The 55,812-nt window shown below is 73.0% G+C and carries 53 protein-coding genes (2 of these 53 running past the window's edge); 35 read left to right on the top strand and 18 right to left on the bottom strand.

The features are described from left to right. From EXE57_RS11435 to EXE57_RS11400, 8 genes are all read left to right on the top strand, one after another. On the top strand, nt 1-750 hold the 3' portion of the coding sequence (locus EXE57_RS11435) for a M15 family metallopeptidase (protein ID WP_135077612.1). 474 nt of this gene lie to the left of the window's left edge; the window shows 750 of its 1,224 coding nt (coding positions 475-1,224); the start codon falls outside the window, past its left edge; its stop codon occupies nt 748-750. A 67-nt stretch (nt 751-817) separates the two neighbouring features. Beyond that, nucleotides 818-1,795 (top strand): NADPH:quinone oxidoreductase family protein, encoded by a 978-nt coding sequence (locus tag EXE57_RS11430; protein ID WP_135077610.1) that lies wholly within the window; start codon nt 818-820, stop codon nt 1,793-1,795. A 46-nt stretch (nt 1,796-1,841) separates the two neighbouring features. Next, on the top strand, nt 1,842-3,893 hold the full coding sequence (locus EXE57_RS11425; protein ID WP_135077608.1) for a glycoside hydrolase 5 family protein: 2,052 nt from the start codon (nt 1,842-1,844) through the stop codon (nt 3,891-3,893). 24 nt (nt 3,894-3,917) lie between these two features. After that, nucleotides 3,918-5,861 carry a M13 family metallopeptidase gene (locus EXE57_RS11420; RefSeq protein WP_135077606.1) on the top strand — a complete coding sequence of 648 codons (1,944 nt, stop codon included), beginning with the start codon at nt 3,918-3,920 and terminating at the stop codon, nt 5,859-5,861. A gap of 112 nt (nt 5,862-5,973) precedes the next feature. Beyond that, entirely contained in the window at nt 5,974-6,441 is a 468-nt protein-coding gene (locus tag EXE57_RS11415) for a universal stress protein (protein ID WP_135077604.1), read from the top strand. Next, nucleotides 6,438-7,190 (top strand): 2-phosphosulfolactate phosphatase, encoded by a 753-nt coding sequence (locus EXE57_RS11410; protein ID WP_244246793.1) that lies wholly within the window; start codon nt 6,438-6,440, stop codon nt 7,188-7,190. The genes EXE57_RS11415 and EXE57_RS11410 overlap by 4 nt, the downstream gene beginning before the upstream one ends. Nucleotides 7,191-7,212: 22 nt before the next feature. After that, nucleotides 7,213-7,659 carry a pyridoxamine 5'-phosphate oxidase family protein gene (locus EXE57_RS11405; protein ID WP_135077602.1) on the top strand — a complete coding sequence of 149 codons (447 nt, stop codon included), beginning with the start codon at nt 7,213-7,215 and terminating at the stop codon, nt 7,657-7,659. Nucleotides 7,660-7,695: 36 nt separating this feature from the next. Next, nucleotides 7,696-8,211, top strand: coding sequence for a hypothetical protein (locus EXE57_RS11400; protein ID WP_167305883.1), 516 nt, complete (start codon nt 7,696-7,698; stop codon nt 8,209-8,211). Nucleotides 8,212-8,242: 31 nt separating this feature from the next. Here the strand turns inward: EXE57_RS11400 and EXE57_RS11395 are convergent, their stop codons facing one another. Continuing rightward, nucleotides 8,243-10,987: a hypothetical protein gene (locus EXE57_RS11395; protein ID WP_135077600.1), complete on the bottom strand. Its 2,745-nt coding sequence runs from the start codon at nt 10,985-10,987 to the stop codon at nt 8,243-8,245. A 120-nt stretch (nt 10,988-11,107) separates the two neighbouring features. On the opposite strand from EXE57_RS11395, the gene EXE57_RS11390 reads away from it, so the two are divergent. Next, entirely contained in the window at nt 11,108-13,177 is a 2,070-nt protein-coding gene (locus tag EXE57_RS11390) for a RecQ family ATP-dependent DNA helicase (RefSeq protein WP_135077598.1), read from the top strand. Nucleotides 13,178-13,222: 45 nt separating this feature from the next. On the opposite strand, the gene EXE57_RS11385 is transcribed toward EXE57_RS11390, so the two are convergent. The 3 genes from EXE57_RS11385 to EXE57_RS11375 are packed head-to-tail and all read right to left on the bottom strand — an operon-like array spanning nt 13,223 to nt 16,302. Further along, entirely contained in the window at nt 13,223-14,740 is a 1,518-nt protein-coding gene (locus EXE57_RS11385) for a tripartite tricarboxylate transporter permease (RefSeq protein ID WP_135077596.1), read from the bottom strand. Between the two features lies 1 nt (nt 14,741). Next, nucleotides 14,742-15,287 carry a tripartite tricarboxylate transporter TctB family protein gene (locus EXE57_RS11380; RefSeq protein WP_135077594.1) on the bottom strand — a complete coding sequence of 182 codons (546 nt, stop codon included), beginning with the start codon at nt 15,285-15,287 and terminating at the stop codon, nt 14,742-14,744. Between the two features lies 1 nt (nt 15,288). Beyond that, on the bottom strand, nt 15,289-16,302 hold the full coding sequence (locus EXE57_RS11375; RefSeq protein WP_135077592.1) for a Bug family tripartite tricarboxylate transporter substrate binding protein: 1,014 nt from the start codon (nt 16,300-16,302) through the stop codon (nt 15,289-15,291). Nucleotides 16,303-16,453: 151 nt separating this feature from the next. On the opposite strand from EXE57_RS11375, the gene EXE57_RS11370 reads away from it, so the two are divergent. The 4 genes from EXE57_RS11370 to EXE57_RS11355 are packed head-to-tail and all read left to right on the top strand — an operon-like array spanning nt 16,454 to nt 20,847. Next, nucleotides 16,454-17,056, top strand: coding sequence for a tripartite tricarboxylate transporter TctB family protein (locus EXE57_RS11370; RefSeq protein ID WP_167305882.1), 603 nt, complete (start codon nt 16,454-16,456; stop codon nt 17,054-17,056). A 46-nt stretch (nt 17,057-17,102) separates the two neighbouring features. Continuing rightward, complete coding sequence (locus EXE57_RS11365; protein WP_167305881.1) at nt 17,103-18,692, top strand: tripartite tricarboxylate transporter permease; 1,590 nt, start codon at nt 17,103-17,105, stop codon at nt 18,690-18,692. Beyond that, on the top strand, nt 18,685-19,680 hold the full coding sequence (locus EXE57_RS11360) for a Bug family tripartite tricarboxylate transporter substrate binding protein (RefSeq protein ID WP_135077586.1): 996 nt from the start codon (nt 18,685-18,687) through the stop codon (nt 19,678-19,680). The genes EXE57_RS11365 and EXE57_RS11360 overlap by 8 nt, the downstream gene beginning before the upstream one ends. 21 nt (nt 19,681-19,701) lie before the next feature. After that, a complete protein-coding gene (locus EXE57_RS11355; protein ID WP_135077584.1) occupies nt 19,702-20,847 on the top strand; it encodes an LLM class flavin-dependent oxidoreductase in 1,146 nt (381 codons plus the stop codon). 57 nt (nt 20,848-20,904) lie between these two features. On the opposite strand, the gene EXE57_RS11350 is transcribed toward EXE57_RS11355, so the two are convergent. Next, nucleotides 20,905-22,071, bottom strand: coding sequence for a dipeptidase (locus EXE57_RS11350; RefSeq protein ID WP_135077582.1), 1,167 nt, complete (start codon nt 22,069-22,071; stop codon nt 20,905-20,907). 89 nt (nt 22,072-22,160) lie between these two features. Between EXE57_RS11350 and EXE57_RS11345 the strand changes: the two genes are divergently transcribed. Genes EXE57_RS11345 through EXE57_RS11335 form a run of 3 tightly spaced genes read left to right on the top strand, consistent with a single transcriptional unit; the run spans nt 22,161 to nt 25,850 of the window. Continuing rightward, complete coding sequence (locus EXE57_RS11345; RefSeq protein WP_135077580.1) at nt 22,161-24,827, top strand: DEAD/DEAH box helicase; 2,667 nt, start codon at nt 22,161-22,163, stop codon at nt 24,825-24,827. Beyond that, nucleotides 24,827-25,495 (top strand): SWIM zinc finger family protein, encoded by a 669-nt coding sequence (locus EXE57_RS11340; protein WP_135077578.1) that lies wholly within the window; start codon nt 24,827-24,829, stop codon nt 25,493-25,495. Before EXE57_RS11345 ends, EXE57_RS11340 begins: the two co-directional genes overlap by 1 nt. Nucleotides 25,496-25,502: 7 nt before the next feature. Beyond that, entirely contained in the window at nt 25,503-25,850 is a 348-nt protein-coding gene (locus EXE57_RS11335) for a TraR/DksA family transcriptional regulator (RefSeq protein ID WP_135077576.1), read from the top strand. On the opposite strand, the gene EXE57_RS11330 is transcribed toward EXE57_RS11335, so the two are convergent. The 5 genes from EXE57_RS11330 to EXE57_RS11310 all read right to left on the bottom strand — a co-directional run bounded on the left by EXE57_RS11330 (nt 25,837) and on the right by EXE57_RS11310 (nt 30,107). Beyond that, nucleotides 25,837-26,406: an SACE_7040 family transcriptional regulator gene (locus tag EXE57_RS11330; RefSeq protein ID WP_135077574.1), complete on the bottom strand. Its 570-nt coding sequence runs from the start codon at nt 26,404-26,406 to the stop codon at nt 25,837-25,839. The genes EXE57_RS11335 and EXE57_RS11330 overlap by 14 nt on opposite strands. Before the next feature lie 105 nt (nt 26,407-26,511). Beyond that, entirely contained in the window at nt 26,512-27,459 is a 948-nt protein-coding gene (locus tag EXE57_RS11325; RefSeq protein WP_135077572.1) for a glycine betaine ABC transporter substrate-binding protein, read from the bottom strand. Between the two features lie 43 nt (nt 27,460-27,502). Further along, complete coding sequence (locus tag EXE57_RS11320; RefSeq protein WP_135077570.1) at nt 27,503-28,297, bottom strand: ABC transporter permease; 795 nt, start codon at nt 28,295-28,297, stop codon at nt 27,503-27,505. Further along, complete coding sequence (locus tag EXE57_RS11315; RefSeq protein ID WP_135077568.1) at nt 28,297-29,466, bottom strand: ATP-binding cassette domain-containing protein; 1,170 nt, start codon at nt 29,464-29,466, stop codon at nt 28,297-28,299. Before EXE57_RS11315 ends, EXE57_RS11320 begins: the two co-directional genes overlap by 1 nt. After that, the gene (locus tag EXE57_RS11310; protein ID WP_135077566.1) at nt 29,463-30,107 is read right to left on the bottom strand and encodes an ABC transporter permease; all 645 of its coding nucleotides are present in this window, start codon (nt 30,105-30,107) and stop codon (nt 29,463-29,465) included. Before EXE57_RS11310 ends, EXE57_RS11315 begins: the two co-directional genes overlap by 4 nt. A gap of 254 nt (nt 30,108-30,361) precedes the next feature. Here EXE57_RS11310 and EXE57_RS11305 point away from each other — a divergent pair, with 254 nt between their 5' ends. From EXE57_RS11305 to EXE57_RS11280, 6 genes are all read left to right on the top strand, one after another. Then, nucleotides 30,362-31,924: a carboxyl transferase domain-containing protein gene (locus EXE57_RS11305; RefSeq protein ID WP_135077564.1), complete on the top strand. Its 1,563-nt coding sequence runs from the start codon at nt 30,362-30,364 to the stop codon at nt 31,922-31,924. A 92-nt stretch (nt 31,925-32,016) separates the two neighbouring features. Next, entirely contained in the window at nt 32,017-33,891 is a 1,875-nt protein-coding gene (locus EXE57_RS11300) for an acetyl/propionyl/methylcrotonyl-CoA carboxylase subunit alpha (protein WP_135077562.1), read from the top strand. Further along, the gene (locus tag EXE57_RS11295; RefSeq protein ID WP_135077560.1) at nt 33,888-34,847 is read left to right on the top strand and encodes a hydroxymethylglutaryl-CoA lyase; all 960 of its coding nucleotides are present in this window, start codon (nt 33,888-33,890) and stop codon (nt 34,845-34,847) included. Before EXE57_RS11300 ends, EXE57_RS11295 begins: the two co-directional genes overlap by 4 nt. Next, the gene (locus tag EXE57_RS11290) at nt 34,844-35,932 is read left to right on the top strand and encodes a hypothetical protein (RefSeq protein WP_135077558.1); all 1,089 of its coding nucleotides are present in this window, start codon (nt 34,844-34,846) and stop codon (nt 35,930-35,932) included. Before EXE57_RS11295 ends, EXE57_RS11290 begins: the two co-directional genes overlap by 4 nt. Then, nucleotides 35,929-37,044 carry a hypothetical protein gene (locus EXE57_RS11285; protein ID WP_135077556.1) on the top strand — a complete coding sequence of 372 codons (1,116 nt, stop codon included), beginning with the start codon at nt 35,929-35,931 and terminating at the stop codon, nt 37,042-37,044. The genes EXE57_RS11290 and EXE57_RS11285 overlap by 4 nt, the downstream gene beginning before the upstream one ends. Continuing rightward, a complete protein-coding gene (locus EXE57_RS11280) occupies nt 37,041-38,249 on the top strand; it encodes a hypothetical protein (protein WP_135077554.1) in 1,209 nt (402 codons plus the stop codon). Before EXE57_RS11285 ends, EXE57_RS11280 begins: the two co-directional genes overlap by 4 nt. On the opposite strand, the gene EXE57_RS11275 is transcribed toward EXE57_RS11280, so the two are convergent. Then, nucleotides 38,210-38,890 carry an EcsC family protein gene (locus EXE57_RS11275; RefSeq protein WP_135077552.1) on the bottom strand — a complete coding sequence of 227 codons (681 nt, stop codon included), beginning with the start codon at nt 38,888-38,890 and terminating at the stop codon, nt 38,210-38,212. The genes EXE57_RS11280 and EXE57_RS11275 overlap by 40 nt on opposite strands. Before the next feature lie 42 nt (nt 38,891-38,932). Here EXE57_RS11275 and aat point away from each other — a divergent pair, with 42 nt between their 5' ends. Further along, nucleotides 38,933-39,616 (top strand): leucyl/phenylalanyl-tRNA--protein transferase, encoded by a 684-nt coding sequence (gene aat, locus EXE57_RS11270; protein WP_135077550.1) that lies wholly within the window; start codon nt 38,933-38,935, stop codon nt 39,614-39,616. Between the two features lie 73 nt (nt 39,617-39,689). Here the strand turns inward: aat and EXE57_RS11265 are convergent, their stop codons facing one another. Both EXE57_RS11265 and EXE57_RS11260 read right to left on the bottom strand, forming a co-directional pair. Then, the gene (locus tag EXE57_RS11265; RefSeq protein ID WP_244246792.1) at nt 39,690-40,040 is read right to left on the bottom strand and encodes a rhodanese-like domain-containing protein; all 351 of its coding nucleotides are present in this window, start codon (nt 40,038-40,040) and stop codon (nt 39,690-39,692) included. Then, a complete protein-coding gene (locus EXE57_RS11260; protein ID WP_135077548.1) occupies nt 40,037-40,903 on the bottom strand; it encodes an Fpg/Nei family DNA glycosylase in 867 nt (288 codons plus the stop codon). The genes EXE57_RS11265 and EXE57_RS11260 overlap by 4 nt, the downstream gene beginning before the upstream one ends. A 96-nt stretch (nt 40,904-40,999) precedes the next feature. On the opposite strand from EXE57_RS11260, the gene EXE57_RS11255 reads away from it, so the two are divergent. The 7 genes from EXE57_RS11255 (at nt 41,000) to EXE57_RS11225 (ending at nt 45,500) form a co-directional block, all read left to right on the top strand. After that, nucleotides 41,000-41,269, top strand: coding sequence for a hypothetical protein (locus EXE57_RS11255; RefSeq protein WP_135077546.1), 270 nt, complete (start codon nt 41,000-41,002; stop codon nt 41,267-41,269). 64 nt (nt 41,270-41,333) lie between these two features. Next, nucleotides 41,334-42,548 (top strand): ATP-binding protein, encoded by a 1,215-nt coding sequence (locus tag EXE57_RS11250; RefSeq protein ID WP_135077544.1) that lies wholly within the window; start codon nt 41,334-41,336, stop codon nt 42,546-42,548. After that, entirely contained in the window at nt 42,548-43,174 is a 627-nt protein-coding gene (locus tag EXE57_RS11245; protein ID WP_135077542.1) for a DedA family protein, read from the top strand. Before EXE57_RS11250 ends, EXE57_RS11245 begins: the two co-directional genes overlap by 1 nt. Before the next feature lie 101 nt (nt 43,175-43,275). Beyond that, entirely contained in the window at nt 43,276-43,605 is a 330-nt protein-coding gene (locus EXE57_RS11240) for a PadR family transcriptional regulator (RefSeq protein ID WP_135077540.1), read from the top strand. Nucleotide 43,606: 1 nt separating this feature from the next. Then, entirely contained in the window at nt 43,607-43,975 is a 369-nt protein-coding gene (locus EXE57_RS11235; protein ID WP_135077538.1) for a DUF1048 domain-containing protein, read from the top strand. After that, on the top strand, nt 43,972-44,742 hold the full coding sequence (locus EXE57_RS11230) for an ABC transporter ATP-binding protein (protein WP_135077536.1): 771 nt from the start codon (nt 43,972-43,974) through the stop codon (nt 44,740-44,742). Before EXE57_RS11235 ends, EXE57_RS11230 begins: the two co-directional genes overlap by 4 nt. Continuing rightward, a complete protein-coding gene (locus EXE57_RS11225) occupies nt 44,739-45,500 on the top strand; it encodes an ABC transporter permease (protein WP_135077534.1) in 762 nt (253 codons plus the stop codon). Before EXE57_RS11230 ends, EXE57_RS11225 begins: the two co-directional genes overlap by 4 nt. Nucleotides 45,501-45,611: 111 nt before the next feature. On the opposite strand, the gene EXE57_RS11220 is transcribed toward EXE57_RS11225, so the two are convergent. Next, nucleotides 45,612-46,175 carry a dienelactone hydrolase family protein gene (locus EXE57_RS11220; RefSeq protein WP_135077532.1) on the bottom strand — a complete coding sequence of 188 codons (564 nt, stop codon included), beginning with the start codon at nt 46,173-46,175 and terminating at the stop codon, nt 45,612-45,614. A gap of 56 nt (nt 46,176-46,231) precedes the next feature. On the opposite strand from EXE57_RS11220, the gene EXE57_RS11215 reads away from it, so the two are divergent. Further along, complete coding sequence (locus EXE57_RS11215; protein ID WP_135077530.1) at nt 46,232-47,185, top strand: helix-turn-helix transcriptional regulator; 954 nt, start codon at nt 46,232-46,234, stop codon at nt 47,183-47,185. Between the two features lie 3 nt (nt 47,186-47,188). Here EXE57_RS11215 and EXE57_RS11210 read toward each other — a convergent pair whose 3' ends face one another. Together EXE57_RS11210 and EXE57_RS11205 are read right to left on the bottom strand one after the other, a co-directional pair. Continuing rightward, nucleotides 47,189-49,741 carry an ABC transporter permease gene (locus EXE57_RS11210; protein WP_135077528.1) on the bottom strand — a complete coding sequence of 851 codons (2,553 nt, stop codon included), beginning with the start codon at nt 49,739-49,741 and terminating at the stop codon, nt 47,189-47,191. A gap of 1 nt (nt 49,742) precedes the next feature. After that, nucleotides 49,743-50,507, bottom strand: a complete 765-nt coding sequence (locus EXE57_RS11205) for an ABC transporter ATP-binding protein (protein ID WP_135077526.1) — start codon at nt 50,505-50,507, stop codon at nt 49,743-49,745. A 103-nt stretch (nt 50,508-50,610) separates the two neighbouring features. On the opposite strand from EXE57_RS11205, the gene EXE57_RS11200 reads away from it, so the two are divergent. From EXE57_RS11200 to EXE57_RS11190, 3 genes are all read left to right on the top strand, one after another. Next, nucleotides 50,611-50,982, top strand: coding sequence for a VOC family protein (locus tag EXE57_RS11200; RefSeq protein WP_135077524.1), 372 nt, complete (start codon nt 50,611-50,613; stop codon nt 50,980-50,982). 61 nt (nt 50,983-51,043) lie between these two features. Beyond that, a complete protein-coding gene (locus EXE57_RS11195; protein ID WP_135077522.1) occupies nt 51,044-51,856 on the top strand; it encodes a glycerophosphodiester phosphodiesterase in 813 nt (270 codons plus the stop codon). 10 nt (nt 51,857-51,866) lie between these two features. Then, complete coding sequence (locus tag EXE57_RS11190; protein WP_135077520.1) at nt 51,867-52,805, top strand: DUF5926 family protein; 939 nt, start codon at nt 51,867-51,869, stop codon at nt 52,803-52,805. A 285-nt stretch (nt 52,806-53,090) separates the two neighbouring features. On the opposite strand, the gene EXE57_RS11185 is transcribed toward EXE57_RS11190, so the two are convergent. Next, nucleotides 53,091-54,323 carry an arginine deiminase gene (locus EXE57_RS11185; RefSeq protein WP_135077518.1) on the bottom strand — a complete coding sequence of 411 codons (1,233 nt, stop codon included), beginning with the start codon at nt 54,321-54,323 and terminating at the stop codon, nt 53,091-53,093. 85 nt (nt 54,324-54,408) lie between these two features. Between EXE57_RS11185 and EXE57_RS11180 the strand changes: the two genes are divergently transcribed. After that, a complete protein-coding gene (locus EXE57_RS11180; RefSeq protein WP_135077516.1) occupies nt 54,409-55,170 on the top strand; it encodes a DinB family protein in 762 nt (253 codons plus the stop codon). Here the strand turns inward: EXE57_RS11180 and EXE57_RS11175 are convergent, their stop codons facing one another. Then, on the bottom strand, nt 55,171-55,812 hold the 3' portion of the coding sequence (locus EXE57_RS11175) for an adenylate/guanylate cyclase domain-containing protein (protein ID WP_244246791.1). The gene runs 429 nt beyond the window's last position; only the last 642 of its 1,071 coding nucleotides appear in the window; the start codon falls outside the window, past its right edge; it ends in the stop codon at nt 55,171-55,173. It abuts the gene before it with no gap.

The following is a 55,812-nucleotide window of genomic DNA, read 5'->3' as shown; positions in this document are numbered from 1 at the left end:
CTGCAGGACGAGGACGGCAACCTCGCCCTCGGCAGCGGTGACGACGCCCCGGTGGTCCACATCGGTGCCTACGCCCCGCAGCCCGAGACCATCGACATGGTCGTCAACGAGGCGTGGGTCGAGGACATCGGCCGGATGGTGCTCGGCAACGGGCTGATCATCTCGACCGACGAGGACGACCCGTCCACGATCCGCAAGCGGGTGCAGGCCATCGTCGGCGACACCGCGTCGGTGCAGGACCTCGACATCGCCTCCCGGCTCGGCCTGGACCCCACCGCGACGCAGACCGCCTTCCTCACCGGCGGCTCCATCGCGGACGTCGTGGGCACCTTCAACTACCAGGTGATCGGCGGCGGCCGGATCGCCCCCGACCCGGCGTGGGTGGCGGCCAACATCGCCACCGAGGCCGTGCCGATCCTCGGCACCGTCACCTGCCACCGGGCGATCTTCCCCCAGCTGCGCGCTGCCCTGGAGGACGTCGTCGCCCAGGGCCTGGCCGACGAGATCAACCCCGGCGAGTACGCCGGCTGCTACTACCCGCGCTTCATCGCCGGCTCCACCACGCTCTCCAACCACTCCTTCGGCCTGGCGCTCGACCTCAACGTGCCGGGCAACCAGCGCGGCACCGTCGGCGAGATGGACCGCGGCGTGGTGGCCGCCTTCAAGCGGTGGGGCTTCGCCTGGGGCGGCGACTGGAGCTACACCGACCCGATGCACTTCGAGATGGCGCAGCTGGTCGACCCGCGGTGACCCGCGTGGGGCGGACCATCGGGACAGGGGGCGGGCACCCCACACCCCGGTCGGTAGCGTGCTCGGCATGCGTGCCGCCCAGGTCCTGACGCCCACCGGCCCCGACGCCGTCGAGGTCACCGAGGTCGACGAGCCCACCCCCGGACCGCGGGACGTGCTGGTGGAGGTGCACCGCGTCGGCATCTCCTTCCCCGACCTGCTGCTCAGCCGGGGCGCCTACCAGGTCCGGCCGGAACCGCCCTTCACCCTGGGCGTCGACCTCGCCGGCACGGTCGTGGCGACCGGGGGCGAGGTCACCCGCTTCGCCGCCGGTGACCGGGTCGCCGGCGTGCTGCCGTACGGCGGCGCCGCGGAGCTGGCCGTCGTGCCCGAGGACGCGACCTTCCCGCTGCCCGACGACGTCTCGTTCGACGCCGGCGCGGCGATCCCGATGAACTACCTGACCGCCCACTTCGCGCTCGTCGAGCGGGGCGGGCTGCGTGAGGGCGAGACGGTCCTCGTCCACGGCGCCGCCGGCGGGGTCGGCACCGCGACGATCCAGGTCGCCCGCGGCCTCGGTGCCCGCACCGTCGCCGTCGTCTCGACCGAGGAGAAGGCGGAGGTGGCCGGCGAGGCCGGTGCCGACGAGGTCGTCCTCCTCGACGGCTTCAAGGACGCCGTGGCCGCCCTCACCGGCGGGCGCGGCGTCGACGTCGTGGTCGACGTGGTCGGCGGCGACGTGTTCCTCGATTCGCTCCGGTCGCTCGCTCCCCAGGGGAGGCTCCTCGTCGTCGGGTTCGCCAGCGGCCAGGGCATCCCCGAGGTCAAGGTCAACCGGCTGCTGCTCAACAACACCGACGTCCGTGGCGTGGGTTGGGGGGCGTACGCGATGGTCCGCCCGGGCTACATGGCCGAGCAGTGGGAGGCGATCCGGCCACTGCTGGAGAGCGGGGCGATCGACCCGCCGATCGGGGCGACGTACGACCTCGACGACTTCGGCCGCGCGCTCACCGACCTCGACGAGCGTCGGACGCGTGGCAAGTCGGTGGTCCGGCTCCGCAGCTGAGCTCGTTCGCCGGTGCCGCGCCGACCACGGACGTACCCTTCAGCGTGTGAGACCTCGGGGCGCCGCGCGGCCGGCCGTGCTGGCGGCGGCGGCCGCGCTGGCAGCGTCCGCGCTGGTCGGCTGCGCCGGTCCTGACGAGCCGGACGGGCCGAGCGGACCGAGCTGGGCACCCCGCGCCGAGCAGGTCGACGGCCTGGAGGTCGTCGCCACCGCCGACGCGGACGGCTTCCGGCTCCACACCGCCTCCGGTGACAAGACCTTCCTCCCGGGCGTCAACCTCGGCAGCACCGTCCCGCTGCAGCAGCCGGGCGAGGTCGGCACCATCCCCGCGGAGCAGTACGCCGCCTGGCTGCGCGAGATGGCCGACCTCGGCATCCGCGTGGTGCGCGTCTACACGCTGCTGCCGCCCGGGTTCTACGAGGAGCTCGCCGCCCACAACGAGGCCCACCCCGAGGACCCGATCTACCTCGTGCAGGGCGCCTACCTCCCCGACGAGTCCTACGTGGACGAGGGCGGCACCCTCCACGACCCGGCCGTCGACGACGCCTTCTCCGAGGAGCTCGCCGACCTCTCCGCGGCGGTCCACGGCGACCTCGACCGGCCCGAGACGCCAGGGCGGGCGTCGGGCCGCTACACCGTCGACGTCTCGGCGTGGCTCGCCTCCTGGATCATCGGCGTCGAGTGGGATCCCGAGGGCGTCGCGCGGACCGACGCCGTCGAGGTGGCGTACCGCTCCGGGGAGTACTTCGCCGCCACCGGCGACGCGACCCCGACGGAGCAGTGGATCGCCACCCACATGGACGAGCTCGCCGCCCACGAGGCCGACCGCGGCAGCGCTGCCCCGATCGCGATGGTCAACTGGCCGACGACCGACCCGCTCGTGCACCCCGAGGAGCCGCTCCCGCAGGAGGACCTCGTCTCCGTCGACCCGATGCACGTGCTGCCGACCGACGCCTGGCCCGCCGGCACCTTCGCCAGCTTCCACGCCTACCCCTACTACCCGGACTTCCAGCGCTACGAGCCCGGGCTGCAGGACGAGGAGTGGGACGGCCGGGAGGACCCGTACGCCGGTTACGTGGCCGCGCTCCGCGACCACGTCGCGGGCACCATGCCGCTGCTCGTCACCGAGTTCGGCGTGCCGTCCTCGCTCGGCTCCGCCCACGCCGGTCCGCTGGGGCGCGACCAGGGCGGCCACACCGAGCAGCAGGCGATGGCCGTCAACGCCGACCTGATGCGGCTGCTCGAGGCCAAGGGCGCCGCCGGCGCGTTCGTCTTCTCCTGGGAGGACGAGTGGTTCAAGCGCACCTGGAACACCCTGGAGCACCAGGACGAGGAGCGGCGCCAGCTCTGGCACGACCCCCTGACCAACGAGCAGTGGTTCGGGCTGGTGGCCACCGACCCCGACCCGCTCCCGGACGCGGCCGCCGAGGCGATCCCGGAGTCGGGCGCCTTCGAGTACGTCCACGTGTGGGCCGACGCCTCGTGGGTGCACCTCGAGGTGACGACCCGCGAGGCGGTCCCCGAGGTGCTGCGGATCGAGGCGGACGTGCTGCCCGGACCCGAGCGGGCCGACTACCGGATCGAGGTCGACCCCGGAGCCGGCGAGGCGCGGCTCGACGTGCGCCGTGACCTCGACCCGATCCGCCTCGACACCCCCGAGCGGCCGTACCACCCCGACCAGGACGACCCCTGGCACCTCTACCGGCTGATCACCAACCGCAGCCACGACGTCGGCGGCGAGCAGCGCCCGGCCGAGTTCCTCGACGTCGGGCAGCTGGTCGAGGGGACCTGGGACCCCGAGTCCGAGGAGTTCGACTCGACCGCCACCTGGCAGGTCGACGAGGAGCGGCGCACCGTCCGGCTCCGGATCCCGTGGTCGATGCTCGGGTTCTCCGACCCCTCGAGCCGGCAGGCGCTGGGCGAGGGCGTGCCTGCCGAGCGGGTCGAGGTCGAGGGGATCGACCTGTCGTTCGACGCCGGCGGGAGCACCCTCGACGTGCCGTTCACCTGGCCGACCTGGAACTACACGACGTACGTGGCGCGGATGAAGGCCGGTGTCGACGTCGTGGAGCGGGCCTACCGGGACCTCGCCCCCTGAGCAGTGGGTTGTTAGTTTGCGGGGGTGAGCATCCTCGATGACGCCCGTGAGGGCATGGACACCGCCATCCGCCCGCAGGACGACCTGTTCGGCCACGTCAACGGCCGTTGGCTGGCGGAGGCCGAGATCCCCGGCGACCGCTCGAGCTGGGGACCCTTCGTCGAGCTGGCCGACACCTCCGAGCAGCGGGTTCGCGACATCATCGAGTCGCTGGCCGAGGCCGACCCCGCCTCGCTCGACGACGACGCGCGCCGGATCGGTGACCTCTTCACCTCCTTCATGGACACCGCGACCATCGAGGCGCGGGGCACCCGACCGATCCGGCCGCTGCTCGACGCCGTGGAGTCGCTGCGCGACGTCCGCGACCTCGCGGCCTTCCTCGGCGAGTTCGAGCGGATCGGCGGCTTCGGCCTGTTCGGGACCTATGTGGACACCGACGCCAAGAACTCCGACCGCTACCTCGTCAACGTGCTGCAGGGCGGCCTCGGCCTGCCCGACGAGTCCTACTACCGCGACGACAAGTTCGCCGAGATCCGCGAGAAGTACGTCGCCTTCCTGACCACGCTGTTCGGGCTGGCCGAGCACGCCGACGCGGCGGGTGCCGCCGCGACCGTGCTCGCCGTGGAGACGCGGCTCGCGGCCGGCCACTGGGAGCGCGCCGAGACCCGTGACGTCCAGAAGACCTACAACCTGCTGACGCTGGCCGAGCTCAAGGAGCTCGCCCCGGCCTTCGAGTGGGAGTCCTGGATCCGCAACCTCGGCGGCTCCGACGAGACGATCGCCGAGGCGTGCGTCCGGCAGCCGTCGTACCTCTCCCACCTGTCGCAGACGCTGACCGAGGTGCCCGTCGAGGACTGGAAGCCGTGGCTGCTCGCCCGCGTGCTCCGGGCGGCGGCGCCGTACCTCACCGACGACTTCGTCGAGGCCAACTTCGACTTCTACGGCCGCACCCTCAGCGGCACCCCGGAGCTGCGTGCCCGGTGGAAGCGCGGCGTCGCGTTCGTCGAGGGCGCGATCGGCGAGGCCGTCGGCAAGCAGTACGTCGCCCGGCACTTCCCGCCCCGCTCCAAGGAGCTGATGGACGAGCTGGTCGCCAACCTGCTCGAGGCCTACCGCCGCTCCATCACCGATCTGGACTGGATGACCGACGAGACCAAGCAGCGGGCCTTCGACAAGCTCGCCACCTTCCGCCCCAAGATCGGCTACCCCGAGAAGTTCCGCGACTACTCCGCGCTCGAGGTGCACCCCGACGACCTGATGGGCAACGCGGCGGCCGCCGCGGCGTTCGAGACCGACCGGCAGCTCGGCAAGATCGGGTCGCCCGTCGACCGTGACGAGTGGTTCATGCTGCCGCAGACGGTCAACGCCTACTACAACCCCGGCACCAACGAGATCTGCTTCCCGGCCGGGATCCTGCAGAAGCCGTTCTTCGACCCCGACGCCCACCCGGCGGAGAACTACGGCGGCATCGGCGCCGTCATCGGTCACGAGATCGGGCACGGCTTCGACGACCAGGGCTCGCAGTACGACGGCGCCGGTAACCTGGAGAACTGGTGGACCCCGGACGACCGGGCGGCCTTCGAGGTCAAGAGCAAGGCCCTGATCGAGCAGTACGACGCCCTCGAGCCGCGCGACATGCCGGGTGAGCACGTCAACGGCGCGCTCACCGTCGGCGAGAACATCGGCGACCTCGGCGGGCTGACGATCGGGCACAAGGCGTACCTCATCAGCGAGGGCGGCTCGGCCGACGTCGCCGACCGCGCCAAGGTGTTCCTCAACTGGGGCCACGTCTGGCGCACCAAGCGACGCAAGGAGCTCGCGCTGCAGTACCTCACCACCGACCCCCACAGCCCGCCGGAGTTCCGCGCCAACATCGTGCGCAACCTCGACGAGTTCCACGAGGTCTTCGGCACCGTCGAGGGCGACGGCCTCTGGCTCGCCCCGGAGGACCGGGTCCGGATCTGGTAGGCCGCCCGCCCGCCCGCCCGGTTGGGGCAGGCCGAGCAGGGGGACCATCGACCCTGCGCCACCAGGCCCGACCCTCGCTAGCCTGAGCCCACGGACCAGGAGGGGAGCGGACATGGCACAGGTCGTGGAAGAGGTCGTGCTCGAGGGGGGCGTGCTCGTGGGGCACGACGGGTCGGCACCCTCGGCGGAGGCGGTGCGCTGGGCTGCCGACGTCGCCGCGAGGACCGGCCGCCCGCTGCACGTCCTGCGTGCATGGGGGATGCTCAACGCGCCGAAGCCCCCGACGTCGGCCGTGGGCTACGTGCCACCGCTGACCGACTACGAAGAAGCCGTGCTCGCCGACCTCGAGCGCGACATCGAGCGCCTCGACCTGCCCGGTGAGGTGCACCTGCACGTCGTGCACGGCCGTGCCGCCGCGGAGCTGCTGCACTGCGCGGAGAACGCCGAGGTGCTCGTGGTGGGCAAGCGTGGCGAGGGCGGCTTCCGCGGGCTCGGCTTCGGGTCGACGGCCGACCAGGTGGTGCGGCACGCGCCGTGCCCGGTGGTCGTCGTACCGACCCACCAGCCCCACGACAGGTGATCGACCCGGCCCACACCCAGGCCGGCCACCAGGTCCGTACGGACTGGGGACCCACCGGTGCCGCGGCGATCGCGGACGGCGCCGACGTCGCGGTCGTCGTCGACGTGCTGTCCTTCACGACGACCGTGACGGTCGCGGTGGAGCGCGACATCGCCGTGCACCCCTTCGGCTGGCACGACCAGCGGGCCGAGGCGTACGCCGAGGAGCTGGACGCGACGCTCGCTGTCGGTCGGTTCGAGGCCCTGGAGCGGCCCGGGAGCGTGTCGCTCTCACCGGCGTCGCTGACCGGGGTGGCGGGCGTGGACCGGCTGGTGCTGCCGTCGCCGAACGGCTCCACGATCAGCGCGGCCCTGGCCGCCTCCGGGGCCACCGTGGTCGCCGCCTGCCTCCGCAACGCCCCGGCGGTGGCCGGTTGGCTCCGGCCACGGCTCGACGCGGGCGCGGTGGTCGCCGTCGTGCCGGCGGGAGAGCGGTGGGCCGACGGCACGCTGCGACCGGCCGCCGAGGACCTGTGGGGTGCGGGCGCGGTGCTCGCCGGGCTGGAGGAGCGGGGCTTCTCGCCGGAGTCGCGGCTCGCGCGGGCGGCGTACCGAGCCGTGGCCGGTGACCTGACCGGGGAGCTGACCGCCTGCGCGGGCGCGCAGGAGCTGATCGGCAAGGGCTTCGCCGCGGACGTGGCGGTGGCGGCGGGCCACGGGGGCAGCCGGGTGGTGCCGGTGCTGGTCCGCGGGGCGTTCGTCGCCGGGTGAGCCGTTCGGTCAGACTCCTGCCATGACGCCGCGCGACCCCGCCACCCGGAAACGCGACACCCTGGCGCTGTGGGCGACTCCCGCGGTCGACGTGTGGGTCGCGACCGCCTCCGCCGACGGCGGCGCCCACCTCGTCCCGCTGTCGCTCGCCTGGGTGGAGGAACGGATGGTCGTGGCGCTCTCCGCCACGGCACGCACGGCCCGTGACCTGGCCGCACGCGGTCGCTGCCGGATGGCCGTGGGTCCGACGCGCGACGTCACCATGGTCGACGCCGTCCTCGAGCGCACCGTCCCCGTGGGTGAGGACGAGGCCCTGGCCGCGGCCTACGCCGCCCAGGCCGACTGGGACCCCCGCGGCAGCGAGGGCTACGTCTACCTGGTGCTCCGGCCCGACCGCGTCCAGGCGTGGCGGGAGGTCGACGAGATCCCGGGGCGGACCCTGATGCGCGACGGTGCGTGGATCGTCTGAGCAGCCGTTCTTGGCTGGCTGTGCAACACTGATTACATGATTACAAACGAGCACCACGAGGCGGTGAGCGGCTGGTTCAGCGGCCGACTCCCGCAGGAGTGGACGGTCGAGCCGCCGCAGGTGGCCGTCGACCGCGAGGAGATCACCGTCGTCCTCACCGTCGCCGACGTCGACGCGGGGGAGTCGGACGTCGCCACCGCCGAGGCACGCGCCGGCCGGGCCAGGGCCTTCCGCGAGGACACCCGCGAGGCCCGGATGAAGATCGCGCGCGAGGCCCAGCACCGGTACGAGCGCAAGGTCTCGTGGGGCGTCCGGGTCGGTGGGCACGAGGAGCTGTGGACCCACGTCGCGGCGCCGGTCATGACCCGGCTGCGGCAGCCGCAGCGCCAGGTGCTCGACACGCTCGTCGAGTCGGGCGTCGCGCGGTCGCGCGCCGACGCGCTCGCCTGGTGCGTCCGCCTGGTCGGCCAGCACGAGGGCGACTGGCTGGCCGAGCTGCGGCAGGCCATGACGGCCGTCGACGACGTACGCGCCAAGGGCCCGGCCGCCTGACGGTCATCTCCGCCAGGGCCGCGGGTGCGGGTCACTCGTCGGTGCCCTCGCTGGCGGCGTCCTCGTTGCACTCGATCTGCGGCGGCTCCTCGCCGGGGAACGCCAGCAGGTTGAGGCGGGGGCCGCGGGAGCGGCTGAGGTCGTAGGCGAGAGCGGTACGACGCGCAGCCCGTCCGTCGCGCTCGACGTAGTCGTAGCCGGGCAGCGCCCGGACCCCCACGGTGAACATGCACTCGTCGAACTGGGTGATCTCCTCGACCGGCTCCGCCAGGTCCTCGAGGTCCTCGCGGAGCCCGGCGATCCCCTGGCGCAGGTCGTCGAGGTCGTCGCCGACCTCGACCCGGGGACTCGAGGTCGCGTACCTGCTGCCGCGCGACGGCGCCGCCGGCGCGCGGTCGACGGACTCCCCGGGCTCGCCGCCGCACTCCCGTCTCCCCTCCGGGCGGTCCCTGCGACCGAAGGACAGGAGCTGGTAGTCGGGGTCGTCCCACTCGCTGAGGTCCACGTCGAGTGCTGCCCGGTGACGCGATGGCCCCGCTGCGGCCGAGACCTGGAAGCCGAGGTCCTGCTCGCGGTCGCCGGCCGAGGTGATCGGCTGCCAGCGCAGGCAGGACTCCCAGTGGTCGAATCGTTCGGCACGGTCCTCGATCCGTTCCTCGAGCCGTGACAACCCCGCGAGTCGCCGGAGCAGCGAGCGGACCCCGGGACGACGGTGCTCGACCGGGTGGGGTCGCAGCTGTGGTCTGGCGTCGGCCCCGGTGCCGTTGGGGTCCGGGGCCCGGGACAGGCAGGCCCGGCGGGGGGCGAGGTCGAGAAGCCTGAAGTCCGGGCGCGGTCCCCGATGGGGGACCAGCGCGGTCCGCGGGCCCGGGCCGGTGCCGTCGCGCTCGTCGTAGGTGAAGCCCCAGCGCCCTGACGGGTCGCCCGCCTGTCGCACCGGGACCTCCGACAGGCAGCGCTCGAGCTGGTCGAACCGACCGGCGTCCCGCCTCAGGAGGGAGAGACGTCGCCCCATCCGGTCGAGCGTGGCGCCGATCGCGGCCAGCGGGCCGCGCGCCGCAGCCGGGTGCGGACGCCCGACCGTCTGGCTCGGGAGGGCTGCCAGGGCCGGGAGAGCGCCGGTCGCGGCCGCTCGCCCGGCCGTCGCGAGCGGGTCGTTCCGGGGGGTCCGCGTCCGGGCCCGAACACCTGCACCGCTGTCCGCGGGCCGCGAGTCGTGCGGGGGTCGTGCCGCGGCTCCCGACGCGAGCGGCGGTGACTCCACGGCTCCGATGTCACATCCGTCGCCGCCGTCGCGCAGCCGCCCGATGGCGTCCCGCCGCAGGACGTCGTCCCAGTCGACGTACGCCGACAGCAGCTGGCCACCGCGCAGCGGGTCGGGGAGCTGGCCGAGGCACCGACCGGTCGGGATCACGCGTCGGAGTGGGCTGTCGGGCAACGGCTCCAGCACGAATCCGCGGGGATCGTCCTCGAGTCGCGCCAGCCGCGGCTCCTGGCCCGTCACGTCCGTGGCGTCCGTGAGGCGACAGCTGTCGTCGCTGACGAAGTTGTAGCCCCGGGAGGAGGCGGCATAGACCCGGCAGCTCCGCCGGGTCGGGATCGTGTCGCCGGTGACACCCTCGGTGACCGGCGGACCGATGACGGTCGCGAAGCTGCTCACGGGACCGGCTGACCCCAGGTCCCCGCCGATGGGGGCGATGTTGGCGGTGAGCGTGGTGCCGATCAGGGTCGTCCGCCCCGCTGCCAGCACGCCGCCGCCATCCCCTTCTGCGTAGTTGTTGGCGACGGTGGCGTTGACCAGGGTCAGGTCGCCCCGGGCCCAGATTCCTCCACCGGCGTGTGCGACGGCGAGGTTGCGCGCGATGGTGGAGTTGACGACCAGCACGTCGGCCTCACCCGAGATGGCACCCCCGCGGTCGTCGGCGCGGTTGCCGTTGAGGGTGGACCCGAGGACGGCGACGTCGCCGTCCAGCGTGAAGATCGCGCCACCAGGCCCGTCGGCGTCACTCCCGTCGATGTGGGAGTCGATGACGGTGACGTCACCGTCCTCGTCGGCGTACAGCGCGCCGCCGTCGCCGTCCGTGGTGTTCCCGTCGACCTCCGACCGCACGACCAGGATGTCGCCCGTCGACCCGATGGCGCCTCCCGAGCCGTCCACCAGGTTGTTGCTGATGATCGAGTCGTAGACCTGGACGCCACCGCGTCGGGCGTACAGCGCTCCTCCGTCGTCGTTGGCCAGGTTGCCGTTGAGGCGGGACCCGAAGACCGTGATCCGACGCATCGAGAAGACCCCGCCGCCGGGTTCCTCCGCGAGGTTCTGACGGACCGTCACGTCGCGCAGCACGATCTCGCCCCGGGACGTCAGGGCCGCTCCGGGTCCGTCGGAGCCGCCCCGCATCAGCCGCACCCGCCGGACGTCGAGGAACCCCGTCCCGTCCTGGCGAAGCAGCCGCTTCTCGAAGCAGGCCTGGCTGAGCGTGAAGCCGTGGCCGTCGAGCACCAGCGGGAAGGGCGACTCCCGGATCGGGTCTCCCGTGGCACAGTCGCGCAGGACGATGTCGGCTGCCAGGTCGATCCGTCGACGGGTGGGATCGCTCCACGCGGCCCGGAGCTGGGACTCCGTCGCCACCACGGGGTCGGTCCGGCCGGTCGGCGTCCCGGGGGCAGCGGCCCGTGCCGACGCAGGTGGGGTGTTCAGGCCGAGCAGGACCACCACGCCCGCCGCCACCGCCACCAGGGTGCGGGCGTGTCCCCGTTCCCACCCCCAGAGGGACACACCTCGACGGTACGAACCGGCTCGCCGCCGTCTCGGAGGCGCGCCGCGGCGCCCGGGTCGATCTGGCACCCGGCCCCGTCCGCCCACGGTGCCGTCGGAGGCCGCTGGTAGACAGGCCCGGTGAGCGCAGCGACCGACGTACGCCAGCAGGCCGAGCAGCACCTCCGCGCGCTCGTCGGCCGTGACGACGCGAGCCTCCACGAGGACCAGTGGGCCGCGATCGAGGCGCTGGTCGTCGAGCGCAAGCGGTCGCTGGTGGTGCAGCGGACCGGCTGGGGCAAGTCGGCGGTCTACTTCGTGGCGACCCTGCTGCTCCGCGCGCAGGGGAGCGGCCCGACCGTGATCGTCTCGCCGCTGCTGGCCCTGATGCGCAACCAGATCGCGGCGGCAGAGCGGGCGGGCATCCGTGCGGTCACGATCAACTCCACCAACATCGAGCAGTGGGAGCCGATCCAGGACGCCGTCCGCGCCGGCGAGGTCGACGTCCTCCTCGTCAGCCCTGAGAGGCTCAACAACCCGGGCTTCCGCGACGAGGTGCTGCCCCGGCTGGCCGCGACCTGCGGGCTGCTCGTGATCGACGAGGCCCACTGCATCTCCGACTGGGGCCACGACTTCCGTCCCGACTACCGCCGGATCCGGACGCTGCTGGGCGACCTCCCCGACGGGATCCCGGTCCTCGCCACGACCGCGACCGCCAACCAGCGGGTCACCGACGACGTCGCCGAGCAGCTCGGCGTGGACGTCCTCGTGCTGCGGGGGTCGCTCGACCGGGCGTCGCTGCGGCTGGGGGTGGTCCGGCTGCGCACCGCGGAGCAGCGGCTCGCCTGGCTCGCCGACCACCTCGCCGAGCAGCCCGGGTCAGGGATCGTCTACTGCCTGACGGTCGCCGCGACCCAGGAGGTCGCCGACTACCTCCGCTCCCGCGGCCACGCCGTCGCGGCGTACTCCGGCCAGACCGAGCCCACCGAGCGGCAGGCGCTCGAGCAGGACCTCCTCGACGGCCGGGTCAAGGCGCTCGTCGCGACCAGCGCGCTCGGCATGGGCTTCGACGCCACCCTCGGCTTCGTCGTCAACCTCGGTGCGCCCTCCTCGCCGGTCGCCTACTACCAGCAGGTCGGCCGCGCCGGCCGTGGGACCGACGAGGCCACCGTGGTGCTGCTGCCCGCCACCGAGGACCGCGACATCTGGGCGTACTTCGCCTCCCTCGCCTTCCCCCGCGAGCAGCTCGTGCGCGAGACCCTGTCCGCGCTGGCCGACCACGGCCCGCTGAGCACCGCCGCCCTCGAGACGTACGTCGACCTCTCCCGCACCCGCCTCGAGACGATGCTCAAGGTGCTCGACGTCGACGGTGCCGTGCGGCGGGTCAAGGGCGGGTGGGAGTCGACGGGGCGCGCGTGGGCCTACGACGAGGAGCGCTATCGGCGGGTCACCGAGGCACGCGAGCGCGAGCAGGCGGCCATGCTGGCCTACCTCGACCACGACGGCTGCCGGATGGAGTTCCTGCGCCGCCAGCTCGACGACCCGGCCGCAGAGCCGTGCGGCCGCTGCGACAACTGCGGCGGCCTCGGCCTCGCCACCGACGTCAGCGAGGCCGCGGTGGAGGAGGCGGGGGCCCGGCTCGCCCGCCCAGGGGTGGCGCTCGAGCCGCGCAAGATGTGGCCGACCGCGCTCGCCAACCTCGGCATCGAGCTGAAGGGCAAGATCGGCGACGGCGCCGACGAGGGACGAGCGGTCGCCCGGCTCACCGACCTCGGCCACGGGACCGCCCTGCGGACGCTCCTCACCAGCGACGACGGCCCGGTCCCGGCCCCGATCGCCCGCGCGGTCGTCGAGCTGCTCGGCGACTGGCAGCCGCCGGTGGAGGCGATCGCCCTCGTCGAGTCGGCCACCCGCCCCGCGCTGGTCCGCGACCTCGCCGACGGGCTGTCCCGCCACCTCGGCGTCCCGGTCGTCGCGCGGTGGTCGATCGCCGACCCCGACGTGCGCCCCGGCCAGGGCGCCACGAACTCCGCCCAGCGGGTCGCCGCCGTCGGCCGCCGTTACCGGCTCGACGGCTCGGTGCCCGCGGGGCCGGTGCTGCTGGTCGACGACCAGGTCGTCACGGGCTGGACGATGACGCTGGCGGCGCGAGCGCTGCGCCGGGCCGGCGCCACGGGGGTCCACCCGCTCGCGCTGGCCCTCTCGGGCTGATCCGGGCGGCTGGTCGCCCGGCGGCGACGAGCGACCCGGCCGCGGTCAGCGGCCGACGTCGACCCGCTCGGGAGCCGCGGTCGCCCGACGGCGTACGCCCGCGAGCGCCAGCGGCACGATCAGGCCGAGCGCGGCGATGGACCACAGCGAGATCGAGAGCGCCCCGTCGAAAAGGCCGCTCGCGCTGCCACCCGACAGGAGCACGGCGCGCAGCATCTGCTCCTCGAACAGCGGCCCCAGGATCAGCCCGACGACCGCCGGCGCGACGGGGATGTCGGCCATCGCCATCAGCACGCCGAGCATGCCGATCACGAGCAGCACGAGCAGGTCGGCCAGCCCGCCGCCCGAGGCGAAGGTGCCCAGGGTCGCGAAGATCATGATCGCGCCGTAGATCGCGTACGCCGGGATCTGCAGCAGCCGGGCCCAGACCTTGGCCAGCGGCAGGTTGAGGACCAGCAGCATCAGGTTGCCGATGAGCAGGCTCGCGAGCAGGGCGTAGACCAGGTCGCCGGACTCGCTGAAGAGCAGCGGCCCGGGCTGCAGCCCGTAGGACTGGAAGGCGGTCAGCAGCACGGCCGCGGTCGCCGACGTCGGCAGGCCGATCGTGAGCAGCGGCACCAGCACCCCGGCGGCCGCCGCGTTGTTGGCGGCCTCCGGCCCGGCCACGCCCTCGATGGCGCCGTGGCCGAAGTCCTCGGGGTGCTTGCTGAGCTTGCGCTCGGTGGCGTACGACAGGAACGTCGGGATCTCGGCCCCGCCCGCGGGCAGAGCCCCGATCGGGAAGCCGAACGCGGTTCCCCGCAGCCACGCGGGCCAGGAGCGCCGGAAGTCCTCGCGGGTCATCACAGCGCGGCCGTGGAGCGGCGTGACGGTGCCGCCGCCCCCGCCCTTGAGGGCGTGCTGGAAGACCTCGCCGATCGCGAACAGCGCCACCACCACGATCACGACGTCGACACCGTCGAGCAGCGTCGGCACCCCGAAGGTCAGCCGCGACTGGCCGCTCTGGCTCTCGATCCCCACCAGGCCGAGGGTGAGCCCGACGAGCAGGCTGCCGATGCCCTTGAGCGGGGAGGTGCCGAGCAGCGTGGCGACGGTGACGAAGGCGATCGCCATCAGCGCGACGTAGTCGGCCGGGGTGAAGCTCACCGCCAGGTCGGCGAACGGCTGGGCCAGGAACGTGAGCAGCAGCGTCGCGATGGTGCCGGCGACGAACGAGCCGATCGCTGCCGTCGCCAGGGCCGAGGCGGCCCGGCCCGACCGCGCCATCTTGTTGCCCTCGAGCGCCGCCACCATCGAGGCGCTCTCGCCGGGGGTGTTGAGCAGGATCGCCGTGGTCGAGCCGCCGTACATGCCGCCGTAGTAGATGCCGGCGAAGAGGATCAACGCCCCGGTCGGGTCGAGCGTGAAGGTGATCGGGAGCAGCAGCGCCACGGTCAGCGCCGGGCCGATGCCCGGCAGCACGCCGACGGCCGTGCCGATGGTGACGCCGAGCAGCGCCAGCAGCAGGTTGGTCGGGGTGAGGGCGGCCGCGAAGCCGTCCATCAGCAGCGAGAACGAGTCCATCTCAGAACCCCCAGGGCCCGGCCGGCAGGCTGATGCCGATCGCCACGTCGAAGAGCAGCCACACCACGGCGGCCACGCTGAACCCCACGGCGAACATCTCCACCGGCCGCGGGGCGCCGAGCACGCTGGCCGTCACGCCGTAGAGGAGCGTGGCGGCGACGACGTACCCGACGAAGGGCACGACCAGCGCGAACACCACGAGGCCGGCGACCAGCAGCCCGAGCCGCTTCCAGTCCTGCGACGTGGTGTGGTCGGAGACCTCCCACACGCCCATGTCGCGCCGGCCGCGGACCACGGTGAGCACGCCCACCAGCAGCAGCGCCGACCCCACGACGTACGGGACGGTGGCCGGCCCCACGGCGTTGCCGCCGTTTTCCAGGCGCACGGCCGTGACGAGGACGACGACCGACAGCACCAGCAGCACGGCCCCGAAGACCATGGTGGCGAGCGCGGTGGTCCGGTCGTCGGCGATGTGGAGGCGCTCGGCCTCGGCCTCGCCGACCAGGTCGCCGCGGACGTTGATGGAACGGGTGCGCTTCCTCGTCATCTCAGATCCCCAGCTCCGCGACCACTTCGTCGACCCGGGTGACCTCCTGGTCGAGGAACTCCTCGAAGTCGTCGCCGGTGAGGATCTCCGAGGTCCATCCCTGCCGGGCCAGCGCCTCGTCCCAGGCCTCGCTCCCGGTCATGTCGGTGACCAGGTCGACGAGTGCCTGCCGCTCGCTCTCGGTGATCCCGGGAGGTGCGACGACCCCACGCCAGTTGGTGAGCTCCACGTCGATGCCGGACTCCTGCAGGGTGGGGGTGTCCGGAAGGGCCTCGACCGGCTCGGTGCCCGAGACCGCGATCGCGCGGAGCGCCCCGCTCTCGATCTGGGGCAGGAACTCCGAGACCCCGCTGATGCCGGCGGTCGCGCTGCCGGAGAGCAGGGTGGCGATCGCCTCGCCACCGCCGGCGTGGGCGATGTAGTTGACGTCGGCCGGGTCCTGCTCGAGATCCTGGGCCACCAGGCCGGCGAGGATCTGCTCGGCGCCGCCCGCCGAGCCCCCGGCCCACGACACCGAGCCCAGGTCCTGCTCGAGCGAGGTCACGAGGTCGTCGATCGTCTGGATGTCGGAGTCGGCCGGCACGACCACGACGAGGCTCTCGGTGGTCAGCTCCGCGATGGGCGTCACCTCGTCGAGCGTGACCGAGGAGTCGTTGGCGGCGATCGCCCCCACCATCACCAGGCCCATCACCATCAGCTGGTTGGGCTGGCCCTCGAGGTTGCGGAAGTTGCTGAGCCCGATGGTCCCGCCGGCACCGCCGACGTTGTAGACCTCGGTCCGGCCCAGGATGTCCTGCAGGCTGGACTGCATCTCGCGAGCCGTGCTGTCCCAACCACCGCCCGGGTCGGCGGGCGCCATGATCTTGAGCTGCTTGCCGCCCAGCGCCTCCTGGGCCGCCTCGCTGGGCTCGCTCCGGGTGACGCTGACGACGACCACCACCACGGCGAGCACGGCCGCAACGGCGTACGGCAGGACGCGGGTGAGGCCGGCGACGGGTCGTCGCTGCTGGGCCATGAGGGTGATACCTCCGAGATGCGTGTGACGGGCGCCACCACCCTCCCACCCCGCCGCAGGAGCGTCCACGCTCGCCACATCGTGAGCCTTTAAGCACTAAGTCGAGTGGGTAACTTGATTTAGGCCCGGCGTTCTCGGCATGATCGCCCGCATGGCGCTCCCCGACCTGCTGCAACGCGAGCACGCCCCCGCGGCCACGACCCCGTCCCGGGAGCGCTTCGTCGTCCGGGTGCTGCCCGAGCTGGGTGCGCTGCTGCTGGTCGCCGTGCTGTGGCCGCGGACGGCGGGGATGACCTCGTCCGCGGGCGGACCAGGGCCGGCCTTCGTCCCCCAGCTGCTCCTTGGCGTCCTCGCGGCCAGCGCCCTCGTGGGCGTGCTGCTCGAGGTGCGCAGGCGGCTCGGTGGCCACCGCGACCGGACGGCCGTCGCGGTGGCAGCGACCGACCCGGACGCGGCGACGGAGGGAGAGGAGCCGACGAACCTGCGACGCGCCCTCCTCGCGGCCGCCCTCGTGCTGACGTACGTCGCGGCCACGGCGCTGCTGGGCTGGCTGCTGGCGTCGACGGCGTTCGCGCTGGTCTTCCTCCGGTTCTCCGGCCACCGCCGGCCGTGGCCCCTGGTCGCCGTCGCGGTCGTCGCACCCCAGGTGCTGGCCTACGTCTTCGTCAAGGTCGTCTACATCGCCCTGCCGACCGGGGTCGGTGTCTTCGACACCGTGACCGTCGCGCTCTACCGGCTGTTCGGCATCTACTGACCGACCGCCGACCGGACCTCCTCCCCCGATCCCAGGAGTCTCTCTCGTGGAAACGCTCTCGGGCGTCCTGGACGCCTTCTCGTCCTTCGACGCCACGCTGTGGGCGGTGCTCGTCGTCGGTGTCGTCGCCGGCCTGCTCGTCGGCGTGCTGCCGGGCCTCACCTTCGTCATGGGCGTGCTGCTGCTCCTGCCGCTGACCTACGGGATGGGCGCCGAGAGCGGGGTCGCGCTGATGCTGGCGGTCTACGTCGCCGGGACGTACGGCGGTGCCATCACCTCGATCCTGCTGCACGTCCCGGGCGAGCCGAACCACGTGCCACTGCTGTGGGACGGGCACACCATGGCCCGACAGGGCCGCGCCGCCGAGGCGTTGGGCTGGGCGGCCGTGGCGGCGCTCGCCGGTGGGCTGGTGTCGTGGCTGGTCCTGGCCTTCGTGTCGGAGCCGATCTCGCGGCTGGCCCTCAACCTCGGCCAGCCGGAGTACTTCCTGGTCGTGCTGATCGGCCTCACCAGCGTGCTGGTCCTCACCGACGACTCGGTCCGCCGCTCGCTCATGGCGCTGGTCGTGGGCATGCTGATCGCGACCGTCGGGGTGGACGACGTCTACGGGTCGGTGCGCTTCAGCTTCGGCAGCGACCTGCTCCGTGACGGCATCGACTACCTCCCGGTGATGATCGGCGTCTACGCCGTCACGCACGTGCTCGTCCGGTTCGGTGCCAGGTTCGCGGCCGACGAGGAGGCGCAACCCACCCGCGTCCGGACGGTGGTCCCCGGTCCCGGCGCGATCTGGCGCCGCCGCGGCAGCCTCACGCGCGGCGTCACGTTGGGGTCGCTGATCGGGACGGTGCCGGGCGCCGGTGCGACCGTCGCGTCGTTCCTGGCCTACGGGGTCGAGCGCCAGGTCAGCCGCGACCGGCACACCCTCGGCCGCGGCAACCCCGACGGCGTCATCGCCCCGCAGGCCGCCTCGACGGCAACGGTGGGTGGCGCGCTCGTCCCGATGCTCGTCCTGGGCATCCCCGGGAGCGCGGCGACCGCCGTGATCCTCGGCGCGCTGCTGCTCCACGACGTGCAGCCCGGCCCGCAGATCTTCCAGACCCAGCCGGAGCTCGTGTACACCATCATCGCGGCGCTCCTCGTGAGCGTGCTGCTGATGTTCGTCCTCGGCCTGCTGACGGCCGGCCCCATGGTGCGGCTGCTGCGCGTGCCCGAGGCGTACGTCGCCGTCCTGATCGTGCTGTTCGCCTACATCGGCGCCTTCGCGATCCGCAACACGCTCTCGGACGTCTGGATCATGGCGGGGTTCGCCGTGCTCGGCCTGCTGCTCGAGCGGTACGGCTTCCCGCTGGCGCCGCTGGTCCTCGGCGCGATCCTCGGGCCGCTCGCCGAGCGCTACCTCACCACCACGCTGATCGCGTCGGACAACGACCCCTCGGTCTTCCTGACCCGACCGCTCTCCGCGGCGCTGCTGGCCCTCTGGGTGGGACTCGTGGTCCTGCTCTCGGTCCGTGCGCTCCGCGCCTCCCGCGCGTCGCGCGGTGGAGCCCCCGACCACCCGGGGCAGACCCCGGGAGCAGAGCCGGGTGCGAACCCCGGCACCGACCCCCAGCACCACGAGGAGAACACCCGTGCCTGATCCCTTCCGCAGCCCCACCGCCCTCGCCGCCGTCGTCGGGCTCTCCCTTGCCCTCGGCGGGTGCGGCCTCGTCGACGGCGAGTCGTCCGGGGCCGCCGGCGCCACGTCGGGTCGACCGATCGAGCTGGTCGCGCCCTTCGGGCCCGGAGGCGGCTCCGACCAGGTCGCGCGGGCCATGGCCCAGGCGATGGCCGGTCCGCTCGACGCCGACGTCCCGGTGGTCAACGTGCCGGGAGCGACCGGCAGCACCGGCATGACAGAGATGCTCTCGGGCCGCGCCGGCGAGACCATGGCCGTCCTGATCCAGGACACGCTGGCCACCGTGTCGGCGGGCGGCGCCGCGTTCGGGATGGACGAGGTGCAGGCCGTGTGCCGGGTGCAGTCGATGCCCTCGGCGCTGCTCGTGCGCAAGGACACCTTCGAGGACTGGGAGGACCTGCTGGGCGAGGCCCGCGACGCCCAGCAGCCCCTGACCGTCGCCACGGTCGGCTCCAACAGCGTCGACGACGTGGTGCTCGGTGCGGTCGAGGAGGTGCACGGCGCGCCCTTCCGGGCGGTCCCGTACGCCGAGCCCACCGAGCGCTACACCGCCCTGCTGAGCGGTGAGGTCGACGTGCTCTACGAGCAGCTCGGCGACGTCCGCCAGTACCTCGACTCCGGTGACTTCGTGCCCGTCGTGCTGCTCAGCGAGGAGCCCGTCGAGGGGATGGAGGACGTCCCGCTGGCGGCCGACGTCGATCTGCCGGACGAGGTCGTGCTCCCGCAGTTCCGGGGCCTCGTGGTCTCGGCCGACGCCTCCGACGAAGCGGTGGAGACGCTGGCGGCCGCCTGCGAGGAGGGTGTCGGCACCGACGACATGGCCTCCTTCCAGGAGCAGGTGTACGCCGCCGACGACAGCCATCTCGGGCCGGAGGAGTTCCAGGCCTTCCTGGAGGAGCAGGAGTCTCTGATCTCCGAGCAGCTCGCGGCCTACGACATCGGTTCCTGAACCGAGGAGAGGAGAACGACCATGGATCTCGACCTGCACTGGTTCCTTCCCACGACCGGGGACGGCCGCACCCTGGTGGGGGGTGGACAGGGGGTGCCCCGCGCGGGCGTCGTCGTCTCGGGCGGCGCCGGCGGGACTGCCTCGCAGTTCCGTGCCCCCGACCTCGACTACCTGACCTCCGTCGCGACCACCGCCGACCGGCTGGGCTTCACCGGCGTGCTGACGCCGACCGGCACCTTCTGCGAGGACGCCTGGCTGGTGACCTCGGCGCTCATCCGCGAGACCAACCGGCTGCGCTTCCTGGTCGCCTTCCGGCCCGGGCTGGTCTCGCCGACCCTGGCCGCCCAGATGGCCTCGACCTTCCAGCGGCTGTCGGGAGGCCGGGTCGCCCTCAACGTCGTCACCGGGGGCGAGCCCGCCGAGCAGGCCCGCTTCGGCGACCACCTGTCCCACGACGAGCGGTACGCCCGGACCGACGAGTTCCTGGCCGTGGTCCGGGGCGCGTGGGGAGCCGAGCCGTTCGACCTCGACGGCGACCACTACCGCGTCGTGGGCGCCCGGACCCGCGAGGTGCCCGACCCGCTGCCGCCGATCTACTTCGGCGGCTCCTCACCGGCCGCCGGTCCGGTGGCGGCGCGACACACGGACGTCTACCTGACCTGGGGCGAGCCCCCGGCGCAGGTGGCGGAGAAGGTGCGCTGGATCCGCGGCCTGGCCGAGGAGCAGGGACGCCACGTCCGCTTCGGGATCCGGATGCACGTCATCGCCCGGGACAGCGCGGCGGAGGCGTGGCGCCACGCCCAGTGGCTGGTCGACACGCTCGACCCTGCCGACGTGGCGAAGGCCCAGCAGGCGATGGCCGCGAGCGAGTCCGTCGGCCAGCAGCGCATGAGTGCCCTGCGCCAGGGTGACGGCGCCCTCACCCGCCGCAGCCTCGAGGTCGCCCCCAACCTGTGGTCAGGCGTGGGGCTGGTGCGCGGGGGAGCAGGGACGGCCCTGGTCGGGAGCCACGAGGAGGTCGCCGACCGGATCGAGGAGTACGCCGCCCTCGGCATCGAGGAGTTCATCCTCTCCGGCTACCCGCACCTCGAGGAGGCCCACTGGGTCGCGGAGGGCGTGATGCCGGTGCTGCGCAACCGGGGGAGGCTGGCGGTCCGCGCCGCCTAGGGCAGGCCCTGGCAGTCCCGGTGGCCCGCGGTGGGGAAGCGGGCCACCGGGATCGGCTCAGCCGTCGAGGTCGGCCATGGTCGCCAGGCTCGGACCGCGCTCCGCGGCGAGCCGGGCGGCAGCGGCCTCGGCGCCCCGCATCACCCGCAGCACGTTGCCGCTGGTGAGGCGCCCAAGGTCCTCCCGGGACCAGCCGCGCTCGGCGAGCGCCCCCAGCAGCCGCGGGTAGCCGGTGACGTCCTCGAGGCCCTGGGGGAGCGACTCGGTGCCGTCGTAGTCGCCGCCCAGCCCGACGTGCTCGATCCCCGCCACCTCACGGACGTGCTCGCAGTGCGCGACCACGTCGGCCAGGGTCGCGACCGGCTCGGGGTGGGTGGGCAGCCAGTCCTCGCGGAAGGCGGCGCGGCCCTCGAGGTCGCCCAGGTCCACGCCCTGAGCCTTCGCCTCGGCGACGAGCTCGAGCTGCCACGCGGCGCAGTCGGGGTTCACGAACGCCGGGACGAAGGTCACCATGCAGACCCCGCCGTTGCCGGCGAGCCGGGTGAGGACGTCGTCGGGGACGTTGCGCGGGTGGTCGCAGAGTGCGCGGGCCGAGCTGTGGGAGAAGACGACCGGCGCGTCGGTCGCGTCGAGCGCGGCCCGCATCGTCGTGGCGGCGACGTGGGAGAGGTCGACCATCATGCCGAGCCGGTTCATCTCGCGGACCACCTCGACCCCGAAGCGGGACAGCCCGCCCACCACCGGATCGTCGGTGGCCGAGTCCGCCCACGGGGTGTTGTCGTTGTGGGTCAGGGTCAGGTAGCGGACGCCGAGCGCGTGGAACATCCGCAGCGCCCCGAGCGAGCAGCCGATGGAGTGGCCGCCCTCCGCGCCGAGGAGGGAGGCGATCCGTCCCGAGCGCCAGGCGGCCTCGACCTCGTCGGCCGTGGTGGCCAGGGCCAGCCGGTCGGCGTACCGGGCCGTCATCGCGTGCACTGCGTCGACCTGCTCCAGGGTCGCCGTCACGGCCTCGTGCCCGGGCAGGGTGCTGGGCACGTACACGGACCAGAACTGCCCGCCCACCCCGCCCTGGACCAGCCGGGGCAGGTCGGTGTGCGTCGAGGGCGTGTGGCCGCCGACGTCGAGCCGCTCGAAGTCGTAGCCGGTCTGCTTGCGTGCCTCCCAGGGGAGGTCGTTGTGGCCGTCGATCACGGGGTGCCGGGTGAGCAGGTCGCCGAGGTCCATGGGCGCGACCCTACGGGCGGGAACGATGTGGGGGTACGACGCGTTAGCGTCTCGTTCCCCACCCCGCTCCGCGACCGGAGGTCTGCTGCGTGAGCTTCGTCCCCGTCACCGGTCCGGCCAGGTTCCTGGCCGCCGACGCCCCGCGCGACGGTGTCGTCGAGTTCACCGACGACCGGCGCACGGTGACGATGCCGATCCGTGGCGCGCTGCCCCTGCTCACGCGCGCCCCCTCCCGCGAGGAGTCGCACCCCAGCGTCCGGCTGATCGCGGGGGCGGCGCTGCTCGGGATGCGGCTGGTCGCCGCGGGGTCCTTCGAGCCCGCCGCGGGCCGGTGGCAGCCGACCCGGCTGACCGCCGAGGACGAGGACCGGCTGGCCCGCCTCGCCGACGGCGACGAGGAGACCGAGCGGGTGGTCCGTGAGGTCGTGGCGGCCGTCGTGGACGCCATGCCGCGCAGCGCTCCCGACGCCTCGCGCGCGTTCACGCGTCCGGTGGCGCGCCGCCCGTTCCGCGACCGCCTCGCCCAGCGGCTGCAGGCGCACGACACCTCCCACCTGGCCCAGCTGGTGCGGATCTCGTTGCGGATCGAGGCCGACGAGGAGGAGCTGCGTGCCGGGGCGGTCCGGGTCGTGCTCCAGGTGCACGACGAGCAGGAGCCGCTGCGGGTCTGCGACGCCGCCCTGCTGTGGACCGGCGAGGCCGTGGAGCACGGCTTCGGCGACCGCGCCCGGACCCATGCCAGCATCGCACTCCGGGCAGCGGTCGAGGCCTGGCCGGTGCTCGACCGGCTCCTCGAGCTGCGGGTGCCCGACGAGATCACCCTCGACACCGACGAGCTGGTGAGCCTGCTCGACGAGGGGGTCGCCGCGCTGGCTGCCCGGGGGATCGACGTCATGTGGCCGCGCAGCCTGGGCCGCGACCTCACCGCCACGGCGGTGCTCGACCGTCGACCGGGCAGCGAGGGGCCACGTGAGGCGCCGCTGCAGACCGGCGTGCTGAACGAGGAGGCGCTCTTCGGCTTCTCCTGGCAGCTCGCCCTCCACGGCGACCCGCTGACCCCCGAGGAGATGGACGAGCTCGCGCGGGCGGCGTCGCCGGTGCTGCGGCTGCGCGGGCAGTGGGCGGTCGTCGACCCCGGGCTGGCCCGCAAGGCCCGCAAGCGGCTGATCCGGAGCGCCACCCCGGCGCAGGCCGTCGCGGCCGCGCTCTCCGGCGTCGCCGAGGTCGAGGACGGCCCTCACGAGGGAGCCAGCGAGGTCATCGTCGGCGCCAGCCTGCTGCGGGTGCGCGAGCAGCTCGAGACGGCCGCGACCCGGCCGCCGCTCGACCCGCCCGCCGGGCTGGCCGCCTCGCTCCGCGACTACCAGCTCCACGGCCTGACCTGGCTCGACCAGCTCACCTCGCTCGGGCTGGGGGCGTGCCTCGCCGACGACATGGGCCTCGGCAAGACGATCACCCTGATCGCGCTGGCGCTCCACCGTGCCGAGCGGCCCGAGGGGTCCGGGCCCACCTTGGTCGTCTGCCCGGCCTCGCTGCTGGGCAACTGGGAGGCCGAGGTCCACCGGTTCGCACCCGGCCTGACGGTGCGGCGCTTCCACGGGTCCGCCCGCGACCTGGCCGACCTGTCGGGGCCGGGCTTCGTGCTCACGACGTACGGGACGATGCGGGTCGACCACGAGGCGCTCGCCACGGTCGCCTGGGACCTGGTCGTCGCCGACGAGGCCCAGCACGTCAAGAACGCCCGCTCCGCGACTGCCCGGGCGCTGCGGAAGATCCCCAGTGCAGCCAGGGTCGCCCTGACCGGCACCCCGGTCGAGAACGAGCTCGCCGAGCTGTGGGCGATCCTCGACTGGGCCACCCCCGGCCTGCTCGGCAGCCGCAACGCGTTCCGGCGGGTCTGGGCGGCGCCCATCGAGGCGGGGGTCGACCCGGCGGTGACCGCGCGGTTCCGCGACCTGGTCTCACCGTTCCTGCTCCGACGCCGCAAGTCCGACCCGGGGATCGCGCCCGAGCTGCCCCCGCGCACCGACACCGACCACCTGCTCTCCCTGACCCGTGAGCAGGTCGTCCTCTACGAGGCGTTCGTGCGTGACTCGCTCGACCGGATCGAGCGGGCCGACCCGCGCGACACGGTGACCCGGGCCGGACTGGTGCTCGCGATGCTCACCGGCCTCAAGCAGATCTGCAACCACCCCTCCCACTTCCTCAAGCAGGGGGTGCTGCGCCACGCCTCCGACAAGACCGACCTGCTCGACGAGATCGTCGGCACGGTCCTCGCCGAGGGCGGCGCGGTGCTCGTCTTCACCCAGTACGTCGCCATGGCGCGACTCCTCGAGGGTCACCTGGAGAAGCTCGGGGTGCCCCACCAGCTGCTCCACGGCGGCACGCCCGTGCGGGAGCGGGAGCGGATGGTGCGGAGCTTCCAGTCGGGGGAGGTGCCCGTCTTCCTGCTCTCCCTGAAGGCCGGCGGTACCGGCCTCAACCTCACCCGGGCCGACCACGTCGTCCACTTCGACCGGTGGTGGAACCCGGCCGTCGAGGAGCAGGCGAGCGACCGCGCCCACCGGATCGGGCAGACCCGCCCGGTCCAGGTGCACCGGATGATCACCACCGGCACGATCGAGGAGAAGATCGCCGAGCTGCTCGCCCGCAAGCAGTCGCTGGCCGACTCCGTCCTGGTCGGGGGCGAGCAGGCGCTGACCGAGCTCAGCAACGCCGAGCTCCGCGACCTGGTCGAGCTGCGCGGGGTGGACTGATGGCCACGCACGCCCGGCTCGCCCCCCGGCCCGGTACCGCTGCCCGCGCACGCACCTGGTGGGGCAAGGCCTGGGTCCGGGCCGTCGAGGAGTCGGCGTACGGCGAGGGGGAGCTGCGCCGCGGCCGGACCCTGGCCCGGGGTGGACGGGTCGGTGCGATCACGGTCGAGCCCGGAGGGTTCCTCGCCGCCGTCGAGGAGGGGGACGACGTCCTCACCGTGACCGGATCCGTGCCGGTGCTCGACGCCTCGGGGCTCGCGACCTTCACCGAGACCGTCGCCGCCGAGGCAGGACGGGTCGCTGCGCTGCTCGCCGGCGACCTCCCCCACGGCCTGGTGGAGCACGCAGAGGAGGCGGGTGTCGAGCTGCTCCCCTTCGGCGGGGAGCTCGCCACCCGCTGCAGCTGTGAGCCGTGGACCGACCCGTGCCACCACGCGCTGGCCGTGCTGCAGCAGCTGACATGGCTGCTGGAGGCGGACCCGTTCGTGCTGCTCGCGCTGCGGGGCATCGAGCGCGACGAGCTCCTGGCCCGGCTCCACGCCGCGGCACCGGCCGGACCCGAGGAGACCGACCCCGACCTCGACCTCGCCGTCGACGCCGCCCAGCGTGCCGCCCGGGTGCTGGAGCTGCTCGCCGACCCCGACGCCCCGGTCGACCACCTGCTGTGAGCCCGCGATGACCGACCCGAGGGAGCGCCTGGAGGAGGCCCGGCGCGTCACCCTGCGCCGGCTGGCGTCCCTGACCGAGGACTTCGACGAGGTCGTGGCGGCCTCGCTCGACACCAACGCCGACGACGAGCACGACCCCGAGGGCGCGACGATCGCCTTCGAGCGGTCCCAGGTGGGTGCCCTGGTGCGCCAGGCGCGCGAGCGGCTGGCCGAGCTGGACGCGGCGCTGGCCCGGGTCGGGGACGGCAGCTACGGAACCTGCGAGCGCTGCGGTCGCCCGGTCGGCGCCGAGCGGCTGGTGGCCCGCCCCGAGGCGCGCACCTGCATCGACTGCGCGCGGCTCAGTCGCGCCTGACGCCCAGCGACCCGAGGGCCATCTCGGTCAGCAGCCTCCGCATCTGCGGCTCGGGCAGCAGGGCGCTGTGCGGGGTGGAGTTGATGAGGCCGAAGGCGGCGTGCGCCATCGCCCGCGCCCGGTCCGGCCTCAGCCCGGGGTGCACCCGACGCAGCTCGCCGGCCCAGACGTCGACGTACGCCCGCTGGAGCGCGCGGACGCGCTCGCGGGCCTCGTCGGGCAGCGACTCCCAGTCGCGGTCCTGGACCACGATCAGGCTGCGTCGTCGCAGCGCGAAGTCGACGTGCCAGCCCACGAGAGCGCGCACCGCCCCCTTGGCGTCGGGGGCCGCGGTGACCCGCTCCCGCCCGACGGCGAGCAGTTCCTCGCTGATCGAGACCAGCATCTCGGCAAGGATCGCCTGCTTGGACGGGAAGTGCTTGTAGAGCGCCGGTCCCGAGATGCCGCAGGCGGCCCCGAGCTCCGCGACCGACACCCCGTGGAAGCCCCGGGTGGCGAAGAGGTCCGCCGCGGTCGCCAGCACCTGCTCGCGCCGGGTGGCGGTCTCGGTCGTCATGACACGCAAGGTTAGCGCTCGCTAACCCCGTGGCGACGCGTGTCCCCGGGACGTGGGACGGCGGCCGGTGCGAGGTCGCACCGGCCGCCGGCCGCGGGTCGTGGCTCAGATGAAGCCGTTCTCCGACATCCAGTCCTCGGCGACGTCCTCGGGCAGCTCCAGGTCGACCGAGACCCGCTCGTTGAGCGCCGTCATCTCCTCCTGGGTCAGGGCCGCCGAGATCGGGTCGAAGATCGCGTCGAGCTCCTCGCCGTACTCGGAGTAGACGGTGTCGGTGAACACCGGGCTCGGGTTGTAGAGCGGGAAGAAGCCCTGGTCGTCCTCGAGCACCGTGAGGTCGAGCGCGCTGACCCGGCCGTCGCTGGTGAAGACCTCACCGAAGTTGCACGGGTCCTGCTTGTCGGCCGCCGAGTAGACGATGGCGGTGTCGAGCACCGTCACGTTGTCCTTCGGGAACTGGTAGCCGTAGGTCTCCTCCATGCCCGGGAGACCGTCGTCGCGGGCGGAGAACTCGCTCTCCACGCACAGCGTCGCGGCGTCCGGGTCCTCGGCGATCAGGTCGGCGAGGTCGGAGAGGGTCTCCGGGTTGCCGAGCTCCTCGGCCGCCTCGCTCGGGAACGCCAGGGCGTAGGTGTTGTTGAACTCTGCCGGCTGCAGCCAGTGGAGGTCGTTCTCCTCGAGGTCCCGCTCCGCGACGACCTCGTACTGCTCGATGCGGTCGGCGATCGGCTCGGTCTCCTTGAAGAAGGAGATCCAGGCGGTTCCGTTGTACTCCCAGTACGTGTCGATCTCGCCGCTGGTCAGGGCGGCGCGGGTGACGTCGGTGCCGCCGGTGTTGATCTCGTCGGTCACGTCGGCGCCGGCGTTCTCCAGGGCCAGCTTGCTGATGTTGCCGAGGATCAGCTGCTCGTCGAAGTCCTTGGACCCGACGGTGATCGAGGCGCCCTCGAGCGTCCCCTCCGTGGCCGAGCCGCCGTCGTCGCCTCCGCAGGCGGCGAGGCCGAAGGTCAGGGCGAGGGCGCCGCAGGTGGCGATGAGTTTCCGGTTCAACATGGTGCTCCTTCCGAGAGCGTTGTGTCAGAGATCGAGGGGCTCGTCAGAGCCCGCGGGGCGCCAGCAACCGGCCGGCCATCCCGGCGAGGTAGCTGACGAGGAGGGCCAGGCCCGAGACCAGCACGACCCCGACGACCAGGATCGTGTCGCGGTTGAGCCCGATGCCGCTGAAGATGACGTAGCCGAGGCCGCCGGCTCCGAAGAAGGTCGCGAGCGTGGCGGTGCCGACGTTGATCACCAGGGCGGTGCGCAGGCCCGCGAACATGACCGGGACGGCGAGCGGGAGCTCCACCCGGCGGAGCACGCCGAGGGGGGACATCCCCATGCCGCGGGACGCCTTGATCAGGCTCGGGTCGACCTGCTGCAGGCCGACCAGGGTGTTGCGGAGGATCGGGAGCGTGGAGTAGGCGACGAGGCCGATGACCACCGGCGTGAAGCCGAGGCTCCCGAAGGCCACGAAGATGACGGCGAGCAGCCCGATCGACGGGACGCCCTGGCCGATGTTGGCGATCCCCAGCACGACGGGCACGGCCGGACGCGCCCAGCGCCGGCTGAGCACGATCCCCAGCGGGATCGCGATGAGCAGCACGATCACCGTGGAGACCAGCGTGAGCTGGATGTGCTCGATGGTGCGCTCGACGAGGACGTCGCGGCTGAGCACCCGGGCCTCGATCGAGTCGAGGTCCTGCGAGCTGATCCAGAGGTACGTCGCGGTGCCGACCACCAGCAGGAACACGGGCATCCCCCACCACTCGAGCGGCGTCGGGCGGTGCGAGGGTGCGGCGACCCGGCTGGTGGCCGCGACGTCGGCGGAGGTGGCGGTCTCGAGGGCGGCCATCAGGCCCCCTCGGCGTGCGACTTCTGCGCGAGGTAGAAGGCGGCGTGCTGGTCACGCATCGTCCGGACCGCGGCCATGATCGTCTCGAGGTCGACGATGCCCTGGTAGGCGCCGCGGCCGTCGACGATGATCGCGCAGCCTCCGTTGGAGGTGATCAGCTCGTTGAGGGCGTCGGCCAGCGTGGCGTGCGGCTCGACGAGGGCCCGGGCCGGGAGGCCCACGCGGTCCAGCGGCTCGTCGCGTCGCAGGTCGCCGGCAGTGACCCAGCGGGAGGGCCGTCGCTCCCCGTCGAGGAGCAGCATCGCCGACCAGTCGGAGTCGCCGAGCCGGCGCTGCAGCACGGCGGGGTCCTCCGTGGTCGCGCCGGTGGGCGCGTCGGAGGTCACCTCCAGGTCGCGGACCCGCGAGAGGTTCAGCCGCTTGAGGGAGGCGCCGGCACCGATGAAGTCGGCGACGTAGTCGTCGGCCGGGCTGGTGAGGATGTTCTCCGGGGTGTCGAACTGGGCGACGTGCGACTGGTCGCGCAGGACCGCGATCTTGTCCCCCATCTTGATCGCCTCGTCGATGTCGTGGGTGACGAAGATGACCGTCTTCCGGATCTGCTGGTGCAGGCGCAGGAACTCGTTCTGCAGCCGCTCGCGGGTGATCGGGTCGATGGCGCCAAACGGCTCGTCCATCAGCATCACCGGCGGGTCGGCTGCCATCGCCCTCGCCACGCCCACCCGCTGCCGCTGGCCGCCGGAGAGCTCCTTGGGGTAGCGGGAGCGGTAGGTCCCGGGGTCCATGCCGACCAGCCCGAGCAGCTCGTCGACCCGCTCGCCGATCCGGCCCTTGTCCCAGCCGTTCAGCTTGGGCACGGTCGCGATGTTCTGGGCGATGGTGCGGTGGGGGAGGAGGCCGGTCTCCTGGATGACGTAGCCGATCCGGCGCCGGAGCTGGTCGGGATCTGCGCTCGTGACGTCCTCGCCGTCGAGCACGATGTGACCCGAGGTGGGCTCGATCAGCCGGTTGACCAGCTCCATCGACGTGGTCTTGCCGCAGCCCGACGGGCCGACCAGCACCACGATCTCGCCGCGGGGCACCGACAGGCTGAGACGGTCGACGGCGGGCTGCTTCTGGCCGGGGAACTGCTTGGTCAGCTCGACCAGCTCGATCATGGTCTCGGTCATCGGATACCTCGCGAGGTGGTCAGTCGGCGGATCAGGACGAAGGCGGCGTCGAAGAGCAGGGCCAGCACGACCACGGCCAGGGTGCCGCCGTAGATCAGGTTCGGGGCGTTGGCGTTGGGGACCGAACGGATGCCGCGGAAGATCTCCTGGCCCAGTCCGGGACCGCCCACGAGGGCCGCGATGGCGGCGATGCCGACCACGACCTGCGTGGACACGCGGATGCCGGTGATGATCACCGGCCATGCCAGCGGCATCTCGACCTGCAGCAGCCGGCGGGCCGACCCCATGCCCATCCCGCTCGACGCCTTGACGATCGCGGGATCCACCGAGCTCAGGCCGGCGATGGTGTTGGCCACGATCGGCAGCAGCGCGTAGAGGGTGAGACCGGCGATCGCGGGCGGTGCGCCGAGCCCGAAGATCGGGACGAAGATCGCGAAGAGGGCCAGCGAGGGCAGGGTCAGGAAGAAGGACGTGGCGCTGAGGATCGGCGCCCGGGTGAAGCGACGGCGGTGGGCCAGCACGCCCAGCGGCAGGCCGACCAGGATCGCGATCCCCATCGAGACGAGGACCAGCTGGATGTGCTCGAGCGAGAGCTCGATGAGGTTGTCGTAGCTGTTGGCGAGGTATTCGGCGAAGGTCACGGTCCTCCAGCGCATGAGCGGGCGGTGGTCATCGTGCGGTGACCCTCGTACGCCAGGCTGGTGGCCCGTGGGAGGCGGGGTCGGTCGTGTCACCGTAGACGACGGTTGCCGCCGTTGGCGCCCTGTGACGTCGGAAAGCGTGCGATCGTTTCCGGTTCGTGACACCGGCGGGCTGCGCCCACCAGGTCCGCGGCGACGGTGCCCCGGACGTGGCACGCGAGGTTAACGATCGCTAACCTGTCAGGGTGACCGGCATGAAGGATCTCGTCGAGGAGCTGCGCGAGCGCCTCGCCACCGCGCGACAGGGTGGCTCGGAGAGCGCCCGCCAGAAGCACACCGACCGCGGCAAGCTGCTCGTCCGCGAGCGGGTCGACCGGTTGCTCGACCCGGGCAGCCCGTTCCTCGAGCTGAGCCCGCTGGCGGCGTACGGCATGTACGGCCGGGACGCCGACGACGCCTACGCCGTCCCGAGCGCGGGGATCGTGACCGGCATCGGGCGGATCAGCGGGCGCGAGTGCGTGGTCGTCGCCAACGACGCGACCGTCAAGGGCGGCACCTACTACCCGATCACCGTCAAGAAGCACCTGCGTGCGCAGACCGTGGCCTCCGACAACCACCTCCCCTGCGTCTACCTGGTCGACTCCGGCGGCGCCTTCCTGCCGATGCAGGACGAGGTCTTCCCCGACCGAGAGCACTTCGGCCGGATCTTCTTCAACCAGGCCAACCTCTCCGGCCGCGGCATCCCGCAGATCGCCAGCGTCATGGGCTCGTGCACGGCCGGTGGGGCGTACGTCCCGGCGATGTCGGACGAGTCCGTGATCGTCAAGGAGCAGGGCACGATCTTCCTCGGCGGTCCGCCGCTGGTGAAGGCGGCGACCGGCGAGGTCGTCACCGCCGAGGAGCTCGGCGGTGGCGACGTCCACGCCCGCACCTCCGGCGTCGTCGACCACCTCGCCGAGGACGACGCCCACGCGCTGTCGATCGTGCGGTCCATCGTCGACACGCTGCCGCGCGGCGTCACCCGGGGTCGGCCCCCCGTCGAGCCGGAGGAGCCCCACGAGGACCCGGCGACGCTCTACGACGTGGTGCCCAGCGACACCCGGACGCCGTACGACGTGCGCGAGGTGATCCGCCGCGTGGTCGACGCCAGCCGCTTCCACGAGTTCAAGCAGCTCTACGGCGAGACCCTGGTCTGCGGCTTCGCGCGGATCTGGGGCCACGAGGTCGGCATCGTCGCCAACAACGGCATCCTCTTCAGCGAGTCCGCGCTCAAGGGCGCCCACTTCATCCAGCTGTGCAACCAGCGCGGCATCCCGCTGGTGTTCCTGCAGAACATCACCGGCTTCATGGTCGGCCGCGAGTACGAGAACCGCGGCATCGCCCGCGACGGCGCCAAGCTCGTGACCGCGGTGGCCTGCAGCGTGGTGCCGAAGTTCACCGTCGTGATCGGCGGCTCGTTCGGCGCCGGCAACTACGGCATGTGCGGGCGGGCCTACGACCCGCGCTTCCTCTGGATGTGGCCCAACGCCCGGATCTCGGTGATGGGCGGCGAGCAGGCGGCCAGCGTGCTCTCGACCGTCCGCCGCGACGGGCTCGAGGCCCGGGGCGAGGAGTGGTCGGCCGAGGACGAGGAGTCGTTCAAGGCGCCGATCCGCGACCAGTACGAGCACCAAGGCTCGCCCTACTACGCCACCGCCCGCCTCTGGGACGACGGCGTCATCGACCCTGCCGACACCCGCCGGGTGCTGGGGATGGGCCTGGCCGCCGCGGCCCAGGCGCCCGTGCCCGACCCCTCCTACGGCATCTTCCGGATGTGATCTCACCCCATGACGTTCTCCGCTCTCCCGCTCCGCTCCTCCGCGAACAACGCCATGGGGACCCCGAGGCCCCGGGGAGAGGCGGCCGACCGATGAAGCTCCTGATCGCCAACCGCGGCGAGATCACCGTCCGGATCGCCCGCACCGCCCGCCGGCTGGGCGTCCCGACCGTCGCGCTGCACTCCGACGTCGACCTGTCGGCTCCCCACGTCCGCGCCTGCGACGAGGCCGTCGCGGTGACGAGCTACCTCGACATCGACGCCGTCGTCTCGGCCGCGCTCGCCCGCGGCTGCACGCACGTGCACCCCGGTTACGGCTTCCTCTCCGAGCGCGCCGCGTTCGCACGTGCCGTGGCCGATGCCGGCCTCACGCTGGTCGGACCCTCCGCGGAGGTGATGGACGCGATGGGGCGCAAGGACCGGGCCCGCGAGGTCGCGGTCGCGGCCGGGGTCCCGGTCGTGCCGTCGTACGGGCTCGACGACGACCCGTCCGGTTTCGCCTACCCCGTCCTCGTCAAGGCCGCGGCAGGCGGCGGCGGCAAGGGCATGCGCGTGGTGCGGTCGGTGGACGACCTCGCCGACGCCCTCGCGGCGGCCGGACGTGAGGCCCGCAGCGCCTTCGGCGACGACACGCTGCTCGTGGAGAAGTACGTCGAGTCCGGCCGCCACATCGAGGTCCAGGTGGTCGGTGACACCCACGGCACGGTGCTCCACCTGTTCGAGCGCGACTGCTCGACGCAGCGTCGTCACCAGAAGGTGCTGGAGGAGGCGCCGGCTCCGACGCTCTCCGACGAGCAGCGGTCGGCCATCACCGCCGCGGCCGTCGACCTGGCGCGCGAGGCGGGCTACGTCAACGCCGGGACCGTCGAGTTCCTGCTCGACAACGCGACCGGCGAGTTCTACTTCCTGGAGATGAACACCCGGCTCCAGGTCGAGCACCCCGTCACCGAGCTCGTCACCGGGCTCGACCTCGTCGAGCTCCAGCTGAAGGTCGCGGCCGGGGAGCCGCTGGAGATCAGCCAGACCGACGTACGCCTCGACGGGCACGCGATCGAGGCCCGGGTCTATGCCGAGGACTCCTATCGAGGCTTCCTGCCGCAGGCCGGCACGACCAGCCTGGTCCGCTGGCCCGAGGACGTGCGCGTCGACCACGCGCTCGAGCCGGGGCAGGTGGTCTCCACGGCGTACGACCCGATGCTGGGCAAGGTGATCGCCCACGGCGCCGACCGCGAGGCGGCGCGTCGCAACCTCGTCTCCGCGCTCGACGGCACCGCGATCCTCGGGCTGACGACGAACACCGGCTTCCTGCGGGCCCTGCTCGCCACCGACGAGTTCCGCGACGCCGTCATCGACACGGCGTGGCTGGACGCGGCAGAGGTCCCGGCGCCCGACGACTCCCTGCCCCGGCTGCTGGTCGCGTGGACCTCGGCGATGATCAGCGCCGCCGACACCGGCCACGCCTTCCAGTCCGACGGCTTCCGGCTCGGCGCCACGCCGGCCCCGACCGTGGTCGAGCTCGACCGTCCCGTCGTGGTCGACCGGGGTGCCGGCACCGTCGACGGGACGCCCGTCCGCCAGCTGTCGGCGGCCGACCACGTCCTCGAGGTCGACGTCGACGGGCGGCGCGTCCGCGCCGTGGTCAACGTGCAGCCGCACGTGCTCGAGGTGGCCTGGGAGGGGCACCGGCACGTCTTCGAGCCGGCCGACGCGTTCGCCGACCACGGGCCAGGCACCGGCGACGGGACGATCACGAGTCCGATGCCCGGCACCCTGCTCGACGTCCACGTCGCGGTCGGCGACGAGGTCGAGGAGGGGCAGGTGCTCGGTGCGATGGAGGCGATGAAGATGGAGCTCGCCCTCAAGGCGCCCTTCGCGGGCACCGTGACCGAGGTCGGCGCCGCTGCCGGCGAGCAGGTCGCGCTGGGCGCCACGCTGTTCGTCGTCGCGCCCGGGGAGGAGCCCTCGTGAACCCACTGCCGAGCCGCGTCACCCGCGACGGTCTGCCCGAGCGGGTCACCATCTACGAGGTCGGCCCGCGCGACGGGCTGCAGAACGAGTCGGCGACCGTGCCGGTCGAGGTCAAGGCGGAGTTCGTGCGCCGGCTGCTGGCGGCCGGGCTGCCGGTCGTCGAGGCGACCTCGTTCGTCCACCCGCGGTGGGTCCCGCAGCTCGCCGACGCCGCCGAGCTGATGACGTCGCTGGTCGACGAGCTGGGCGACACGGCGCGCGACCTGCCGGTCCTGGTCCCCAACGAGCGCGGCCTCGACCGTGCCCTCGAGCTGGGGATGCGCCACGTCGCGATCTTCGGCTCGGCCACCGAGACCTTCGCGCAGCGCAACCTCAACCGCGGCCTGGACGAGCAGTTCGCGATGTTCGAGCCGACCGTGCGCCGGGCGCGCGACGCCGGCCTCGACGTGCGGGCGTACGTCTCCATGTGCTTCGGCGACCCGTGGGAGGGCGAGGTCCCCGTGGCGCAGGTCGTCGACGTCGGGCGGCTGCTCTTCGACCTGGGCGCGAGCCAGCTCAGCCTGGGCGACACCATCGGCGTCGGCACGGCCGGTCACGTGCGCGCGCTCGTCGACGGCTTCCTCGCCGCGGGCATGCGGACCGACCAGCTCGCGATGCACTTCCACGACACCTACGGCCAGGCGCTCGCCAACGCGTACGCCGCCCTCGAGTGCGGCATCACCACCTTCGACGCCAGCGCCGGCGGCCTCGGCGGCTGCCCCTACGCCCACAGCGCCACCGGCAACCTCGCCACCGAGGACCTGGTCTGGATGCTCACCGGCCTGGGGATCGAGCACGGCGTCGACCTCGATGCCCTGGTGGCAACCAGCGTGTGGGTCGCCGGTGAGCTGGGGCGCCCCAGTCCCTCGGCCGTGGTGCGGGCGCTCGGGAGCGGTACGGCAGAATCGCCCGCATGAGTCCCACGGTCTACCTCCACATCGGAGCTCCCAAGACCGGCACCACCTATCTCCAGGACCGGCTGAGCGTCAACGCCTCCGCGCTGGCCTCGCACGGCGTCCACTTCCCGAGCCGCTCCCCGCTGGTCAGCCCGGGGCTCTTCCACTTCCGGGCGGCCCTCGACCTGCTCGGCCAGGACTGGGGCGGCGCACCGGGCCATGCCGAGGGCAGCTGGGATGCCCTCGTACGCCGGGTGCAGCGCCGCTCCGGCACCGTCGTGGTCAGCCACGAGATCCTCGCCCCGGCCAAGCCCGAGCACGTGGCGCGGGCCATGAACGACCTCGGCCCCGACGTCCACGTCGTCTACACCGCCCGCGACCTCGGCCGGCAGGTTCCAGCGGCGTGGCAGGAGAGCATCAAGCAGGGCCGGCGCTGGCGCTACGACCGCTTCGTGCGCCGGATGGAACGGGGCCGGGTGTGGTTCTCGCGGGCCTTCGACATCCCCTCGGTGCTCGGCACGTGGGGTGCCCACGTCCCGCCAGAGAACGTCCACCTGATCACGGTCCCGCAGTCCGGCCGGAGCGCCCCCGACGACGACCTGTGGCACCGGTTCTGCCGGGTGGTCGGGATCGACCCCGCGTGGGCGCCCGAGCAGAGCACCCGCGCCAACGAGTCGCTCGGCGTCGCCGAGACGGCCGTGCTGCGCCGGCTCAACAAGCAGCTCGACCGCGGCGTCCGGCGCGAGGCGGCCTACGACGGGCTGATCCGCTCGATGCTGGCGGAGAACGTCCTCGTCGAGGGCAAGTCGCCGCGGATCACGTTGCCGCCGACCTCCTACGACTGGGTCGACCAGCTGACCGGCACCTGGATCGAGTGGATCCAGCAGTCCGGCATCGACGTCGTCGGCGACGTCGAGGAGCTGCGGGCGGTCCGGCCGGGCACGGAGAAGTGGCACGACCCTGATCGCGTGCCGCCCCGCAAGCGGCTTCGCGTCTCGGTCAACGCCCTCGCCGCGATGACGGTCGAGGCGGCGCAGCGCCCGGACCCCGGCAGCACGCTCCGCGCCCGGGTCCGCGCCAACGCCGAGCGGCTGCGGCTGCGGTGAGCGACCCGGGCACCGCCCGCGCCTGGGGGTGGGTCGCCCACCTGCGGGACGGCGGGACCACGCCGTGGCGCAGCTGGGCCGGCACCGCCGAGCCCGCGGCACCCTTCCTCCCCGGGGCGCAGCAGCTGGAGCTGCTCCGGCTGCTCAACGACGTACGCCCCGTGTCGCCGGCGCTCGCCGGGCAGGTGCTCGCCGCCGACCCGCCCCGTCGTCACCGCCCGGCCCTGCCGCTGACCGGCGGCGCGCCCGTGCCCGACCACGGGCCGCGCCCCGTCGACCCCGTCGACCTCCCGGCCGAGGAGCTCGCCGAGCTGGCGGCCGTGGTCCTCGCCCAGCGGCTGTCCACCGTCACGCCTCCCCGGCCCCGGGTCGGGCGGAGACGGCCGTGGGCGGTCCGCTACCACCTCCACGGCGACCCCGAGCTGGCCCGGGACGTACGCCGCCACCTCGTGGCGCACGGCCGGCCACCCGCCCCGCACGGCGGTCGGGTGATCGTGATGGCGGCCGACGCCGGGCGGATGCTGACCGACCTGTGGACCCACGCCGCGCTCGGCGGCGGCATCGTCCCGTGGTCGGAGTGGTGGGCCCAGCGGGTCGTCCGCGACCGGCTCCCCGTCCGCGCCGACGTGCTCCGGTCGGCGCAGGCCGGGCTGGCGATCCCGGGCGCCCGCGGGGTGCACGTGGTCACCGACCCCGCGCTCGCCCCGCGCCTCGCCGGGCTCCGCCGACCGCTGCCGCCGCCCCCGACCTACGCCGCCGCCGCGGTCGACCTCGGCCGCCGGGTCGTGGGCGCGCTCCGGCCCGTCGTGCCGCCCGAGACACGTCACGCCGTGGTGGGCGAGGTGCTGCGGCCGATGCTCGCGACGATCGACGGCCCGCCCCTCGTCGTGCCCCCGGCGCACCGGGCGTGGGTCGACGAGCACGCCACGCAGGTCCTGGCGCGCATCCACGCGGCCCCCCGGCGCTACCCTGTCCACGGTGACCCCGAGCGCCTGCTCCGGGTCGACCGGCCGGGAGCCGAGACGGTGCGGCCGCGGGACACGCTGGCGGCCGGCATCCGGCTGCTGCTGACGGAGACCGGCCCCACTGGTCGGGCCGAGGAGGAATCGTGAGTCGCAGGGTGCTGCTGCACGTGGGCACGCCCAAGACCGGGACCTCCCACCTCCAGGACGTGCTGTTCCGCAACCGGGACCGGCTGCGCGAGCAGGGGCTGCTCTACCTCGCCGACCGCTTCGACGCCCACTTCCTGGCGGCGCTCGACCTGATGCAGCTGCGGTGGGGCGGGCTCGAGGACGAGTGCGTGGGCGCCTGGGAGCGGCTGGCCGAGGGCGTGCGCCGCCACGACGGCACCGCGATCATCAGCCACGAGATCCTCGCCACCGCCTCGCGCGGGCAGGCCGAGCGGGCGCTGGCCTCCCTCGGCCACCCCGACACCGAGATCCACGTGGTGCTCTCGGTCCGCGACCTGGTCCGCCAGATCCCCGCCGAGTGGCAGGAGAACGTCAAGCACCGCCGGGTGCTCGACTTCGGCACCTTCCTCGCCCAGCTGCGCGACCCGTCGCGCTCGCAGGGCGTCGCGCCGTGGTTCTGGGGGGTGCAGGAGGTCCCCGACATCCTCGACCGGTGGGCGCGCGACCTGCCACCCGAGCGGGTGCACCTGGTGACGGTGCCGCCGCCCGGCGGTGACCCCGACCTGCTGTGGCGGCGGTTCAGCGCGGCCTTCGGCCTCGACGGGCTCGACCTCGACCAGACCGCCGAGCGCGCCAACCCGTCCCTCGGCGTCCCCGAGACGGCCCTGCTGCGCCGGCTCAACCGGCAGGCCACCGACCTGGTCCCGCCCGACGCCTACCGGCCCCTGGTGCGCGAGCTGCTCGCCCACCAGACGCTGTCGCGACGCCGCGGCTCGCCGCGGCTGACGCTCCCGCCCGAGGAGCACGCGTGGGTCGCGGCGACCACGGACTCGTGGATCGCCACCATCCGGGAGCGCGGCTACGACGTGGTGGGCGACCTCGACGACCTGGTCGGCACGCCGCCCACGACGTACGCCGACCCCGACCGTCCCGACGAGGCACAGGTGGCCGACGCGGCCGTCGACGCGCTCACCGCGCTGCTGGTCGAGAACGCGCGGCTGCTGCGCTCGGAGCAGGACCTCGCCCGCCGCCTCGGGGAGACCGAGTCGGCCCTCGAGCGCAGCTACCTGCGACCGACGTACCGCCTGCGCGAGAAGACGGTGCGGGCGCTGCAGCACAGCACGGCCGGTCGCAAGCTGCTGGGCGCCTACCGGCGGTTGCGGGGCAGGAGCTCGCGGTCGGCGTAGCGCCCGACCCGCCACGTCGAGAAGCCGTCGGCACCCATGCCGACCACGCCGCCCAGCACCGGCACCCGTCGTGCGACCGACGTCGCGAGCCGCTTGCCGGCCACCTTGGTGATCAGGTCGGAGGCCACGATCGCGGAGATGATCTTGTCGACGTCGGCGTCGTGGGCGGGAGCCGTCGCGATCGCCATCGGGGGCGCCGGGATCTCCTTCCTCTTCACCATGGTCTTCACGGTGTCCTCGCCGAGGAGGCAGACGAGGATCGCGTTGCGGGTGCGGGGGTCGTCGAGGTCGTAGCCCCGCAGGTGGGCGATCCCGGCGATCATCCGGCAGGTGATGAGCGCGAGCCCGGTGATGTTGGCGGGGATCATGACGGTCGCCGTGACGAGGCCTCCGAGGTTGGTGACGAAGCCCTGCGCGCCCGCGAGCCGGACGTGGTTCTCGATGACCTCGTGGACCGCGCGCTCGACGTCGCCGTCCTGCTCCTTGAGCTGCTTGTCGGCCGCCCTGGCCGCGGGCGGGAGCGGGCCGACCCCCTCGATGGCCCGGGCCAGCGCCTCGCGCACGAAGGTGGTGGTGAGCTCCGGCGCCAGCTCGGTCACCCGGGGAGCCAGCCGCTTGGAGATCGATCCCATCGCACTCATGCCTCGATCGTACGGGCGGACCGGGTGACTAGGTTCGTCCCCATGCCCGCCGTCGAGCCGCCCCCGACCCCGTGGGGCTTCCCGCCGGCGGAGGTGTGGCCGGACGACGACCTGGTGGCGGTGGGGGCCGACCTCGAGCCCGGCACCCTGCTCGCGGCCTACCGGGCCGGCCTGTTCCCGATGCCGCACCCGGGCGGCACCGTCGGCTGGTGGAGCCCGGTCGAGCGGGGGGTGCTGCCGCTGGCCGGGCTGCGGCGGCCTCGCTCGCTGCGCCGCTCGGCGCGGCGGTTCGAGATCCGCGTCGACACCGCGTGCGCGGAGGTGATCGACGCGTGCGGCGACCCGCGCCGCCCGGACGGCTGGATCGACGACGACGTCAAGGCCGGTTACCTGGCCCTCCACGAGCTGGGCTGGGTGCACTCGGTCGAGGCGTGGCACGAGGGCCGGCTGGCCGGCGGGCTGTACGGCGTCGCCATCGGGGGCCTCTTCGCCGGCGAGTCGATGTTCCACCGGGAGACCGACGCCTCCAAGGTCGCGCTGCTCGGGCTGGTCGACCTGCTCAGCGACGAACACGCCGAGGGACGGCTGCTCGACGTGCAGTGGGCCACCGACCACCTCGTCAGCCTGGGCGTGGTCGAGCTGCCGCGACCGACGTACCTCGCGCGGCTGGCGGCGGCGCTGGAGCTCCCGCTGCCGGCGTTGCTCGAACGCCCCCGTGCCGGATAGTCAGCCGCCGAAGACGCCTCCGAAGAGCCGCCGATGACGCATCGGGCGACGGACCATCGGAAAACGGCGCGGGTCAGACCACCTGGGGCGGGCGACCCGTCGCGCTCACCATCGGCCGCCCGGCGGCGGCCCACTCGAGCATCCCGCCGTCGAGGTTGACGACGTCGTGGCCCTGCTGGCTGAGGTAGGCGGTGGCCTGCGCGGACCGGGCGCCCACCTTGCAGACCACGACCACGCGGCCGGACGGCACCTCGTCGACACGTGCCACGAGCTCCATCAGCGGCAGGTGGGTCGCGCCGTCGATGTGGCCGTGGTCCCACTCGACCTGCTCGCGGACGTCGAGGAGCGTGATCTCCCCGGGCAGGGGCTGGGGGAGGTCGTCGACGGTCACGGTGGGGACGGGCAGGTGCACGGGGGCTCTCACTTCAGCAGTCGGGACATCCGGCGGTCGGCGAGGGGCTTGCCGCCGGTCTGGCAGGTCGGGCAGTACTGGAGGCTGGAGTCGGCGAAGCTGACCTCGCGCACGGTGTCGCCGCACACCGGGCACGGCTTGCCGGTCTGGCCGTGGACGGCGAGATGGGACTTCTTCTCGCCCTTCAGCTCGCTGGCGTGGAGCCCGCGCGAGCGGTCGACGGCGTCGCCGAGCACCGTACGGATCGCGTCGTAGAGCGTCTGCGACTCCTCCTCCGTCAGGGAGGAGGCCGGCTTGAACGGCGACATCCGCGCGGCGTGGAGCACCTCGTCGGAGTAGGCGTTGCCGATCCCCGCGATGGTGCCCTGGTGGCGCAGCACGCCCTTGACCTGGGCGCGACCGGCCTCGGTGAGGATCTTGCGGAACGCCTCGACGGTGAACTCGTCGACGAGCGGGTCCGGTCCGAGCGAGGCGATCCCGCGCACGTCGCCGGGGTCGCGGACGACGTACGCGGCGAGGCTCTTCTTGGTGCCTGCCTCGGTGATGTCGAGGCCGCTCTGGTCGTCGAGGACGACCCGGAGCGCGAGCGGCGACTTGTTCGACGGCTTGGGCGGCAGCTCCGGGACCTCGTCGCGCCACCGGACCCAGCCGGCGCGGGCGAGGTGGAGGACGAGGTGGGTGCCGGAGGCGTCGATGTCGAGGAACTTGCCGTGGCGGGTGACGTCCTCGACCATCGCGCCCTCGAGCGCCTGCAGCGGCGGGTCGAAGGTCTTGAGGGCGCTGAACGCGGCCACGTGGACCTTGACGATCGCGCGGTCGGTCAGCCGGCCCTTCAGGTCCAGGGCCAGCGCCTCCACCTCGGGCAGCTCCGGCACGTGGGCGATTCTAGGAGACGGCTGAAGGATCACGCGCTGCGTCGCCTTTACCCCGGACCACTACCGCGGCTGGGTGACGCGGAGCACAATGGCTCCATGCCAGCCGCCCGGCCGCTCCCGAGGACGGGGTCGATCTACCTCGACGCCCGCGGGGACGACCGCGCGCTGCGGGTCTCCTGGCACCACGAGTCGGGGCTGGTCGTGCTGTCCCTGTGGCGCGACAACGTCTGCGCCGGCTCGTTCCGGCTGGCCGTCGAGGAGGTCCCCGACCTGATCGAGGCGCTCCGGGCCGGGCTGGACTCTGCCTACCGCCACGCCCCGACCCGCCCGCTGCGCGCGGCCCGGGCCACCGGTCAGACGGCCTGACGGCCGCCCCGACACACCCGGCCCTGTCTAGGGTCCGCGCTAGACACCCGGATACGGTCCCATCGTGGACCCGATCCGGAACCCGTACGCCCCCGGCGCCGGGCAGCGCCCTCCCGAGCTGGCCGGCCGCGACGAGCAGCTGACCATGTTCGACGTCGTGCTCGAACGCGTGGCCAAGGGGCGTCCCGAGCGGTCGCTGGTGCTGACCGGGCTGCGCGGCGTGGGCAAGACGGTGCTGCTCAACGCCCTGCGCAGCGCCGCCGTACGCCGTCGCTGGGGCACCGGCAAGCTCGAGGCCCGGCCCGACCAGTCGCTGCGCCGGCCGCTGTCGAGCGCCCTGCACCAGGCCGTCCGCGAGCTCGGCCACCGCGACGAGGAGTCGGTCTCCCACGTGCTCGGCGTGATCCGTTCCTTCGCCCAGCGCGAGGCCGGCCCCACGGCCAAGCTGCGCGAGCAGTGGAACCCCGGCATCGACGTCCCGGCCGTCAAGGGCCGCGCCGACTCGGGTGACATCGAGATCGACCTGGTGGAGCTGTTCACCGACCTGGGTGGCCTCGCCGCCGACGAGGGCAAGGGGATCGCCGTCTTCATCGACGAGATGCAGGACCTCGGCCCCGACGACGTCTCCGCCCTCTGTGCGGCCTGCCACGAGATCAGCCAGTCGGGGCTGCCGGTGATCGTGGTCGGCGCCGGGCTGCCCCACCTCCCCGCGGTGCTGAGCGCCAGCAAGTCCTACTCCGAACGGCTCTTCCGCTACCAGCGCATCGACCGGCTGCCCCGGGAGGCGGCCGACCGGGCGCTCAGCGCGCCCGCCGAGGACGAGGACGCCGCCTACGCGGTCGACGCGCTCGAGGCGATGTACGCCGCGACCGGCGGCTACCCGTACTTCATCCAGGCCTACGGCAAGGCGGTCTGGGACCGCGCCCCGCGCTCGCCGATCACCGCCGACGACGTGGCCGTCGCGGCTCCGGAGGCCGAGGCCGAGCTGGCGGTGGGCTTCTTCGGCTCCCGCTTCGAGCGGGCGACGCCGGGGGAGCGGGACTACCTCCGTGCGATGGCGGACGCCGCGGTGGCGATCGCCGAGTCGGGCGAGGGCGTGCTCGACGACGTCGAGAGCGTGCCGACCGCCGACGTGGCCACGGTGCTGGGCAAGAAGCCGCAGTCGCTCTCGCCCGCACGGGACGCGCTGCTCAAGAAGGGCCTGATCTACTCCGGCGAGCGCGGCCGGATCGCCTTCACGGTGCCGCACTTCGGGCGCTACCTGCGCGAGCACGCCTGATGGAGTCCGTCCTCGACTGGGTCGTCTCGCTGATGCGGGTGATCGGTGCGCCCGGCGTCGGCGTGGCCACCGCGCTGGAGACCGTCTTCCCGCCCGTCCCCTCCGAGGTCGTGCTGCCGCTCGCGGGGGTCACCGCCAGCAAGGGCTACTACACGGTGGTCGCCGCCGTCGTGTGGGCCACCATCGGGTCGCTGGTCGGTGCGCTGCTCCTCTACTGGGCCGGCGTCGCCTGGGGCGTGCAGCGCATCATCGCCCTCGCCGACCGGCTGCCGCTGGTCCAGGGCTCCGACGTCACCCGGGCGATGGACTGGTTCCGGGGCCACGGCCGCTCCGCCGTCCTCTTCGGCCGGCTGGTGCCCGGCGTCCGCAGCCTGGTCTCGATCCCCGCCGGGGTCGACCGGATGCCGCTGTGGGAGTTCCTCCTGTTCACGCTGCTGGGCAGCGCCGTCTGGAACACCGGGCTCATCGTCTCCGGCTACCTGCTCGGGTCGCAGTGGCACCTCGTGGAGCAGTACGTCGGCGACGCCTCGCGGGTGGTCTACGTACTGCTCGCCATCGCGGTCGTGGTCTTCGCGGCCCGCCGGATCCGGCACCGCGTGCGCAGCACCGCCTCCTCGCGCGACTGATCCGACTCCTGGTCCCGGTGTGTGCTTGCACGCCGGGCTATTCAGTGTCACTATGTACTGGTAGTCAATGACACTGAGTAGTCGAAGGAGGAGGTGTTCCGGTGGGCAAGCAGGTGACGGAGATGCTCAAGGGGACGCTGGAGGGCATCGTGCTCGCGATCCTCTCCGGCCGGCCCGCGTACGGCTACGAGATCACGTCCTGGCTGCGGGAGAAGGGCTTCACCGACATCGCCGAGGGCACCGTCTACGCGCTGCTCGTCAGGATCGAGCAGCGCGGGCTCGTCGACGTGGAGAAGGTCCCCTCGGAGAAGGGGCCGCCGCGCAAGGTGTACTCCCTCAACCCGCAGGGGCAGGACTACCTCGAAGAGTTCTGGAGGACTTGGAGCTTCCTCTCGGAACGGCTCGAACAGCTCCGCGAAGGAGGCCACTGAGATGGCAGCGAAGTGGCTCGAGACCCTGACCGGGTCGCTCGAGCAGAAGAAGCAGTACAAGCAGCACAAGGCGCGCATCGAGGCCCTGCCCGAGCCGTACGGCTCGACGGCCAAGGCGTACGAGCGGTACTTCATGTACTACGGCGGCATCACCGACGGCGACACCCTGATCAGCATGCTCGGCGACTTCGCCGACCTGTGGGAGCGGGCCGCCGTCGACGGGACCCCGGTACGCGCGATCGTCGGCGAGGACCCCGTGGAGTTCGGCGAGACCTTCGTCCACTCCTACGCCGGCAGGCAGTGGATCGACAAGGAGCGCGCCCGCCTGGTCAAGGCGGTCGACGACGCGGAGCGGGGGGAGCAGCCATGAGCGTCGGCGCGGCCGTCCGGGTGCAGGCCCTCGAGAAGTCCTACGGCGACCTGCAGGTGCTGAGCGGCGTGGACCTCGACGTGGCGCGGGGCAGCATCTTCGCGCTGCTCGGCTCCAACGGTGCCGGCAAGACCACGGTCGTGAAGATCCTGTCCACGCTGCTCCGCGCCGACGCGGGGAGCGCGACCGTCGACGGCTACGACGTGGTCACCCAGGCGTCCGACGTCCGGCAGTCGATCAGCCTGACCGGGCAGTTCGCGGCCGTGGACGAGGCCCTCACCGGGCGGGAGAACCTCGTGCTGGTGGCCCGGTTGCGACACCTCAAGGGCGCTGGCGGGATCGCGGACGACCTGCTCGCCCGCTTCCAGCTCGCGGACGCGGGAGGACGCCGGGTGTCGACGTACTCCGGAGGGATGCGCCGCCGCCTCGACATCGCCATGAGCCTCATCGGTGACCCGCCGGTGATCTTCCTGGACGAGCCGACCACCGGGCTCGACCCCCAGTCCCGCGTCGAGGTGTGGAGCTGCGTGAGGGAGCTGGCCGGCCAGGGCACGACGGTGCTGCTCACCACGCAGTACCTCGACGAGGCAGAGCAGCTCGCCGACCGGATCGCGATCCTCCACGAGGGACGGATCATCGCCGACGGCACCCTCGCCGAGCTGAAGCGGCTGCTGCCGCCGGCCGAGGTGGAGTACGTCGAGAAGCAGCCGACCCTCGAGGACGTGTTCCTCGCCGTCGTCGGCGTGACCAGTGAGGACCCACAATGACCACGCACTTCCTCGGTGACACCGCCGTCCTGCTCGGACGGTCCCTGCGCCACGTCGCCCGCAGCCCCGACACCATCATCACGACCGCCGTGATGCCGATCGCCTTCATGCTGCTGTTCGTCTACGTGTTCGGCGGCGCGATCGACACCGGCTCGGGCGCCTACGTCGACTACCTGCTGCCCGGCATCCTGCTGATCACGATCGCCTCGGGCATCTCCTACACGGCCTACCGGCTCTTCCTGGACATGCAGAGCGGCGTCTTCGAGCGCTTCCAGTCGATGCCGATCGCGCGCTCGTCGGTGCTCTGGGCGCACGTGCTGACCTCGATGGTCGCCAACCTGGTCTCGGTCGTGGTCGTCGTGCTCGTCGCGGTCCTCATGGGCTTCCGGTCGGGCGCGGGACTGCAGGCGTGGCTCGCGGTGGCGGGGATCCTGGGGCTGTTCACCCTGGCCCTGACCTGGATCGCGGTCATCGCCGGGCTGTCGGCCAGCTCGGTGGAGGGCGCGAGCGCGTTCTCGTACCCGATCATCTTCCTGCCCTTCATCAGCTCGGCCTTCGTGCTGACCGACTCGATGCCCGGCCCGGTGCGCGCCTTCGCCGAGAACCAGCCCGTGACGCCGATCGTCGACACCGTCCGCGACCTCGTCACCCAGCAGCCGGTGAGCAGTGACATCTGGGTCGCCCTCGGCTGGTGCCTCGGCATCCTCGTGGTCGCGTACGGCCTCGCCATGGCGTCGTACAGGCGCAAGGTCGCCTGAGGCCCAGGTTCTCGATGGTCCGCCGCCCGATGCGTCATCTTCGGCTCGCCGGAGGCGTCAACGGCGGCGGACCATCCAGTCCGGTGGGCGGTCACCACCTCCGGTCCGGTGTCAGAGCCGGGCGAGCAGCGCCAACGACCGCTCGACCACCAGGTCGGTGGCCGCGGCGTCGTAGACGTCCAGGGAGCTGTCGGTGAACAGGTGGGCGTCGCCGGGGTAGACGAACAGCTCGAGGTCGGCGTGGGCGGCGGCTGCGGCCTCGGCGGCCTCACGGTCCTCTTCATAGAACGGATCGCCCGCCATGGCGTGCAGCTGGACGGGGAGCCCGGGCCACTCTCCGAAGTACGTCGGGTCGGCGAAGCCGTGGTAGAACAGCCCGCCCCGGGCGCCGGGCCGGGTCTGCAGCAGCTGCTGCGCCGGCATCACGCCGAGCGAGAAGCCGGCGTACACGACCTCGGCCGGGAGGCCCTCGGCGTTGCGGAGCCCGCGGTCGCGGACGTCGGCGAAGCCGACCTCGGAGCAGTAGGCCTCGCCCGCCTCGAGCGAGTCGAAGGTGCGGCCCTCGAACTGGTCGGGGGTGTGCACGGTGTGGCCGCCGGCGCGGAGCCGGTCGGCGAAGGCGCGCACGCCGTCGGTGAGTCCCTGGATGTGGTGGAAGAGCACGATCTCGGTCATGGGAGGAGACCGTAGACTCCTTTGCGGACGTTCCGCTTCCGGGTTGGGAGATCGCCGTGGCCGAGACCAGTCCCACCGCCCGTGCGCTGCTCACGCTGGAGCTGCTCCAGGGCCAGCCGGGCATCACCGCCGAACGACTCGCCTCCCGGCTCGGCGTCACCGAGCGAGCCACCCGCCGCTACGTCGCGATCCTCCGCGAGGCCGGCATCCCGGTCTCGTCGGTCAGCGGCCGCGCCGGTGGCTACCGGCTCGGCCGGGGGCTGCGACTGCCGCCGCTGATGTTCAGCCCCGAGGAGGCGCTCGGCCTGGTGATGGCGGTCCTCGACGGGCACCACGCGGCCAGCGAGCCGACCCAGCCCGTCGGCAGTGCGCTCGGCAAGCTGCTGCGCGCCCTCCCGGAGCGGGTCGCCGCCCAGGCCGAGGCCGTACGCCGGACGGTGGCCCCGGCCCCCGACGGTGGCGCGGTGCGGCCCGACCCGACCACCACCGTGGCGCTCGTGGCCGCCTGCGCCGAGTCGCGGGTGACCCGGGTGGGCTACCGCTCGGCGCGGGGAACCGAGTTCGACGTCGACGTCGAGCCGTGGGCGGTCGTGGTGCGCCACGGACGCTGGTACCTGCTCTGCCACGCCCTGTCCTCGGGTGCGGTGCGGGCCTACCGTGTCGACCGGGTGCGGCACGTCGAGCCGCTCGACACCCTGTTCACCCCGCCCGAGGACCTCGACCCCGTGGTGGTGCTGGAGGAGCACCTGGCCTCCGGCTGGTCGCACGAGGTCGAGCTCGAGCTGGACGCCCCGCTGTCCGACCTGGCGCGCTGGCTTCCCCGGGGTCTGGGCCGGCTCGAGGCGGTCGACGACGGCACGACCCGGCTGGTCGGCACGACCGACAACATCACGTCGTACGCCGAGATGCTCGCGCAGCTCACCGTGTCGTGGCGCGTGGTCCGGGGCGAGGAGGTCAGGGCCGCGGTGCGCACCCTCGGCGAGCGGATGGTGGCCGCCGCCGAGGGGTGAGCCCTACTCGGTCGCGATCGCGTCGAGCACCTTCATCCGAGACGCCCGGATCGCCGGCACCACCGCGGCGAGCACCCCGAACAGCACCGCGATGCCGAGGAAGAGCAGCAGGCTCGCGATCGGCAGGCTGAGCACGGTCAGGTCTTCCTTGAGGGCCTCGCGCAGCAGCACCCCGATCACGAGGCCGATCGCCATGCCGAGGACCGCGCCCATGACCGAGATCGTCACCGACTCCAGCGTCACCATCCGCCGCAGCCGGGGCCGGGAGAGGCCGACGGCCCGCAGCAGCCCGATCTCGCGGGTCCGCTCGATCACGCTGAGTCCCAGGGTGTTGACGATGCCGATCACCGCGATCACGATCGCCAGCGCCAGCAGGCCGTAGATCATGTAGAGCAGCTGGTTGATCTGGCCCTTGATGCTCTCGGCGAACTGCTCCTTGTCCTGGACGCTCACGATCGGGACGTCGGCGATGACGTCCTCGAGCTCGGCCTGCACCTCGGCCCGGTCGGCGCCGTCGACGAGGTTGATGCTCAGCGAGGTGTCGGTGCGGTTGATGCCCATGTCCTCGAGCACCTGCAGCGGCACGTTGACGGACCCGACGACCGGGGTGGGCTCGATGATCCCGACCACCTCGACCGAGGCCGACTGCTCGCCCGGGAAGGCCAGCTCCAGGCTGTCGCCGAGGCCGACCCCGTAGTCGCGCGCCGCGTCGTCGGTCAGGACCGCCTCGTCGTCGCCCAGCTCCTGGGTCCCCTCGATGACGTCGAGCGTGTAGATCTGGCCGTAGGCCGGGTCGACGCCCAGGATCGCGTTGGGGTCGCCGTCGACGAGGGCCGGCGTGAACTGGTCGCGCGTGAGGATGTCGACGCCCTCGACCTCGGCCATGTCGTCGCCGATCCCGGTGGGGAAGCTCTGGAAGCTGGCGGACTGGACCAAGAAGTCGGCCGCGAACTGGTCGTCGACCAGCTCGTCGCTGGTGGCGCTCAGCGAGGCCGCCAGCGTGCCGACCGCGGAGACCAGGGCCAGCCCGATCATCAGGGCGGAGGCGGTCGCTCCGGTCCGGCGCGGGTTGCGCAGCGCGTTCTCCCCGGCGAGCCGGCCGGTGGTCCCGAACACCTTGCCGAAGATGGCTCGGCACGCGACCAGCAGCGGGTGGCCCAGCACGGGGCTGATGACCGCCGCCGTGAGGATCCAGATCACCGCGGCGGCGCCGATCCAGATCGCGTCGTTGCCGGGGGCGCCGAGGATGCCCGCGGCCGCGAGGCCCACCCCGGCCAGCATCACGACCGCCCCGATCAGGGCCCGCCGCCGCAGCGACCCCTCCGCGGGGGCGGCCTCGTCGCGCATTGCCGCGACCGGTGCGACCCGCGACGCGCGACGGGCGGGCAGGAAGGCCGAGACGAGGGTGACGACCAGCCCGACGCCGTACGCCAGGCCGATCGTGGTGCCGGTCAGGTCCAGGGCGTCGGCGTTGATGTCCAGCCCGAACTCGCGGAAGAGCGTCGCCAGCGCGCGGGCCAGGAGCAGGCCGAGGCCGATGCCGATCGAGGCGCCGAGCAGCGCCATCAGCCCGGCCTCCAGCAGCACCGAGCGGCGCACCTGGACGCGGCTCGCCCCGAGCGCCCGGAGCAGCGCCAGCTCCCGGATCCGCTGCGCGACGAGGATGCTGAAGGTGTTGGCGATGATGAAGCCGCCGACCAGGATCGCGATCACCGCGAAGGCGATGAGGAAGGTCGAGATCACGTCGAGGAACTGCCCGACGGCATCCTGGGACTCCTCGGCCACGGTGTCGCCCTTGACCGCCTCGTACGCGTCCGGCACCACCGTGTCGGCCGCGTCGACGAGCTGCTGCTGGGTGACACCGGGCGCGGCCGTGAGCGCGGCGCTGGTGAAGACGTCCTCGCCGCCGAGGAAGAGCTGCTGCGCGCCCTCGGTGGAGAAGATCACCAGGATCGCGCCGGCGGTGCCGCCACCGTTGAACTCGGCGGTGCCGGTCATCGTCAGCGTCTTGCGCACGTTCTCGATCGAGTCGCCGGCCGGGGCGATCACCGTGACCTCGTCGCCCACCTCGTAGCCGGCGTTCTCCGCGGCGCCGGTGTCCAGCACCACGTCGGTCGGGCCCTCGGGCCAGTCGCCGGAGACCAGCTCGAGCGACGGCTCGTCGAGGAGGTTCGGGGTGTCGTTGTAGTTGAAGGCGATGGTGGGCGCTCCCTGGCCACCGACCAGCTTGCCCTCGGTGTCGAGGAGGTACATCCCGAGGCCGTCGACGTTGCCGTCGGCCCGCTCGACCTCGGGCAGGCCGGCGAGCGCCTCGACGTCCTCGGGCGTCAACCTGGTGCTGTTGCCGGAGCCGACCGCCTCGAAGGAGCCGGTGCCCGCCGGGCGCACCAGCGCGTCGGGGGTCGAGCCCTTGATGATGCCGTCGAACGTGCTGCCGAGGCCGTTGCTGAAGACCAGCACCCCGGTGAGGAAGCCGATGCCGAGCACGATCGCGAGGGTGCTCATGATCAGCCGGACCTTGCGCGCCAGGAGGGCGCGCAGCGTGAGACGGAACATCTCAGCCCACCTGCGGCGTGAGCCGGGCCATGGTCGCGAGGATGCTGTCGCGGTCGGGGTTGCGCAGCTCCTCCACGATCCGGCCGTCGGCCAGGAAGACCACCCGGTCGGTCCACGCCGCCGCCACGGGGTCGTGGGTCACCATCACGATGGTCTGCCCGAACTCGTCGACGCTGCGCCGCAGGAAGCCCATCACCTCCGCGCTGCTGGTGCTGTCGAGGTTGCCGGTCGGCTCGTCGGCGAAGACGATCGCGGGCCGGCTGACGAGCGCGCGGGCGCACGCCGCCCGCTGCTGCTGGCCGCCGGACATCTCACTCGGCTTGTGCGCGAGTCGCGAGCGCAGGCCGACGGCGTCGATGACCCGGTCGAACCACTCCGGCTCGGGGTCGCGTCCGGCGAGCGACAGCGGCAGGGTGATGTTCTCCTGCGCCGTCAGCGTGGGGATCAGGTTGAAGGCCTGGAAGACGAAGCCGATCTTCTCCCGTCGCAGCCTCGTCAGCTCCTTGTCGCGCAGCGACCCCAGGGTGGTCCCCCCGACGCTCGCCTCGCCGCTGGTCGGGGTGTCCAGGGCCGCCATGCAGTGCATGAGCGTGGACTTCCCCGAGCCCGAGGGGCCCATCACGGCGGTGAACTCGCCGGCGTACAGGTCGATGCTGACCCCGTCGAGGGCCCGGACCTCGGCCTCGTCGTGGCCGTAGACCTTCACCAGGTCGTGGGCGCTCGCGGCGACGTCGCGGACCGTGGTCGCGCTGGGAGTGGTGGTCATGGGTCCAGCGTGGCGCTCTGACCGACCCACGGCAATCAGGATTCGACCCGGAGGAGACCCCGAGACCGACCCCGAGACCGTGGAGGGTGCCTACGATCAGCCCATGAGGATGATCCAGGTCGCCCAGCGCGCCACGGACCTCGACCGGGCCACCGCCTTCTACGCGGACCTGCTCGGGGTCGGGCCCTCCGCGACGTACGACCCGCCGGGGCTGGTCTTCTTCGACGTCGGCGGGCTGCGGCTGCTGCTCGACCGGGGCGCGCCCACCGCGCTGCACTACCTCGGCGTGCCGGACCTCGAGGCGACGGTCGCCCGGCTGCGGGAGCGCGGAGTCACCGTCGAGTCGGAGCCGCACGTGATCTTCGGCCACGACGACGACACCCTGGGCCCCGCCGGCACCGACGAGTGGATGGCCTTCGTGCGGGACTCCGAGGGCAACCTGCTGGGGCTGGTGGAGCAGCGCCCGCGCCGATGAGACGCCGCGCGTCCGGCGGGCGTGCACCCTTCCGGGCCGCCGACGCGCCACAATGCCCGACATGAGGCCAGGGACGAGGCCGCAGGTCGTCGCCCACCGCGGCGCCAGCGAGCAGCTCGCCGAGCACACGCTCGGTGCCTACCTGGAGGCGCTCGACGCCGGTGCCGAGGGCCTCGAGTGCGACGTACGGCTGACCTCCGACGGCCACCTGGTCTGCTTCCACGACCGCGACCTGCGTCGCACCGGCAGCCGCCGTGGGCTGGTCTCCACCATGGAGCTCGCCGAGCTCGACCAGCTGGAGTTCGCCTCCTGGAAGAACCCCTGGGCCGACCTCGACGACGAGGCGCCCGACCGCGAGGGCGGGCTCGACCGGATGCTGACGCTGCGCCGGTTGATGGAGACGGTCGCCGACTGCGGCCGCCGGGTCGACCTGGCGATCGAGACCAAGCACCCCACCCGGTACGGCGGCCTGGTCGAGAGGCGGCTGGTGGACCTGCTGCGCCACTTCGGCTGGCACCGGCCGGGGAGCCCGGTCCGGGTGATGAGCTTCTCCTACGTGGCGCTGCAGCGGGTGCAGCGGATGGCCCCGGACGTCCGGCTCGTGATGCTCATCGACAAGGCCCGGCACTGGCCGATGGTGATGCCGGTGCTGGAGGAGGGCTGGATCCTCGGGCCCGGCATCGAGCAGCTCACCAAGCACCCCAGGTTCGCGCAGCGGCTGCTCCGCACCGGACGGGAGATCCACGTCTGGACCGTCAACACCGACGCCCAGCTCGCGCTCTGCCAGCAGCTCGGTGTCACCGCGATCATCACGGACCGCCCGGCCTACATGCTGGACCGGCTCGACGGCCAGGAGCCGCAGGGCATGGCCTAGTCTCGCGGCCATGGCGAAGCGCTCCCGCACCCAGTCCCGCCCCCAGCCCACCGCACCCGGCGAGGTCGGCCCGCGCCAGCCCTGCCCCTGCGGCTCCGGCCGCCGCTACAAGGCCTGCCACGGCGCCCCCGGCGGCGCCCCCGCGGTCTTCGTCGGCCGACCGTTCGAGGGCCTGCCGTCGGAGTGCGACCTGGTGGCGCTGCGCGAGCTGGTACCGGCCGCGACCGCCCCGCTGCCGCTCGGCGGCGCGCACGCCGACCGCGACGTCACCCTGTGCACGCTGCTGCCGATGGCCGCGCCGGCCATGGTGCGCGAGAGCGGCGCGGTCTGGCTGGCCCTGCAGGTGCAGCACAACTTCGGCGACCCCGCCCGGGACCTCGGCGCGGTGCTCGAGGCGGCGCTGGCGCAGGACGAGCCGGGCATCGTCGGCCTCACGGCGGCGCCGGGTGAGGGCACACGGCTGCAGGACCTGGTCGCGGCCGAGTCGCTGGACGTGACCGTCCACGAGGGGTTCGAGTTCTGGGTGGCCGACGTCCCCGACGCCCCGGACATGATGGGGGCGCTCGAGCAGGCCAACGCCTCGGTCAACCCCACCGAGCGGCTCACCTCCGTGGCCGCGGCGTACTGGACCGACGTCGGCACCAAGGAGCACCTGCGCTGGGTCATGCCGGAGCCCGAGGGCGACCTGCTCGACGCCCTGGCCCGGCTCCATGCGGCCGGTCAGGACGTGCTGGTGCCCGACTCGCGCTTCGTGGGGATGTTCCGCGCCCACGGGCTGCTGGCCCCGGTCTGGGACCTCCCGCTCGGCACCGGGGCCGAGGCGTTGGAGGAGCCCGCCGACCGGTTCGCAGCCGCCCTGGCGGAGGCGCTGGCCGACGACTCGGACCTCACGCAGGCGCAGCGCTCGGCCCGCAACGGCCTCGCCAACCGGCAGGTCACGATCCGCTGAGGACCCCCTGCGGACGGCCGCTCACGACGTGGTGCAACACACCCGGGGCCCGTGTTGTGCGCCCGTCCCCACCGTTGTAGGTTTGCTCGCAACCCGGTCGTTGTTGTCTCCCCCGTCGGCAGCGGCCGGGTCTTCAATTCCTCGCGCCCGCACGCGCTCCCGGGCCGGTTCTCCGGCGACGTCGAGATGGGCCCCCGTCACGCTCGAGATGGGCCGGAGTGCGGCTGGGCTGGGTGCGCAGGCCCAACTCAAGGGTTGCGGGCGCCCATCTCGACGAAGACCCCCTCAGGCCTCGGACGGCAGCGGCTCCCGCGCCACCGGACAGCTCATGCAGCGGGGTCCGCCACGCCCGGAGCCCAGCTCGGAGCCGGCGATCCGGACCACCTCGATGCCGGCCTCCTCGAGCCGGTCGTTGGTGCCGTCGTTGCGCTCGTAGGCCACCGCCACCCGGGGGGCGATCGCGAGGGTGTTGTTGCCGTCGTCCCACTGCTCGCGCTCGGCGGTCACCGGGTCGAGACCGGTGTCGATCTGGTGGAGCGTGTCGATCTCCATCGCCTTGGCCGCCGCCACGAGGAACGGCTCGGCGTCGGCCACGTGCAGGGTGAGGGTGTCCTCGGCCTGGTCGGGGTCCGGCGCGGTGACGGCGTACGCGCGCAGCGAGTCGGCGACGTTGGGGTACATCACGATCTTGTCGACGTCGACCATGGTGGCGACGGTGTCGAGGTGCATCGTGGCGCGCTCCTGCGCGATCGGGACCGCGAGGACGGTGTGGGCCAGCCGGGCGTGGAAGACCTGGCGGGCCAGCCGCTCGACGCCGGCCGGGGTGGTGCGCTCGCCGACGCCGACGGCGATGACGCCGGGGGCGAGCAGCAGCACGTCGCCGCCCTCCACGTGCTCGTGGTGCCAGCCGTGGATCTTGCGGGTGCCGACGAAGCGCGGGTGCTCGGTGTAGATGAGCTCGGTCAGCTGGGTCTCGCGACGTCGTGCGGGCATCGCCAGCGACGTGACGGCGACCCGGTCGCGCACCCAGACGCTGGAGTCGCGGGTGAACAGCAGGTTGGGCAGCGGGTCGATGAGGAAGTCGTGCTCGTGGAGCAGCGAGGTGACCAGGCCGTGGCCGCCGCGGACCTCGTCGTTGCGGATGCCCGCCGTGAGGTACGCCGTGAGCTCGGCCGGGGTCGCGTCGCGCAGCGCATGGGCGAGGTAGGTCCGCATGGTGTCACCGAGGTGCAGCCCGGACAGCGCGGTGGTGATCGCGTGGTTGCGGGCCGGCTCCTGCTCGAGCGTCTCCGTGAGCAGCTCGGTGAGGTAGAGGACCTCGACGTCGCGGCCCCGCAGCGCGTCGGCGAAGGCGTCGTGCTCCTCCTGCGCGCGGGCCACCCACGGGATGCCGTCGAAGAGCAGCTTGTCGTTGTTGCGCGGGGTCAGCCGCTTGAGCTCGTCACCTGGTCGGTGGAGCATCACTGTCTGCAGCCGGCCGACCTCGCTGTCGGCGCCGTGGGTGGGGTGGTTCGCCATGGGGGTCTGCCTATGCCACCCGGGCCACGCGTGGCAAGTCCGGCACGCCTGGGCGGCTGTCGGCGGGCCCGTCTAGCCTCACCGCATGGCCGAGACCTTCTCCCACCGGGACCTCACCGGTGCGACCTTCGAGCACGTCGACCTGACCGGCGCCCGGTTCCGCGCCGTCGACCTGTCGGGAGTGGTGATGCGCGGCGTCGACCTGGTCGACGTGCAGATCAGCGGCGAGGTGCGTCACCTCGTCGTCAACGGCGTCGACGTCGCGCCGCTGGTCGAGGCCGAGCTGGTGCGCCGCCACCCGGAGCTGGCGCTGATGCGCCCCGACGACGCGGCGGGCTTCCGTCGTGCGTGGGACGTCCTGGAGGGGGTGTGGGAGGAGACCCTCGCCCACGCCCGCCGGCTCCCGCCCGAGCAGCTCCACGCCTCCGTCGACGGGGAGTGGTCCTTCGTCGAGACGCTGCGCCACCTCGTCTACGCCACGGACGTCTGGGTGCGCCGCGCGATGCTGGGAGACCCGCGCCCGTGGCACCCGCTCTCGCTCCCGTTCGACGAGATGACGCCCCACTCCGAGGTCCCCTGGGACCGCGAGGCCCGCCCCTCGCTCGACGAGGTGCTCGAGCTGCGCCGCGACCGACAGGCCACCGTGCGCCGGGTCCTCGAGCAGCTGACCGACGAGCAGCTCGCGGGGGACACCGAGCCGGTGGAGGGGCCGAGCTGGCCGCCGGCCGCCCGCTACCCCGTGGCCGAGGTGCTCTGGACGGTCCTCAACGAGGAGTTCTGGCACCGCCAGTACGCCGAGCGCGACCTGGCCGTGCTCGAGGAGCGCGCCGGCTCGGCCCGCGACTGATCAGGACGGACGCTTCGCGCGGCGCACGACCCAGGGCTCGAGGGCGCGGTAGCCCTTGACCGACGTACGCCGGAGCCTGCGGAACTTCAGCCCTCCGTGCTCGGCGTACGGCGAGAGGTCGGCCAGCTCGTCGGCGGCCCGGTCGAGCAGCTTCGCCAGCGGGGTGCCGTCGGGTGCGGTGCCGGGGTCGTCGTCCGAGCCGGTCAGCGCCTCGAACGCGCCGCGGTCGACCAGCACCGCGCCGGGCCGGGCCAGGGACGTGAGTCGCGAGGCGATGTTGACGGTCGGGCCGAAGACGTCACCGAGCCGGCTGGTCACCTCGCCGTGGGCCACCCCAGCGCGCACCCGCGGGAACGGGTCGTCGTCGTCCTCGCCGCGGGCGGTCAGCGAGAGCGCGACCTCGACCGCGGCGGAGGGGTCGTCGGCGACGTAGAGGACCTCGTCGCCGATCGTCTTGATCACCCGGCCCCCGACCGCGACGACGGCGCGCGTGGTCTCGTCCTCGAACGTCTCGACGAGGTCGACCAGCTCAGCCTCGGTGAGGTTCTTGCTGCGGCTGGTGTAGCCGACGATGTCGGTGAAGGCCACCGACATCCGGCTCGCCTCGGCACTGCCCTCGACGGCCGGGAGCAGCCGCTGCGC

It is taken from the genome of Nocardioides euryhalodurans, assembly GCF_004564375.1.
GTDB classification, from domain to species: domain Bacteria; phylum Actinomycetota; class Actinomycetes; order Propionibacteriales; family Nocardioidaceae; genus Nocardioides; species Nocardioides euryhalodurans.
This window is presented reverse-complemented; position numbering and strand designations above follow the sequence as displayed.

Excerpts from the sequence above, each read along its gene's own strand:
- EXE57_RS11430 (WP_135077610.1), top strand. The coding sequence starts at position 818 with ATGCGTGCCGCCCAGGTCCTGACGCCCACCGGCCCCGACGCCGTCGAG.
- EXE57_RS11415 (WP_135077604.1), top strand. The coding sequence starts at position 5,974 with ATGGCACAGGTCGTGGAAGAGGTCGTGCTCGAGGGGGGCGTGCTCGTG.
- EXE57_RS11405 (WP_135077602.1), top strand. The coding sequence starts at position 7,213 with ATGACGCCGCGCGACCCCGCCACCCGGAAACGCGACACCCTGGCGCTG.
- EXE57_RS11400 (WP_167305883.1), top strand. The coding sequence starts at position 7,696 with ATGATTACAAACGAGCACCACGAGGCGGTGAGCGGCTGGTTCAGCGGC.
- EXE57_RS11385 (WP_135077596.1), bottom strand. The coding sequence starts at position 14,740 with ATGGACTCGTTCTCGCTGCTGATGGACGGCTTCGCGGCCGCCCTCACC.
- EXE57_RS11380 (WP_135077594.1), bottom strand. The coding sequence starts at position 15,287 with ATGACGAGGAAGCGCACCCGTTCCATCAACGTCCGCGGCGACCTGGTC.
- EXE57_RS11375 (WP_135077592.1), bottom strand. The coding sequence starts at position 16,302 with ATGGCCCAGCAGCGACGACCCGTCGCCGGCCTCACCCGCGTCCTGCCG.
- EXE57_RS11370 (WP_167305882.1), top strand. The coding sequence starts at position 16,454 with ATGGCGCTCCCCGACCTGCTGCAACGCGAGCACGCCCCCGCGGCCACG.
- EXE57_RS11355 (WP_135077584.1), top strand. The coding sequence starts at position 19,702 with ATGGATCTCGACCTGCACTGGTTCCTTCCCACGACCGGGGACGGCCGC.
- EXE57_RS11350 (WP_135077582.1), bottom strand. The coding sequence starts at position 22,071 with ATGGACCTCGGCGACCTGCTCACCCGGCACCCCGTGATCGACGGCCAC.
- EXE57_RS11340 (WP_135077578.1), top strand. The coding sequence starts at position 24,827 with ATGGCCACGCACGCCCGGCTCGCCCCCCGGCCCGGTACCGCTGCCCGC.
- EXE57_RS11335 (WP_135077576.1), top strand. The coding sequence starts at position 25,503 with ATGACCGACCCGAGGGAGCGCCTGGAGGAGGCCCGGCGCGTCACCCTG.
- EXE57_RS11330 (WP_135077574.1), bottom strand. The coding sequence starts at position 26,406 with ATGACGACCGAGACCGCCACCCGGCGCGAGCAGGTGCTGGCGACCGCG.
- EXE57_RS11325 (WP_135077572.1), bottom strand. The coding sequence starts at position 27,459 with ATGTTGAACCGGAAACTCATCGCCACCTGCGGCGCCCTCGCCCTGACC.
- EXE57_RS11320 (WP_135077570.1), bottom strand. The coding sequence starts at position 28,297 with ATGGCCGCCCTCGAGACCGCCACCTCCGCCGACGTCGCGGCCACCAGC.
- EXE57_RS11315 (WP_135077568.1), bottom strand. The coding sequence starts at position 29,466 with ATGACCGAGACCATGATCGAGCTGGTCGAGCTGACCAAGCAGTTCCCC.
- EXE57_RS11305 (WP_135077564.1), top strand. The coding sequence starts at position 30,362 with ATGAAGGATCTCGTCGAGGAGCTGCGCGAGCGCCTCGCCACCGCGCGA.
- EXE57_RS11300 (WP_135077562.1), top strand. The coding sequence starts at position 32,017 with ATGAAGCTCCTGATCGCCAACCGCGGCGAGATCACCGTCCGGATCGCC.
- EXE57_RS11290 (WP_135077558.1), top strand. The coding sequence starts at position 34,844 with ATGAGTCCCACGGTCTACCTCCACATCGGAGCTCCCAAGACCGGCACC.
- EXE57_RS11275 (WP_135077552.1), bottom strand. The coding sequence starts at position 38,890 with ATGAGTGCGATGGGATCGATCTCCAAGCGGCTGGCTCCCCGGGTGACC.
- aat (WP_135077550.1), top strand. The coding sequence starts at position 38,933 with ATGCCCGCCGTCGAGCCGCCCCCGACCCCGTGGGGCTTCCCGCCGGCG.
- EXE57_RS11255 (WP_135077546.1), top strand. The coding sequence starts at position 41,000 with ATGCCAGCCGCCCGGCCGCTCCCGAGGACGGGGTCGATCTACCTCGAC.
- EXE57_RS11245 (WP_135077542.1), top strand. The coding sequence starts at position 42,548 with ATGGAGTCCGTCCTCGACTGGGTCGTCTCGCTGATGCGGGTGATCGGT.
- EXE57_RS11235 (WP_135077538.1), top strand. The coding sequence starts at position 43,607 with ATGGCAGCGAAGTGGCTCGAGACCCTGACCGGGTCGCTCGAGCAGAAG.
- EXE57_RS11230 (WP_135077536.1), top strand. The coding sequence starts at position 43,972 with ATGAGCGTCGGCGCGGCCGTCCGGGTGCAGGCCCTCGAGAAGTCCTAC.
- EXE57_RS11225 (WP_135077534.1), top strand. The coding sequence starts at position 44,739 with ATGACCACGCACTTCCTCGGTGACACCGCCGTCCTGCTCGGACGGTCC.
- EXE57_RS11220 (WP_135077532.1), bottom strand. The coding sequence starts at position 46,175 with ATGACCGAGATCGTGCTCTTCCACCACATCCAGGGACTCACCGACGGC.
- EXE57_RS11210 (WP_135077528.1), bottom strand. The coding sequence starts at position 49,741 with ATGTTCCGTCTCACGCTGCGCGCCCTCCTGGCGCGCAAGGTCCGGCTG.
- EXE57_RS11205 (WP_135077526.1), bottom strand. The coding sequence starts at position 50,507 with ATGACCACCACTCCCAGCGCGACCACGGTCCGCGACGTCGCCGCGAGC.
- EXE57_RS11200 (WP_135077524.1), top strand. The coding sequence starts at position 50,611 with ATGAGGATGATCCAGGTCGCCCAGCGCGCCACGGACCTCGACCGGGCC.
- EXE57_RS11195 (WP_135077522.1), top strand. The coding sequence starts at position 51,044 with ATGAGGCCAGGGACGAGGCCGCAGGTCGTCGCCCACCGCGGCGCCAGC.
- EXE57_RS11190 (WP_135077520.1), top strand. The coding sequence starts at position 51,867 with ATGGCGAAGCGCTCCCGCACCCAGTCCCGCCCCCAGCCCACCGCACCC.
- EXE57_RS11185 (WP_135077518.1), bottom strand. The coding sequence starts at position 54,323 with ATGGCGAACCACCCCACCCACGGCGCCGACAGCGAGGTCGGCCGGCTG.
- EXE57_RS11180 (WP_135077516.1), top strand. The coding sequence starts at position 54,409 with ATGGCCGAGACCTTCTCCCACCGGGACCTCACCGGTGCGACCTTCGAG.